Annotated in this window: 46 protein-coding genes; 18 read left to right on the top strand and 28 right to left on the bottom strand. The window is 45.8% G+C overall.

Annotated features, from left to right (window positions below; all coding sequences use genetic code 11):
* Positions 1-90: IS3 family transposase (locus KDM92_RS17950; protein WP_212683795.1), on the top strand; the 90-nt coding region annotated here is incomplete at its 5' end.
* A gap of 120 nt (positions 91-210) precedes the next feature.
* Here KDM92_RS17950 and ald read toward each other — a convergent pair.
* Positions 211-1326, bottom strand: a complete 1116-nt coding sequence (ald, locus tag KDM92_RS17945; RefSeq protein ID WP_212685733.1) for an alanine dehydrogenase — start codon at positions 1324-1326, stop codon at positions 211-213.
* A gap of 460 nt (positions 1327-1786) precedes the next feature.
* Between ald and KDM92_RS17940 the strand changes: the two genes are divergently transcribed.
* Positions 1787-2314 (top strand): hypothetical protein, encoded by a 528-nt coding sequence (locus KDM92_RS17940; protein WP_212685732.1) that lies wholly within the window; start codon positions 1787-1789, stop codon positions 2312-2314.
* A gap of 30 nt (positions 2315-2344) precedes the next feature.
* Here KDM92_RS17940 and KDM92_RS17935 read toward each other — a convergent pair whose 3' ends face one another.
* Positions 2345-2788, bottom strand: coding sequence for an Lrp/AsnC family transcriptional regulator (locus tag KDM92_RS17935; protein WP_189347651.1), 444 nt, complete (start codon positions 2786-2788; stop codon positions 2345-2347).
* Between the two features lie 198 nt (positions 2789-2986).
* Between KDM92_RS17935 and KDM92_RS17930 the strand changes: the two genes are divergently transcribed.
* The 6 genes from KDM92_RS17930 (at position 2987) to kal (ending at position 9537) form a co-directional block, all read left to right on the top strand.
* Positions 2987-4168 carry a KamA family radical SAM protein gene (locus KDM92_RS17930; protein ID WP_212685731.1) on the top strand — a complete coding sequence of 394 codons (1182 nt, stop codon included), beginning with the start codon at positions 2987-2989 and terminating at the stop codon, positions 4166-4168.
* 242 nt (positions 4169-4410) lie between these two features.
* Positions 4411-5457, top strand: coding sequence for an L-erythro-3,5-diaminohexanoate dehydrogenase (gene kdd / locus KDM92_RS17925; RefSeq protein ID WP_212685730.1), 1047 nt, complete (start codon positions 4411-4413; stop codon positions 5455-5457).
* Between the two features lie 31 nt (positions 5458-5488).
* Positions 5489-6598 carry a lysine 5,6-aminomutase reactivase subunit KamB gene (gene kamB / locus KDM92_RS17920; RefSeq protein WP_212685729.1) on the top strand — a complete coding sequence of 370 codons (1110 nt, stop codon included), beginning with the start codon at positions 5489-5491 and terminating at the stop codon, positions 6596-6598.
* Positions 6595-8145 carry a lysine 5,6-aminomutase subunit alpha gene (kamD, locus tag KDM92_RS17915; protein WP_212685728.1) on the top strand — a complete coding sequence of 517 codons (1551 nt, stop codon included), beginning with the start codon at positions 6595-6597 and terminating at the stop codon, positions 8143-8145. Before kamB ends, kamD begins: the two co-directional genes overlap by 4 nt.
* A gap of 10 nt (positions 8146-8155) precedes the next feature.
* The gene (gene kamE, locus KDM92_RS17910; protein WP_229827340.1) at positions 8156-8920 is read left to right on the top strand and encodes a lysine 5,6-aminomutase subunit beta; all 765 of its coding nucleotides are present in this window, start codon (positions 8156-8158) and stop codon (positions 8918-8920) included.
* Positions 8921-9129: 209 nt separating this feature from the next.
* A complete protein-coding gene (gene kal, locus KDM92_RS17905) occupies positions 9130-9537 on the top strand; it encodes a 3-aminobutyryl-CoA ammonia lyase (protein WP_212685727.1) in 408 nt (135 codons plus the stop codon).
* Positions 9538-9875: 338 nt separating this feature from the next.
* Here the strand turns inward: kal and KDM92_RS17900 are convergent, their stop codons facing one another.
* Positions 9876-10298: a hypothetical protein gene (locus KDM92_RS17900; protein ID WP_212685726.1), complete on the bottom strand. Its 423-nt coding sequence runs from the start codon at positions 10296-10298 to the stop codon at positions 9876-9878.
* Here KDM92_RS17900 and kce point away from each other — a divergent pair.
* Complete coding sequence (gene kce, locus KDM92_RS17895; protein ID WP_212685725.1) at positions 10285-11106, top strand: 3-keto-5-aminohexanoate cleavage enzyme; 822 nt, start codon at positions 10285-10287, stop codon at positions 11104-11106. The genes KDM92_RS17900 and kce overlap by 14 nt on opposite strands.
* Before the next feature lie 83 nt (positions 11107-11189).
* Here the strand turns inward: kce and KDM92_RS17890 are convergent, their stop codons facing one another.
* The 16 genes from KDM92_RS17890 to KDM92_RS17815 form a co-directional block, all read right to left on the bottom strand.
* Complete coding sequence (locus tag KDM92_RS17890; RefSeq protein WP_212685724.1) at positions 11190-11564, bottom strand: hypothetical protein; 375 nt, start codon at positions 11562-11564, stop codon at positions 11190-11192.
* 17 nt (positions 11565-11581) lie between these two features.
* Positions 11582-12661 (bottom strand): peptide chain release factor 1, encoded by a 1080-nt coding sequence (gene prfA / locus KDM92_RS17885; RefSeq protein ID WP_212685723.1) that lies wholly within the window; start codon positions 12659-12661, stop codon positions 11582-11584.
* A 135-nt stretch (positions 12662-12796) separates the two neighbouring features.
* On the bottom strand, positions 12797-14071 hold the full coding sequence (hemA, locus tag KDM92_RS17880) for a glutamyl-tRNA reductase (protein WP_212685722.1): 1275 nt from the start codon (positions 14069-14071) through the stop codon (positions 12797-12799).
* Positions 14072-14161: 90 nt separating this feature from the next.
* A complete protein-coding gene (locus KDM92_RS17875) occupies positions 14162-16699 on the bottom strand; it encodes a CHASE2 domain-containing protein (RefSeq protein WP_212685721.1) in 2538 nt (845 codons plus the stop codon).
* Between the two features lie 27 nt (positions 16700-16726).
* Positions 16727-18442 (bottom strand): FecR domain-containing protein, encoded by a 1716-nt coding sequence (locus KDM92_RS17870; RefSeq protein ID WP_212685720.1) that lies wholly within the window; start codon positions 18440-18442, stop codon positions 16727-16729.
* 331 nt (positions 18443-18773) lie between these two features.
* Positions 18774-19466 (bottom strand): response regulator transcription factor, encoded by a 693-nt coding sequence (locus tag KDM92_RS17865; protein WP_189347673.1) that lies wholly within the window; start codon positions 19464-19466, stop codon positions 18774-18776.
* 83 nt (positions 19467-19549) lie between these two features.
* Positions 19550-19816 (bottom strand): cell division topological specificity factor MinE, encoded by a 267-nt coding sequence (gene minE, locus KDM92_RS17860; protein WP_189347675.1) that lies wholly within the window; start codon positions 19814-19816, stop codon positions 19550-19552.
* A gap of 1 nt (position 19817) precedes the next feature.
* Positions 19818-20633 carry a septum site-determining protein MinD gene (gene minD / locus KDM92_RS17855; RefSeq protein WP_189347677.1) on the bottom strand — a complete coding sequence of 272 codons (816 nt, stop codon included), beginning with the start codon at positions 20631-20633 and terminating at the stop codon, positions 19818-19820.
* 71 nt (positions 20634-20704) lie between these two features.
* The gene (minC, locus tag KDM92_RS17850) at positions 20705-21469 is read right to left on the bottom strand and encodes a septum site-determining protein MinC (protein WP_212685719.1); all 765 of its coding nucleotides are present in this window, start codon (positions 21467-21469) and stop codon (positions 20705-20707) included.
* On the bottom strand, positions 21459-21854 hold the full coding sequence (locus KDM92_RS17845; RefSeq protein ID WP_212685718.1) for a hypothetical protein: 396 nt from the start codon (positions 21852-21854) through the stop codon (positions 21459-21461). Before KDM92_RS17845 ends, minC begins: the two co-directional genes overlap by 11 nt.
* Positions 21855-21881: 27 nt before the next feature.
* Complete coding sequence (locus tag KDM92_RS17840) at positions 21882-22163, bottom strand: hypothetical protein (protein WP_212685717.1); 282 nt, start codon at positions 22161-22163, stop codon at positions 21882-21884.
* Between the two features lie 297 nt (positions 22164-22460).
* Positions 22461-22763, bottom strand: a complete 303-nt coding sequence (locus tag KDM92_RS17835; RefSeq protein WP_212685716.1) for a hypothetical protein — start codon at positions 22761-22763, stop codon at positions 22461-22463.
* A gap of 226 nt (positions 22764-22989) precedes the next feature.
* Entirely contained in the window at positions 22990-23976 is a 987-nt protein-coding gene (lipA, locus tag KDM92_RS17830) for a lipoyl synthase (protein ID WP_212685715.1), read from the bottom strand.
* Between the two features lie 19 nt (positions 23977-23995).
* Positions 23996-24652: a lipoyl(octanoyl) transferase LipB gene (gene lipB / locus KDM92_RS17825; protein ID WP_212685714.1), complete on the bottom strand. Its 657-nt coding sequence runs from the start codon at positions 24650-24652 to the stop codon at positions 23996-23998.
* A complete protein-coding gene (locus KDM92_RS17820; protein ID WP_212685713.1) occupies positions 24649-24876 on the bottom strand; it encodes a hypothetical protein in 228 nt (75 codons plus the stop codon). Before KDM92_RS17820 ends, lipB begins: the two co-directional genes overlap by 4 nt.
* An 80-nt stretch (positions 24877-24956) precedes the next feature.
* Positions 24957-25232 (bottom strand): HP0495 family protein, encoded by a 276-nt coding sequence (locus KDM92_RS17815; RefSeq protein ID WP_212685712.1) that lies wholly within the window; start codon positions 25230-25232, stop codon positions 24957-24959.
* Between the two features lie 349 nt (positions 25233-25581).
* Here KDM92_RS17815 and KDM92_RS17810 point away from each other — a divergent pair, with 349 nt between their 5' ends.
* From KDM92_RS17810 to KDM92_RS17795, 4 genes are all read left to right on the top strand, one after another.
* On the top strand, positions 25582-26574 hold the full coding sequence (locus KDM92_RS17810) for a DUF2157 domain-containing protein (RefSeq protein ID WP_212685711.1): 993 nt from the start codon (positions 25582-25584) through the stop codon (positions 26572-26574).
* A complete protein-coding gene (locus tag KDM92_RS17805; RefSeq protein ID WP_212685710.1) occupies positions 26571-27689 on the top strand; it encodes a DUF4401 domain-containing protein in 1119 nt (372 codons plus the stop codon). The genes KDM92_RS17810 and KDM92_RS17805 overlap by 4 nt, the downstream gene beginning before the upstream one ends.
* Positions 27676-28233, top strand: a complete 558-nt coding sequence (locus tag KDM92_RS17800) for a GDYXXLXY domain-containing protein (RefSeq protein ID WP_212685709.1) — start codon at positions 27676-27678, stop codon at positions 28231-28233. The genes KDM92_RS17805 and KDM92_RS17800 overlap by 14 nt, the downstream gene beginning before the upstream one ends.
* A gap of 89 nt (positions 28234-28322) precedes the next feature.
* Positions 28323-28571, top strand: coding sequence for a hypothetical protein (locus tag KDM92_RS17795; RefSeq protein ID WP_189347698.1), 249 nt, complete (start codon positions 28323-28325; stop codon positions 28569-28571).
* Positions 28572-28650: 79 nt separating this feature from the next.
* Here the strand turns inward: KDM92_RS17795 and KDM92_RS17790 are convergent, their stop codons facing one another.
* From KDM92_RS17790 to KDM92_RS17780, 3 genes are all read right to left on the bottom strand, one after another.
* Positions 28651-29820, bottom strand: coding sequence for a D-alanyl-D-alanine carboxypeptidase family protein (locus tag KDM92_RS17790; RefSeq protein ID WP_212685708.1), 1170 nt, complete (start codon positions 29818-29820; stop codon positions 28651-28653).
* A 79-nt stretch (positions 29821-29899) separates the two neighbouring features.
* Positions 29900-30532 carry an alpha/beta hydrolase gene (locus KDM92_RS17785; protein ID WP_212685707.1) on the bottom strand — a complete coding sequence of 211 codons (633 nt, stop codon included), beginning with the start codon at positions 30530-30532 and terminating at the stop codon, positions 29900-29902.
* 6 nt (positions 30533-30538) lie between these two features.
* Positions 30539-30856, bottom strand: coding sequence for a (2Fe-2S) ferredoxin domain-containing protein (locus KDM92_RS17780; RefSeq protein ID WP_212685706.1), 318 nt, complete (start codon positions 30854-30856; stop codon positions 30539-30541).
* Between the two features lie 183 nt (positions 30857-31039).
* On the opposite strand from KDM92_RS17780, the gene KDM92_RS17775 reads away from it, so the two are divergent.
* A complete protein-coding gene (locus tag KDM92_RS17775) occupies positions 31040-31387 on the top strand; it encodes a hypothetical protein (RefSeq protein WP_212685705.1) in 348 nt (115 codons plus the stop codon).
* Positions 31388-31415: 28 nt separating this feature from the next.
* Here KDM92_RS17775 and KDM92_RS17770 read toward each other — a convergent pair whose 3' ends face one another.
* The 6 genes from KDM92_RS17770 to KDM92_RS17745 all read right to left on the bottom strand — a co-directional run bounded on the left by KDM92_RS17770 (position 31416) and on the right by KDM92_RS17745 (position 38167).
* Positions 31416-32549, bottom strand: a complete 1134-nt coding sequence (locus tag KDM92_RS17770; protein WP_212685704.1) for a VanZ family protein — start codon at positions 32547-32549, stop codon at positions 31416-31418.
* Positions 32550-32622: 73 nt separating this feature from the next.
* Positions 32623-33252, bottom strand: a complete 630-nt coding sequence (locus tag KDM92_RS17765) for an ABC-type transport auxiliary lipoprotein family protein (RefSeq protein WP_212685703.1) — start codon at positions 33250-33252, stop codon at positions 32623-32625.
* Positions 33253-33307: 55 nt separating this feature from the next.
* Entirely contained in the window at positions 33308-34240 is a 933-nt protein-coding gene (locus tag KDM92_RS17760; protein WP_212685702.1) for an MlaD family protein, read from the bottom strand.
* Positions 34230-35069, bottom strand: a complete 840-nt coding sequence (locus tag KDM92_RS17755) for an ABC transporter ATP-binding protein (RefSeq protein ID WP_230408418.1) — start codon at positions 35067-35069, stop codon at positions 34230-34232. The genes KDM92_RS17760 and KDM92_RS17755 overlap by 11 nt, the downstream gene beginning before the upstream one ends.
* Positions 35070-35073: 4 nt before the next feature.
* On the bottom strand, positions 35074-36198 hold the full coding sequence (locus KDM92_RS17750) for an MlaE family ABC transporter permease (RefSeq protein ID WP_212685734.1): 1125 nt from the start codon (positions 36196-36198) through the stop codon (positions 35074-35076).
* 142 nt (positions 36199-36340) lie between these two features.
* Positions 36341-38167, bottom strand: coding sequence for a phosphoethanolamine transferase (locus KDM92_RS17745; RefSeq protein ID WP_212685700.1), 1827 nt, complete (start codon positions 38165-38167; stop codon positions 36341-36343).
* Positions 38168-38659: 492 nt separating this feature from the next.
* On the opposite strand from KDM92_RS17745, the gene rpsL reads away from it, so the two are divergent.
* From rpsL to KDM92_RS17725, 4 genes are all read left to right on the top strand, one after another.
* The gene (rpsL, locus tag KDM92_RS17740; protein ID WP_186917398.1) at positions 38660-39043 is read left to right on the top strand and encodes a 30S ribosomal protein S12; all 384 of its coding nucleotides are present in this window, start codon (positions 38660-38662) and stop codon (positions 39041-39043) included.
* A 177-nt stretch (positions 39044-39220) separates the two neighbouring features.
* Complete coding sequence (rpsG, locus tag KDM92_RS17735; protein WP_186921430.1) at positions 39221-39691, top strand: 30S ribosomal protein S7; 471 nt, start codon at positions 39221-39223, stop codon at positions 39689-39691.
* Positions 39692-39820: 129 nt separating this feature from the next.
* Positions 39821-41926, top strand: a complete 2106-nt coding sequence (gene fusA / locus KDM92_RS17730; RefSeq protein WP_189347718.1) for an elongation factor G — start codon at positions 39821-39823, stop codon at positions 41924-41926.
* 84 nt (positions 41927-42010) lie between these two features.
* Positions 42011-42133 (top strand): GTP-binding protein (locus KDM92_RS17725; RefSeq protein ID WP_229827326.1); only part of this gene is annotated, 123 nt, incomplete at its 3' end.

Genomic DNA, 42133 nt, shown 5'->3' with positions numbered 1-42133 from the left:
TACATTCACTACTATAATCATGAGCGAATCAAACTAAAACTAAAAGGGCTGAGTCCTGTTCAATACAGAAATCAGCCCTCCTATGCATAACTAACAAACTGTCCAACTATTTGGGGTCACTTCATCTTCGCTGGCTTTTTTTGTTCACTGCAAATCGTATGCATCAAATCAAATGTGACAAATCATATATACCAAAACGACTTAGTTCAATTAATTAAGCACACTTTCTGCCGCTACATATGGATAGCCTAGATCATGTGCAACAGCTGCATAAGTAACTTTGCCTTCGCACACATTTAAACCGTTACGCAAATGTATGTCGTCGCGTAATGCTTGTTTCCAACCTTTACTAGCGAGAGCGATCGCATGTCCGACGGTTGCATTGTTTAACGCGAATGTTGAAGTACGAGCAACCGCGCCTGGCATATTCGCTACGCAGTAATGTATGACGCCATCAACAACATAAGTCGGCTCTGCATGCGTTGTGGCGTGAGAGGTTTCAAAACAACCACCTTGATCAATTGCCACATCAACGACGACCGCGCCTTTTTTCATGCGGGAAATTAAATTACGGCTGACCAATTTTGGTGCTGCCGCGCCGGGAACTAATACGCCACCAATCACGAGGTCAGCAGACAAAACTGCTTCTTCTATGGATTGAGCATTGGAGTACACAGTCGAAATACGATTGCCATAGACCAAGTCTAATTGACGCAGGCGATCAATACTCTTGTCTAACACGGTGACGCGTGCGCCCGTGCCAACTGCCATTTGCATCGCATTGGTGCCTACTACGCCCGCACCAATAATCACGATATGTGCAGGCGCTACACCTGGTACGCCACCCAACAGCAAGCCCATGCCACCTTTGGATTTTTCTAGATGTGCCGCGCCTGCTTGGATAGACATGCGACCTGCCACTTCGCTCATTGGCGCAAGCAAAGGTAAACCGCCATTGGCACCAGTAATCGTTTCGTAGGCGATACAAATCGCGCCTGATTTTACTAAGGCTGCGGTTTGTTCTGGATCTGGCGCAAGGTGCAGGTAGGTGTACAAAATTTGTCCGGGGCGCAACATGGCGCACTCAATCGCTTGTGGTTCTTTGACTTTTACAATCATCTCGGCGCGTTCAAAAATCTCTTTAGCTGTTTCGACTAGTTCCGCACCGACCGCAACATATTGTTCATCACTTAAGCCAATCTCACCACCAGCATTTTTTTGCACGAGGACTTTGTGGCCGCGTGAAGTTAATTCACGCACTGAGGATGGGGTCATGCCTACACGATATTCGTGGTTTTTAATTTCTTTAGGTACGCCAACAATCATGATGTCTCTTTCTATCTATTTTGGAGTGTTTAAGTTGGGAGCGATTTACTTGGTGCTAGTAAATCGCATTTCTCGACGATAAGAACGTTGGGAGATTTACTCGCCAACGTTCTGTTTTTTTTGTTGTATTTGACTAGATGGGTAATCAGCCGAGGTCGATTATGGCATTGGAAAAAACTAGCATTTCACTAATGGAAATAAAAATTTAAATTTTGCTGATGTGTGGCAATTGTGCGTGTGCACAATGTATTGAATTCCTTACAAATGGCCAGAATTTGTCCGAATTTCCTGACAGTTTGCACTTGCAGCACGCGGCTGTTTCTCTGATTTTCTTCTTGTGGTGCCTAACACGTGACTGCGATAGAGATGGTCTAAGTTAGCAAGTGAAGCATTTGCCATATCCAATGCGCTCAAGCTAACATGCCGGGAATTAAATATTTATTTTTATAGGAATTAAATTATGTCAAATAGGAATTTCCTGCTCACCTTGTTAAAAATAGTGCTGACGCTGCCAGTTGCTTATGCACTGGTATATCCGTTTCTACATTCATCACAGAGAGTCGGCATACTGCAAGAGGTTGAAACGCTAGGCGTCTACGGCAGTGTCGCCTTGGGTTCAGTCTTTTTGATTTTTGTCTTCTTCTATTGCAGGGATTTGTCCCGAACACTGTCTTTAGTAAGCCCAAATGCACGCGTCGCTCAAGCCCGGAGTGTTTGGTTGATGTTTCTCATCCCTTACAACTTTATTGAAGATTTTTTTATCATCGCGAATGTGGCGGCTTCTTTGCGAAATGAGGCAGCGCAAAATCCCGCTTTGCAGTCACTCACGCATTTTGGTTTGGCCTCTGGAATAGGCTGGTGTGCAGCGCAGATAGTTTCCTTGTGGCCAAGTGAAATCGGTTCATTCGCGAGCTTGATCGCAATTGTTTTATGGATTGTGCATTGGCGCTTTATACGACAAGTGAATCGTTTGCTGGCTAATCCTTAGCTTGCTATTTCACGCCTTTATTTAGGTGCATTAAGCCGGTCTATCCAATTTTGTCGACAATAAAATCGTCGAAAAGGTATCCACCACGCCTTTAATCAAGCGAATCTTATCAATGACCGCATCGAGTTCATGTGTCGATTCTGTGGACAGCATTGCGCATAAATCGTAACGGCCTGACACCGTGTATAGCTTGATGATCTCATGTCGTTTGGTCAGTGCGCGCATGATCTCAGGTTCGTGTTGCGATTCAATCGAAATTAACACCATCGCTTGAATGCTAGGTCGAGATCGATTCACTGAAATGTCGACTGTATAACCACTAATAATGCCGCGGTCTTCTAGCGATTTGAGGCGCAGTTGTGCTGTGCTGCGGGCGCAACCTAGCGCTTTTGCCATCGCAACGATGGGAAGCCTTGCGTTCACTTTGAGCAGGTCGATAATTTGTTGATCTAAGGCATCTAGTACTTGTGACATAGTGGGATTCTTGGTGGTTTCAGGCATTTTGTTTGAATATCATACATTATGACTGATTTTTGCTGTTTCATTAAGTCACTTTGTGCGTTTGTGATGGCACAACTCCTCTTTACACTCTCTCCCTATCGCCCGTAGGGGTATTTATTTCAGCTTGTTTGCATTTTTGCGAACTTTCGCCATATCAACGAGAGAGACATCATGGACCAAAAAGTCGAATTTAATCCTATCAAGAAATTACTGACACGCGAAGAATTAGACGCTTATGATCCAGAGTCAGAATCTTGGCAAAAGCAATTCACGCGTCGTTATTCTCACCATTCTGAATTGATGGGCGTGTTGAATAATGTGGAAGACGTGGATAACACCGTCTATAAAAAATTTGCGGTAGCGATCACGCCTTACATGGCGAAATTGATGGACAAAGATGATCCAAATTGTCCTATCCGCTTGCAATACATGCCTTCGCACCATGAACAAACTATTCCTGGCTTCGCGACTTCTTTGGATCAATTGGGTGAAGAGGGCGACACCATTCCTGGTACTAGTGTGGTGCATCGTTATCCACGTCGCGTGTTGTTTTTGGTTTCCAATACTTGCGCAACTTTGTGCCGTTTCTGCACACGTAAACGTATGGTGTCGCAGCCTGATGGTTCCGTTGCGAAAGATGAAATCGAAGCATCGATTGACTACATCGCTAGCAATCCAGAAATTGAAGACGTCTTGTTGTCTGGCGGTGATCCGCTGACATTTACCGATGAGCGCTTGGACTATATCCTCGGCGAAATTCGTCGTCGCGCACCGCATGTTCGCTTCTTGCGTATGGGGTCCCGCATGGTCGTGCAATTGCCAACACGCGTCACACCAGAGTTGTGTGCGGTATTGGAAAAGCATCGCGTACAAATGATCAATATCCATATCGGTCATCCAAAAGAAATCACACCTTTGCTGCGTCAACGAGTCAAGATGATACAAAAAGCCGGCATCATGATGGGCTTGCAAACAGTTTGTTTGAAAGGCGTGAATGATGACGTGATGGTGATGCGTGATCTTTTCATGCAAACCATTGAAATGGGCGTACGTCCTTACTATGTCTACTCCACCGACATGGTGGAAGGTGCACATCATTTCATCGTGCCACATCATCGTATGATTGAATTGTATGAAGGCCTGCGCGGTTGGATCAGTGGTCCAGCAGTACCAACATTCGTGGTAGATGGTTTGGGTGGTTTGGGTAAATTGCCTATCATTCCGACTTATGTACGTGAAGAAGAATTGCCAGACGGTAGCGGCACCACAGTCAAGTGCCGTAACTACAAAGGCATGACAATTGATATGCCTGGCTTGGGTCATAACTTTAGTTTGCCTACGCGTAGTAACTAATCTGCGTAACAGAGTTACCTAACTTAGTAGCTTCTGTTTGAAAGCCCTTCTCCCGCAAGCGGGAGAAGGGTGGGGATGAGGGGCGTTCAGTAAGGAATGTTGGACATTAATTGAATGAACCGTGGTTTTGGGTTCTTTTAAATTATGCAGCGACTTCAATCACCCTCACCCTAACCCTCTCCCGCTTGCGGGAGAGGGGACATTAGCGGCGATCATCTACCTAACTATCCCATCTTCTCATCATGACATTCACAACACCAAGCTCCCCATACGGAATTCACCGCGTCATCGAACCACAAGGCGTCTTGCCACAAGGCGCGTGGAAGATCGATAACACGATGGAGATCACCGACAACGAAATCCTGATCGACGTCTCCGCTTTAAATATCGACGCCGCCAGCTTTACGCAAATCAAACAAGAAGCGAATGGCGATGAAGCCAAAGTGGCAGAAATCGTCAAAGGCATTGTTGAAAAACGCGGTAAACATCACAATCCGGTGACCGGTTCTGGCGGTATGTTGATCGGAACGATCTTGGAAATTGGTTCATCTTTAGCCGGCAAGATTGACTTAAAAGTAGGCGACAAAATTGCTACCTTGGTCTCCTTGTCATTGACACCTTTGCGCATTGATGAAATCGTCAAAATTCATATGCAAAAAGATCAGGTCGATATCAAAGGCAAAGCGATTTTGTTTGAAACCGGCTTGTACGCTAAGTTGCCAGATGATATCGATGAAAAAATGGCGCTCGCTATTTTGGATGTGGCTGGAGCGCCTGCGCAGACCGCACGTTTGGTGAAAGAAGGCGACACCGTTGTTGTTATCGGCGGTGGTGGCAAGTCTGGTACTTTGTGTGTGTACGAAGCGAAAAAACGCGCTGGTAAAAACGGCTGCGTGATCGGTGTCTCTCCATTTGAAAAAGACTGCAAACGCATGCAAGAATTGGGCTGGGCTGATCATACTCTGCAAGTTGATGCGACTAATGCTTTGGCCTTGATGGAAGCCGTAGCGAAAGTGACCAATGGCGCAATGGCAGATTTAGTCATCAATTGCGTGAATATTCAAAACACGGAAATGGGCAGTATTTTGTCCACTAAGCAGCACGGCAAAATTTATTTCTTTTCAATGGCAACTAGCTTCACCGCAGCTGCTTTAGGCGCTGAAGGTGTCGGTAAAGACGTGGAAATGATCGTTGGTAATGGTTACGCGACTGGTCATGCAGAACACTCTTTAGCCTTATTGCGCGAGAGTGAAAAACTGCGTCAGTTATTCACAGAACTCTACGTTTAATTTCGTTCTAGAATTTAGAAAGTTGTCGACGATGGAGTTCAAACATCCCACATTAAGTAATATCAAAACCAGTCCGCTCTGGCAGCGCATCCACGATAGTGGCATGCAAACCTTAGCGGTCATGGGTATGACAAAAAACACCGGCAAGACTGTCGCAATGAACCATGTGCTGGCGCAAGCAGCTGCAGCGCAAGTGGACATAGGCCTTACCTCCATCGGTCGTGATGGCGAAGACCGCGATCAAGTTTTTTTTAATCCTAAACCACCCATCATGGTGTGGCCAGGCAATCTCGTTGCCACCGCGCGTGAAACTTTGCAGCGTGCAAAAGTGCGTTGGAAATTAATTGACTCAACACAGATTGATAGCCCTATGGGGGAGATTTTGGTGGTCAAGGTGTTGGAATATGGCGAGATGGAAGTCGCTGGTGCATCGCGTGGCAGTGATCAACTAAAAGTCATCGCGCGCTTGCGTCAATGCGGTGCAAGTTTAGTGATTTTGGATGGTGCTTTAGGTCGCAGTCATCATGCTTCTCCAGCGATCGCCGATGGCGTGATTTTAGCGACTGGTGCTGCAATTGGTGGCGGTATTCAAGATGTGATCCGCAAAACACGTGATCGCCTTGGCATTCTTGGTATTAAACAAGCAGATGATCGTGTCAAAGCCCAATGTGAAGCGGTGTTTACACAAGGTGGCGTTGGTATTTGGGATCAAGATGGAAAGGTCCTCTTTTTAGAAGAAATTGCTACCCTCAATGCGGGTGCTAAGTTGATGGAATACATCGATGCCAAGCTTGGCACCATCGCCGTTAGCGGTGCTGTTGGGCGCAATTTGTGGCGCGCTTTAAGTAGCTTGGCGGAACGTCATCCAGCTTTGAACGTGGTTGTTGCAGATGGCACAAAATTATTTATAGAAAATACCGATTTATTGATCTTTCAAAAACTCGGTGCGAAATTAGTCGGGTATCGTGGCATTAACTTGACTGGGATTACCTTGAATCCATTTTCGCCCATGGGTGGCAGTTTTGAGGCTGCTGAGTTTTTGCAAGTCGCGAAAGCTGCTTTTGTTGGCTATGACGTTTGTGACGTCGTCCTCGAAGCAACTTCCAATGAAAAAATTAAAGAAACAGGAGAAGTAGCATGAGCCAATTAAAACTAGATCAGGCACAAATCGACCGCGCACGTGATTCCGCGCGTCGCATTGCACGTCAGGTGTTCGATGAAATGTCACAGTACACGACGACGACGGTAGAGCGCGCCACTTTGCGTTTGCTCGGCATCGATGGCATTGATGAAAACTATGTGCCTTTGCCCAACGTGGTGGTTGATCATTTACAAGCACAAAACTTATTGCAACATGGCGCCGCACCGATCGTGGTCGCCGCCATGCAAGAACACAATATGACGGCGCAAGCTGTGGCAGAAGCTGTGTCGAAAGGCACACTGACCTTGGCTTTACCAAAAGATGCCGATGCCGCGCGTAAAGCGACAGAAGCACAAGCTGCGATCATGTGTCAGCATATCGCTGGTCAACGTGCATTCCGCGCGAAGCAAATTGAGACGATGGGCGAAGCACCAACACCTTGGTTATATTTGATTGTTGCGACCGGCAATATCTATGAAGATGTGGTGCAAGCACGCGCCGCAGCAGAACAGGGCGCCGACATCATTGCAGTGATTCGCTCTACTGGTCAAAGTTTGCTCGACTACGTACCGTATGGCGCAACGACCGAAGGTTTCGGTGGTACTTACGCGACTCAAGAAAACTTCAAACTGATGCGCGCTGCTTTGGATGAAGTCGGTGAAAAACTTGGTCGCTATATTCGCTTGACTAACTATTGCTCAGGTTTGTGTATGCCAGAGATCGCGGCGATGGGCGCGATCGAACGTCTCGATATGATGCTCAATGATTCGATGTACGGCATCATCTTCCGCGACATCAATATGAAGCGTACTTTCATCGATCAATTCTTCTCACGCATGGTGAATGCCTATGCGGGCATTATCATCAACACCGGTGAGGACAATTATTTGACGACGGCAGATGCCTACGAAGCGGCACACACAGTCTTGGCATCTCAATTAATCAATGAACAGTTTGCGTATTTGTCTGGTTTGCAGCCAGATCAAATGGGTCTCGGTCATGCATTTGAAATTAATCCTGAATTAGAAAACGGCTTCTTGTGGGAAATGGCGCACGCGCAATTGGTGCGTCAAGTATTTCCAGATGCGTCATTGAAATACATGCCGCCAACCAAACACATGACAGGTAATATTTTTAAAGGTCAGGTTCAGGACACTTTATTTAACATCGTCAGTACCGTAACAAATCAAAATATTCATTTGCTCGGCATGATGACTGAGGCGATTCATACGCCATTTATTCAAGATCGTTTCTTGGCAATTCAAAATGCGAAGTATGTGTTCGGTACGATGAAAGATTTGAACTCAGAAATCGAATTTAAATCCGGTGGAAAGATCGAAACCCGCGCACAAGAAGTGTTGGCAGAGACAGAAAAAATTCTGGCAGAAATTGAAGCAATGGGTTTATCAGCCGCAATTGGCAAGGGCACTTTTGCCGAGATTTCACGCACCCCAACGGGCGGCAAAGGCTTGGCTGGCGTGATCAGCAAAGCAGCGGATTACTACAATCCTTTCCCACAATTGATGTTGCCAGCACAGACAGCGTAAGGAGAACAATATGACAACAATGGCAGATATCAAAAAACCAGAACAATGGGTTAAGCCTTACGGCGACACCATGAATGATGGTCGCGTACAAGTTTCTTTCACCTTACCGGTTGCACTCGATGAAACTTCAAAAGAAGGTGCTAAGCGCTTAGCACTGTTGATGGGTTTAGAAGAGCCAGCGGTCGTCCACAGCGAAGACATGGGTAAGGGTTTTAGCTTTTACGTCGTGTATGGTCAGTGCAAACATCAAGTCGATTTATCGAGCTTCCAAGTCGTCAAGCCAGAATATGAAACCTTGGATAAAGACGCGATCAATGCCTTGATCGCGGAAAAAATGGGACGTCGTATGGTCGTCATTGGCGCGTGTATCGAGACCGACGCGCACACCGTCGGTATCGACGCGATCATGAATATGAAGGGTTATAACGGCCACAAAGGCTTAGAAAGCTATCATGAAGTTCGCGCGATCAATATGGGCGCACAAGTCGATTCAGAAGAATTGATCGCCCGTGCGATTGAAGAAAAAGCCGACGTGATTTTGGTGTCGCAAGTGGTGACACAAAAAAATATTCACCTCGATAATTTGACGAAATTATCCGATTTGTTAGAAGCAGAAGGCTTGCGTGATAAAGTGATCTTGGTGGTCGGTGGCCCACGTATTTCGCATGAATTAGCGAAGGAGTTGGGTTACGATGCGGGCTTCGGTACCAAGTCTTACGCAGAAGACGTCGCTTCTTTTGCGATTCATGAGTGGATTAAACGTCACGCTGCTTAAGTGAATTTAGGTCCCCTCTCCCGCAAGCGGGAGAGGGCTAGGGTGAGGGGGATTCAGAAACGAAATTATGTGTTTGAAACATAGCCATAATTGTTGAATGTTTTGTTCTTCGAAAATTTTGTTAGTGTGCGCTGAACCACCCTCATCCCCAACCCTTCTCCCGCTTGCGGGAGAAGGGAGCGCTGAACAGAATTTGAAAGAGGTAATGAATGGAAGATTTATCCAAATACACGAGTTTAATCCGTCTGCGTATGGGTTCGCACGACGCGCACTATGCAGGTGATCTGGTCGATGGCGCGAAGATGTTGAATTTGTTTGGCGATGTCGCGACGGAATTATTGATTCGTAGTGACGGTGATGAAGGCTTGTTTGTCGCGTATGACAATGTGCAGTTCATGGCGCCAGTGTTTGCTGGCGATTACATAGAAGCGACAGGTCGTATTGTTTCTATGGGCAAGACTTCACGCAAGATGGAATTTGAAGCGCGTAAGGTGATTTCTCCTGCGAAGATTGCTGGACAGGTTTCTGCAGCTGATGTGTTGGCTGAGCCTGTTGTTGTTTGTAAGGCTTCTGGGACTTGTGTGGTGCCGGCGGATTTTCAGCGAGTGAAACGCTGATTGTTTTTATTTTGCAATTCGGAATTGTAGGGCGGGTGCAACCCGCGTTGCTTTGTTTTTTTGAGCCTTGATTTGATGTCTTTTGTTGTTTGTCGGTTAGTAGGTCGGGTGTGGCCCGACGGCCACTTACCTTTTTTGCTTCGCCAAAAAAGGTAAGCCAAAAAAGGCGACCGTAGACTCGCCCTTCGGGTGCTTACGCTACGCTCCAGCATAATTTGTGCGTCACAAAAAATGGGAAAGTGTCGAAACTCGCTACGCTCAAACAACGACACTTTCTTATCCATTTTCTGTGAAGCACAAATTGCATCGTCGCAAACGGTGGTAGGTCAAAGGCAAAGTCAAATGCAACGACCTACGACCGCAATGAGAAAAATGAATGATGTTCGATCTTGATTGTTTTGGTGTTGCTGTTGATTTTGACTTAGTTTTTGATTTTGATCTTCATCCACTTCTGACACTGCCAATTGTGCAAGACAGAAAATGGATAAAGAAAGCTTCGTTGTTTGAGCGAAGCGAGTTTCGAAGCTTTCCCATTTTTTGTCTTGCATAATTGGGAACCCGAAGGGCAGTGGCAGCGTGGTCGCCTTTTTTGGGTTACCTTTTTTGGCGAAGCAAAAAAGGTAACTAGCTGTCGGGCTACCCCCGACCAGTGAACGATCAGCAAATGCGAACGCGAGTACGAAGTGTAAAAAAACAGCGCGGGTTGCACCCGCCCTACAAATTATCAAATAACAAGAGGTAAACACCATGGAAAAACTCATCATCACAGCCGCCCTAACCGGCGCAGAAGTCACCCGCGAACAACAACCAAACCTCCCCATCACCCCAGACGAAATCGCCGACGCCGCATTCGAATGCGCCAAAGCTGGTGCTTCCATCGTTCACGTACACGGACGTTACGATGACGGCACGCCAACCCAAGATAAAGAAGTCTATCGCCAGATCATTAGCAAAGTACGCGAACGTTGCGATGTGATCGTACAGGTTTCAACTGGTGGTGCGGTCGGTATGACGGCACAAGAACGTCTCGCGCCAGTCACGCTCAAACCAGAGATGGCAACCCTGTCGATGGGCTCAGTCAATTTCGGTAACGACGTGTTTATGAATCATCCCGACGACATGGATATTTTCGCAGCGACGATGAAAGACTTGGGCGTTAAAATCGAATACGAAGTGTTCGACACCGGCATGATCACCACCGTGAATCGCTGGTTGAAAAAAGGTTTAATCACCGCGCCATTACACGTCGATTTCGTACTAGGTATTCCTGGTGCAATGGCGGGTACGCCAGAAGCCTTGATGTATATGCGTTCGCAATTGCCAGCAGAGGCAAGTTGGACCGTTGCAGGAATCGGTGCTGCGCAATTGCCACTAGCGACTATGGCAATCATCCTCGGTGGTCACGTGCGTGTTGGTTTTGAAGATAACGTGTATTACCGCAAAGGTGAACTCGCTACCAGCAATGCACAATTAGTAGAGCGCGTGGCACGCATCAGTCGTGAACATGATAGAGCAGTGGCGACTCCGGATGAAGCGCGTAAGATTTTGGGAATGCCAGTGTTGATGTGAACTGCCTGAGCTGTAAGAAGAGCGCAAATATGAGAGCTTGTTCGTATTTGCGTTTCCTTACCTCATGTTTAATTTGCATCGATCTAGTTGTTACTAATTTCAGATCCATAGTTTAGTGTAAGGCGATACCAAGATAACAAGGGGGAAATTTCATTTTCCAAACCTTTGTCTTTCGCAATTGGTAGTAACACGTTTAATGCAGCAATTAGACCATCGGGTGCTTGGGTAGTTTCACTGATTCTCGCAAAATCCATCGCTAGCCAGCAGCAGGTTGCGAATGCATATTGATCGTTCTGATGTGATGCAACCTTCAAGATATCTACGATAGTTTCAAATGCAACAGGCGGTGTGATTCCAACCACAGCTCTTTCTCGAAAAGTGGTTAAAGCCCATTCGTCAGCCGACAGAAGTTTTAATGCCTCTGATACTTGTATTGCAAAGGATTCTGTTGAGCTCATAGTCGCCTTGGTATATCTTATTCATCCCCCAAACTAGCCAACAACTCAGCCTGATGCTCAGCCACCAGTGCATTGGTCAGTTCGGTTAAATCACCGTCCATAATGAAATCAAGCTTGTACAAAGTCAGATTGATACGATGATCGGTCATGCGACCTTGTGGATAGTTGTAAGTGCGGATACGTTCGCTGCGATCACCTGAGCCGATTAGGCTCTTACGCGTGGCGGCTTCTTCGGCTTGTTTTTTGCGCAGTTGACCGTCCATGATGCGAGTCGCCAACACGCGCATCGCTTGTGCTTTGTTTTGATGTTGACTACGACCATCTTGGCATTCCACTACGATGCCGGTTGGGATGTGCGTCAAACGCACTGCCGAATCCGTTTTATTGATGTGCTGACCACCAGCACCTGATGCGCGGAAAGTATCGATACGCAAATCGGCATTGTTGATCACGACGTCGGTCAGTTCATCCGCTTCTGGCATGACTGCGACGGTACAAGCTGAAGTATGAATCCTACCTTGGGTTTCTGTTGCTGGTACGCGTTGTACACGGTGCCCGCCGGATTCAAATTTGAGTTTGGAGTACGCGCCAAAACCGGCGATACGAATGATTACCTCTTTGTAGCCACCGAGTTCTGATGGTGATTCCGACATGACTTCGATTTGCCAGCGATTGCGTTCGGCGAAGCGGGTGTACATGCGCAGTAAGTCGCCTGCGAATAAGGCCGCTTCATCACCACCTGTACCAGCGCGGATCTCTAACAAAATATTGCGTTCATCGTTAGGATCTCTCGGTAGCAACATGGTTTGCAATTCGCGTTGCAATGCTTCGATACGATCTTTCGCTGCTTGGATTTCTTCCTGCGCGAATTCTTTCATGTCGGGATCATTCAACATCTCTTGCGCTTCGACGATGTCGCTTTGCGCTTGCTGATAGTTGTGATACAGCGCGACCAAAGGCTCTAGCTCGGCGTGTTCACGATTGAGCTTGCGGTAAGCGTCCATATCATTGGTGACGCCTTCTTGTACCAGCAATTGACCAACTTCAACTAGACGTTCAGAGAGTTGATCGAGTTTATGTAGCATGGATGGTTTCATGATTTTTTCTCTTTATGCTTGCTTGGCTCGTTCGTGAGACCTTAAATCTCGTTGAGCCGTAATTAATTGAATTGAGAGTATCGTCGTGATGACGCTAGAGCATGCGCAAAGGCATGCGTAGAATGCTGGAGGTAGCTAACGCTTAGTGCGGAATAATTGTGGCAGCAGGCGCACCAGATGTGCTCGCTCTTCGCCGTGTGCTTGATGCAAGGCTTGTTGTGGACCGTGCAAAAATTTTGCAGTAATGCCTTTGGAAAGAGCTTCCAAAACCACTTCAATATCGTCACCACGTGCCAGCATTTTGCGGGCGCGTTCTAATTCATGTTGACGAACTTGCTCACCGCTTTCGTGTAAATCTTGGATCACAGGAACCACGTGACGACCATCGACCCAATGCATAAACGATTGCACGCGGGTTTCGATAATCGCTTCGGCTTGCGCTACTGCGGCGTGACGATTTTCTAAACCGCTTTGCACTACGCTGGCGAGATCATCGACTGTGTACAAAAACACGTCATCCAACTTGGCAACTTCTGATTCGATATCGCGTGGTACCGCGAGATCAACCATAAAGATTGGGCGATGCTTACGCGCTTTGATTGCACGCTCGACCAAGCCTAAACCAATGATAGGTAAGGACGAAGCTGTGCAAGAAATAATGATGTCGAATTCATGCAAGCAATTTGGTAATTCGGCTAAGCGAATCGCCTTACCGCCAAAACGATTGGCGAGGGTTTCGCCACGTTCTAAAGTACGATTCGCAATCGTGATGGTCTTAGGATTCTGCGCAGCAAAGTGGGTTGCGCATAGTTCTATCATTTCACCTGCGCCGATAAACAAGACTTTTTGATCGGCGATTTTGTCGAAAATGCGTTGAGACAAGCGTACTGCAGCGGCCGCCATCGACACACTGTGCGCGCCGATTTCAGTCGTGCTGCGGACTTCTTTGGCGACTGCAAAAGTGCGTTGGAACAGTTGATGCAGATAAGTACCAAGCCCACCTGCCTCATCAGACTGGCGTACTGCTTCTTTCATCTGTCCTAAAATTTGTGGCTCGCCCAATACCATAGAATCTAAACCAGATGCGACGCGGAACGCGTGACGCACTGCATTGTCTTGCGGTAGCGTGTACAGATGATGCCGCAAATCTGCGTAAGGCAGCTTGTGAAAATCGGCCAAGAAATGCGCAGTCATATCGATAGGATTATCGACATCAGCAACGGCATACAGTTCGGTACGATTGCAAGTCGATAAGACCGCGGTCTCAGGTGCATGTGCTGCACCGTTGCGCGCAAACCATGAGCGCGCGCCAACCACCGCCTGAGAAATTTGCTCAGGCGAGAAGGCAACCTTTTCTCGTAGCGAGACAGGTGCAGTCGTGTGATTGAGGCCGACGGCGAGTAATTGCATAGGATTCTTTGGTGTGAGGGCGCCATTATAGCGCGACTCGCTTACTAGTTCACGGCTGGCTTATGCTTCTTGCGTAATATCAATTAATAATTAAATATTATTTGCAGGAATAGTAATCGTAAAACAAGTCCCTTCGCCCGGCACACTGGTAAAACTGATATGTGCAAAATGGCGGTCGATGACGGTTTTTACAAAGACCATACCAAGCCCGATACCGTCATTCTTGATTTGGTCTGCGCCCTTGCCGTGTCCGAGGCGTTGAAACCGTTGAAACAGACGGCTTTGATCCGAGCGCGCGATTCCATAGCCTTGGTCTTGTATGCTACAAACGATGCTGTCATTTAGACTTTCTGACGCAAAAGCTAAGCTGCATGTCACGGTGGTATCGCAAGGGCTGTACTTGATGGCATTCGAGAGTAGATTGGTCAATACGCGTGTCATTAAGCTGCGGTCGACGCGCACAGGATATTCACCATCAGGAATTTCTGTGACGATGCGGATGCGTTTGGATTTTGCCAGCGTCCACATCTCTTCAGTTGCATCGAGCAAGAGGTCTTGGAAATCAAGTTCGGTGTATCGATATTCATTGGATTCTGCGTGCGCCAGTTGGACAAAATTATCTGCAAGGCCTAAGGTTGTGTTCGATGCTTTTTCGATTCGACTTAAAAATTCTTCATGTTCGATCGCGGTTTTTGGATTTTTTTGTAACTCGATTAAGGCCAAGATTGAAGCTTGTGGAGCGCGCATATCGTGTGAAATGAAATGTAAAGTTTCATCGCGACGACGCTCTGCTTGCCGAATTTCTGAGATATCTAGAATGCTAATGATCCAACCAATCAAAACGTGTTGGCCAGAATAGCAGGGCGCACTTTTGATAATTAAGTCGCGGTTTTTGGGATCGACGACTTCAACGCCTTTCATCAAAATATCGCTTTGATTTAAATCGAGGATATGCCACCAACTAAAGCTTTCGCGCTCGCCTGTATAGAGGGTGTGTGGGTGGCTCATATTTGAGAAAAGATACGGTACAAGCGTATCAATCACATGCGGCATGCCGATGCTCTTGAAATATGCCAGCGCCGCTGGATTGGCTAGTACCACGTTGCCGTCAGTAGTGGTGACCATGGTTGCATCGGGTAAGCTAGTTAAGCTATCGGTGACAAATTGACGTAGATCGCGCACCCGCCGTGCTGCTGCTTGAATAGCGCTGAAATGACGTTCTAATTTATCTTGAATTGCGCGGCGTACTGGCACTTTGGCGCCATGTGCTAATGTCAAATCTGGATTGAATTCTGGCAGCAAATGCGGCTCTTGATCGAGTAAAACAAATTCTTTTCCTAAGAAACTAATAGTCGCTTCTAGCCGACGCCAACTCCACAGTGGATAAGCAATAATCAACATCAAAACACTGACCGCGGGTGGAAACCAAAAGCCCCAATGGATGAGAATCACACTGGCAGAAATCGTTGCCAGAATCAAACCGAGTACCGTAAAAAACGCAATTCTTGGTGAGAAAAACAGAAAGCTGAGCAAGGCCAAGCTAATCACTAAAACGCTCATCAAAATCACTTGCCATGCTTGTGCTTTGATAATTGAACGTCCATCTAATAGACTCGCCAAAATATTCGCATTGATTTCAATCCCAGATAACACACCTTGATTCGTGGTAACTGGAGTGGGAAATGCATCGGCCATACCTTGTGCCGTGGTGCCAATTAATACGTATTTGTCGCGGAAAAATTCTGCGGGAACTTCGCCACGTAACACGGCGACATAGGGGACGCTGGTGAAGTGTCCGCTGCCACCGTAATAAGGTATGTGCAATTGAAAATTGCGGTGCCAAATACCGGCGGTGGTGTTGCTGGAATTGGTTTGCCGTGTGTTGACGGGTAAATCGGATGGGCTGATCTGTTTAATTGATGTTGCGTCTTTGGCGTTCTTCGTATTTTTAGTGTTGTCGCTGAGGTTTGTTTCGCGCTCAAATTTTTGACCAATTTCATACAGTGCTAAGGAAAAATGTGGCCACCAAAGTCCTTGCGTTCCTTCTTTTAGAAAAACACTGCGAGCGACACCGTCTTCATCTAATTCAATATGAATATGCCCCATCATAGCGGCCGCTTGTGCCAGCATTGGTGTGGCTTGCACAGCTTGCAATCCACGACCTGCATTGATCGAGACTAATGGCAATACAACGCGTTGACTCGCAGTTAAAGCTTGCGCCAGAAGTTGATCGCCATTTGGGTTGTCTGGACTCGCTGTTTCTGATTCGGCAAATACGATATCGACGCCGATAGCACGAGGTTTAGCAGCGTTTAATTTTTGAATTAAGTCGGCATGACGTGCGCGTGGCCAAGGCCATTTACCTAACTCAGCTAAACTGAAATCATCAATCGCAACGATAATAATATCGTCGCGAGCAGGCGTACTTTGATTGCGCAATAGCAGATCGTAAGCGGTTTGATCCAATCGCTGCAATCCATTGAACGTGCTTAATACGATCGTTAGGATCAATAAAAACAGCGTCAAAATGATCCATTCATGTAGCGCAATTGCTTGCCGCTGTTTGCGACGTCGCCCGAAGTTCGTATTGACGCGATGTTCTGCTTGATGTGCTGATTCGCTCAACATGAACTTGGTCTGCCTTTAGGTTGAGATTTATTTATTGGTAGTGGGTTTTTGTGGTTGAACCATACCGCCGAGTGATTCAAGCGAATCGCCGCTGCCGGTAGTCCAGCGCAATAGGATTTCAAATTTCTGTGGCTTGGAGAAGTTACCAATGAAGCGATCCGGATCGGTGGCTTGCACGCGAATATAGTAAATCCCCGGTTCTGGTCGTGCGATACTTAACTTGGCTTGATCCAGATTGCGACTTAAATAGATTTTTTTAAATTCGGGATCTTGTGCAATCTGAACCAAGAATGTCTGCCCAGGTTCGGATGGCCAGCCAAATTCCATTTGGTTTTGTCCAAGGTCGACCACTTCATTCATTGCTTGCGGTGCTAACAAGCGGAATGCTTGCGGCAATGAAAATGGGCCTTGATCGGGTTGTCCATTTTTCTCGACGATCGAGGCGACGCGCCAGTAATAATTTCCTACCGATAGTTTGTCGGTGTTGGCTTCTACGCCGGCAATATTATTTTGGTCGAGTACGATTTGTTTAAATTCAGCGTCACTTGCCACTTGCAAGCGATAAGCTTTCACTTCGCTTGCTTGCGTCCAATTAAAGTTCACACTGTCGGCGCGTACCTTATGTTTTGGACTTAATAAAAAAGGTGGCTCAGGCCGTGCTTTTAATCGGAATGCTTGCGTGCTTGGCATGCCTTCCAAGCCATTCTCATCAATCGCTGTAACGCGAATAAAGTAATTACCATCATCTAAGCCTTCGAAGCGGAAGCGCAAATCTTTATCGTTGGCTTCTGCAATCACATCCTGACTTTGTGCATCTCTGGAAATTTGTGCGTGATAAGCGACAGCTTTGGGTAAAGCTTGGACTGCAAATTGCAAAATGGGACGCTCTTGCAATTGAAATCCCGCTGTCAAACTAGGCGTAGGGAGTAAGGTGATTGCTTTGCCTACGCCAGCTTTGTTGACGATATTTCCTTGTCCTGCCGGCAGAACTAAAGCTTGAGGCTTTTCTTTATTGCCTACTGCCACACCACCTTCTAACACTTCATTCGCCACTTTGTCCTCATCTACACCAACGCGGAAATGCGTGCCACGCACACCTGCAATCGCCAATGGTGAGCTGACTTCAAAACGTCCTTTATTATTGTTTAATGGACTGACTTTCGATTCGACTTTTCCTTGAACTAATTTGATTAAGGTACGCGGGCTTTTGACGAACTGTGTCATACGCAGTTTTGATAAGCTGACCTGACTATTGGAGGGTACCGATACTCTAGAATTATCTGGAAGCTCAAACGTGACAAAACTGTTTTTCTCAGTTTTTATTTGGCTGCCTTCTAATACCACACTGCCCAAGGTGAGCGCGGATGTGCCGCCTTTGGGATTGGTTTCATTGACTTGACCAGCCAAGGCAATCACTGTGGCCTGGCTCGCCTCTTCCAACAGCAGATCCGCTGGAATCAAAATACCAGAGCCAATCGGGATAGTTCTATCATTACTGATTTTATTTAGCTTGCCTAAGACTTCCCAATTATTGGGTGTCGGTGTGAAGCGTTTCGCGATCGTCGTTAAAGTATCGCGTTCGAGCGCAAAATAAGTAATCCCTGCGCTATCTATTTGTACCGTACCAGGTTTTCCTTTGATTTTCTCCGCAGCGTGTAGCGGGGCGCCGCTAACTAGATACACCGCAGTTAGTGCCGCACAGGCGTATTTGGCAAATCGATCAAAGGAAATACGGTGATGCATAGCAATGCTCCAACAAATAATGAGAAGGATGATGATTTTGCTTGGTGGTCTTATCGTCGCAGAATAAATCGCGCAGGTATTGATTTGAAAAACAACGACGGCTTTACTTTAAGCTATGCCAACTCGTGCAGTCCAAGTTTTAATTCAGACTCAAATTTTATAAGCTCAGCGATTCGCCAATTTAGTGGTTCGCGCGTAATTATTTGTTTTGTCTGATGCAAATCATGCTGCGTTTAATCGCAATTCGAAATAGTAATTTTTACTAATTGCGTGGACAGCAAATAATCCTATAGTTTTAGCGCTAAGAATAAATCAGCTAGACAGCAGAACTTTAGTCTTTTGAGATTTGTTCCAGTCGATAACCGTAGCTGTACACCGGCGCGAGTCGATAGCCATTTTCTGGTCGCAAATCTAATTTACTGCGCACACGAGAGATGTGCGTATCCATCGTACGAGAAGGAATTTCGATATCACGTGACCATACTGCTTCCAGAATATAGGCGCGAGATAAGGGGCGGCCTAAGTTTTGAAATAGAACTAAGGCGAGATCAAATTCTTTTTGCGTTAATTCAATCGGGTTGCCATGCAATTTGGCGCGGCTTGCGCGCACGTCAAACTCGTAATGACCGAATGTGATAATTTCATTTGCGGTTTGGCTTGGATAGGCTCGGCGTAACAAGGCATTCACTCGCGCAATCAACTCGGCACGACGAATCGGCTTGATCATGTAATCATCCGCGCCTGCTGCCAGACCTGCCACGATATCATCCTCGCCAGAACGGCTAGTCATGAAAAGCACAGGCAAGGTCGTTGATAATTTTTCGCGCACCCAGTGCAAGATTTCGGTGCCGCTCAAGTCCGGTACTTGCCAATCAAGGATAAGCAAGTCATAGCTCTCTCTATGTAATTGATGCAGCATCGCTTTGCCGCTGGAAAACGGATGGCAAATATGACCTACATCCGTCAACGTCGCAACGGTTAGATCGAGTAAATTTTGATCATCATCCAGAATGGCAATTCGCATATTTTATTGAGTAAAAAGCTTGGTTACGAACAAAAAACAGAAAACTTGAACATACCGAATGTATGTTCAAGTTCTGGCGAGCGTTAAATGCGTGAATCCGCGTCAGGCAGGATGACGTTGACGTCTAACACTTCTAAATTACCTTGCTTATCCAATGAGACTTTAATGTCATCCGGATTTACTTTGGTGTACTTAGAAATGACGGCGATCAGTTCTTCGCGCAAGGCTGGCAAAAAATCATAGCCATCACGTCCTTCGTTACGTTCACGGGCAATAATGATTTGCAGACGTTCTTTCGCTGCGCTAGCACTTTTCGGCTGTGACTTAAACAAAAAATCAAGCAAAGCCATTTTACTTACCTCCGAAAATACGTTGCAGCAAACCTGGCTTTTCGTAATCGACGAAGCGTAATGGAGGTTGCTCTCCTAAGAAACGCGCGACGACATCAGTGTACGCCTCAGAAACATCACTACCTTTGACATGAATCGCTGGATTACCATGATTCGACGCGTGTAAAACTGCTTCGGATTCAGGAATCACACCAATCAGCGGAATCCGCAAAATTTCTTGTACGTCGGTGTAGGACAGCATTTCGCCAGCATCAACGCGTTTTGGTGAGTAACGTGTAATAAGCAAATGTTCTTTCACTGGCTCGCCACCTGCTTGCGCGCGTTTGGATTTTGCTTGGATGATGCCCAGAATACGATCTGAGTCACGTACCGAGGAAACCTCTGGATTTGTGACGACGATTGCTTCATCGGCGAACGTCAACGCCATCACAGCACCACGTTCGATACCTGCTGGCGAATCGCAGACGATGTATTCAAAATCCATTTTGATTAAATCATTCAGCACGCGCTCTACACCTTCTTCGGTCAGCGCATCTTTGTCGCGGGTTTGCGAAGCGGGCAGAATGAATAGATTGTCGCAATGTTTATCTTTAATCAACGCTTGATTTAATGTGGCTTCGCCACTGATGACATTGACTAGGTCATACACCACACGGCGTTCACAACCCATGATCAAATCGAGATTGCGCAGACCGACGTCGAAATCGAGAACGGCAGTTTTATGTCCACGCAGCGCTAAACCAGAAGCGAAACTAGCGCTTGATGTGGTCTTGCCTACACCGCCTTTACCGGATGTCACAACGATGATTCTTGCCACAGGGTACTCCTTTGTTGAACTTGATAATAACTAAGACGAAAAATGACGCAATTGTTAAAGCTGTTCTTTTATTAAGCTGATTTTAGTGATGATACTTCAATACTGTCACCGACAAGTTTGATTTGTACGGGTTGATTCGGTGTTAGCTTTGGAAAACCTGCATCAAATGTTTGATAAATACCCGCAATCGAGACTAATTCGGCTTCCATCGCTGTGGTAAAAATTCGCGCATCGGTATTTCCGCGCGCACCCGCCAAAGCGCGACCTCGTAAGGGTGCGTAGATGTGGATGCTGCCATCTGCAATTACCTCGGCACCATTATTCACCGATGCTGTAATAATTAAATCACAGCCACGGGCATAAATTCGTTGGCCTGCTCTTACTGGTGTATCAACGATCATCGCAGGGATATGTTCAACCGCAGCTGGCATTGATACGGGAGCTGGTGCGGGTGTCCTAGCTGCTGCTTGCTCGACTTTTGCTGGTGTGTTGGCTTGCTCTGGAATTTCTGGTTTTGCTTTGGTAACGACATCGATGCTTAAGCCATGTGCACGAATTGACGCATGTTGTTCTTCTGCTGCATTCCGCACCGCTACCGCATTCAGGCCACAAGATTTGAACAAACTAATAATCGCAGCCCAATCCAAACTTTCATGGGCAATGTTCTCTACATCGATAATCGCGAATTCGTCGTCAAAGAAATCGGGTGTACCGCCGGTCATTTCTTTCAGTGCGATTGCTAACTTTTCTAGTACGGCTTCGTTCAAAAGAACAGCAACTGCCACAACCGTGGATATTTTTATTTCTATAGGTTTGCGGGTCAGGCTATTTTGCATATTGCAGATCAATTAGGATTAAAAAATAAATTAAGCTTGGTGCTTGTTGCAAATATAGATTATCCATCTGGCTTAACAAATTATTTTGAAAATAAAGAAGATTGTTAGCGTCGATAAACTGCTTTGCTGCAACTCTATCATCTCGATAAAGCAATGATTTTTGCGCAGGCTCCATCCTACCAATTGATTGCCCACTTAGCAAAAAAACTGCGCAAAAAACGCGCAAAAGCTGCAGTTTGCTTGAATTTAGCGCTGCAATCCTTACACAGTTGAAAGAATGCTGGCTCTCAGCGCAGACATGCATCCGCGTAAGACCTAGATGGTCGTATTTTCTAGATAAGCAAAAGAGATAATTGTTGGTGTGTCGGCTGTGTGGTTCTTGCAAGAATAAATGGTGAAAAATTTTGTCGCCTTAAAATGGCAGGGCGTTTGCCTGATCGCGAGCACGACGACCAAAACTACGACGTCGACCATTGTTTTTCCGTGTGTCGATGTAAGGCTGACAGTTAAGGACGCGGCGTTCTTCTACACGGCGATCTACACCACTTCTTCTTTCGATTTGCGGCCAAGTTTTTGTAGGTGCTTGCTCCAAAGTTTCTGTTTTAGTTTGACTATTCAATATCTGTTCAGACGACGAGGCTTTGAGTGGCGTCGAGAAACTGTCGAAGATATGAAAAATTCGCATGAAACTCATGCAAGACCTCCATTGTTGATGCGAAATATTTTTTGAATGCATATTGCTGGAGCAGATTTCATGCCTGCTCCATGATGATTTTTTTTGCGCCTGAATTATAGGAAGCTTGTGGGCCGTCGTGGGGTGCCGAATGTGAACGATGTATAAATTGAGGGAAGTTTTTTAAGGTACATCGATTTTTTTTACATGTAAATGTTTTTGCCGTGTGTGCAAACATGTTGCTGTACTTTTGTTTTTGCTTAGTTTTAGTTTGGCAAAGCTACGCAAATCATCAACTTCGAAACATGAAATTAGGTTTTAGCCTTTTAATGAGATTGGGCGATACTTGCTTTGAATATCATCGGAGCGACGTCCGGCAGAACGTCGGCGGCCTTGCATTTTTCGGGTGTTGAGAAAAGTCGCTTGTTGTTTTTCACGCCGCTCTTGGGCGCGTCGATCTGCTTGTTGACGACGCTCTTCGATTACCTCAAGCCCAGCGTTGCTTGGTGTGGAGTTATTGATCCCGTTATCAACTGCGTTGGTACGTGCAAGCTCGTGTCGGTAGAGGTCGGCAGATGGTTGTTGATAGTCAAAGATACGAGTGAGTTGGAGCGGAAACATGATAGGCGTTAGTAAAAAGAACAGCACCTAGCAGTATCGGCAGTCTTCCGACAAACTTTAGAAATATCCTTAATAAACAATAACTTGCATTTTGGAAATGGATTGCACTAATAGATTGCACTAACAATTGATAAGCATGTTAAGCATAAAAAAACGGCATAGCTTGTGTCAGCTATGCCGTTGGAATTTACAAAAACTATTTTAGCAATGTTGATTGCTTCATTGCTTATTTCACATCAGTTCCTACCCCATGTGCTTGTTGATCAGCGTGGTAAGACGATCTCACCATAGCGCCCACTGCCGCGTGCGCGAAGCCCATTTTATAGGCTTCTTCTTCAAACATTTTGAACACATCAGGATGAACATAACGACGCACCGGCAAGTGGTGACCGCTTGGTGCGAGGTATTGACCGATTGTCAGCATGTCGACATTGTGGGCGCGCATATCGCGCATCACTTGCAAAATTTCTTCGTCCGTTTCACCCAAGCCAACCATGATGCCTGATTTGGTCGGTACATTTGGATGCTGCTCTTTGAAACGCTTGAGCAAGTTCAATGAGTATTCATAATCAGAACCCGGACGTGCTTCTTTGTATAAACGTGGTGCCGTCTCTAAATTATGATTCATCACGTCTGGTGGTGCCATGTTCAAGATTTCTAATGCACGATCCATACGACCACGGAAGTCAGGTGTCAGAATTTCGATGCGCGTCATTGGTGATAATTCACGGATTTTGGTGATGCATTCGGCAAAATGCGCTGCGCCACCATCGCGTAAATCATCGCGGTCAACGGAAGTGATGACCACATAGCTTAAGCGTAATTCAGCAATGGTTTTTGCCAGATTGAGCGGCTCATTGACATCGAGTGGATCAGGACGACCATGACCAACGTCGCAGAATGGGCAACGGCGTGTGCACTTGTCACCCATGATCATGAAAGTAGCCGTGCCTTTGCCGAAACATTCACCGATATTTGGACAAGTTGCTTCTTCGCAAACGGTGACTAGTTTATTTGCGCGCAGAATATCTTTGATTTCATAGAAGCGTGTGGTTGGAGAACCCGCTTTAACACGTATCCAATCAGGCTTAGGTAGACGTTCTGCTGGAACGATTTTGATAGGAATACGAGAAGTTTTACTCGCACCCTTTTGTTTTTCAGTTGGGTCGTAGTTGCTTTTATCTTCTGCGAGAGGCGTGTTTTCGGTAGTCATAGCTGAGTTCAAAGCCCAATTAAGCGGCGGTCAATAAATATTGTAAGCGTGTTGCTAAAGCTGTTTGTACTTGCGCAAGCGGTGCTTGTACTTGCAGGGTTTGCATATCGACAGTAGCAAGACCTGCATAGCCACAAGGATTAATCCAAGAAAATGGCTGTAGATCCATCGCGACATTTAAAGAAACACCATGATAAGTACAACCATTGGCACGCACTTTTAAGCCTAGCGCGGCAATTTTGGCTCCTTGCCATTGTCCTTCTTTGAGGTAAATTCCAGGCGCGCCAGCAATCCGTTCACCGGCGATATTATACGCTTCCAAGGTATCGATTACCGCCTGTTCAATCTGGTGTACAAATTCGCGAGCAAATAAACGACCTTTTGTGTGGCGTCGCTTGAGATCGATCAAGAGATAAATCACCACTTGGCCGGGCCCATGAAAAGTCACCTCACCGCCACGATCTGTTTGAATCACGGGAATGTCATGCGGCGCAAGCACATGGGATTGATCCGCACCCAAACCTAAGGTGAAAACAGGAGGGTGTTCAACAATCCATAATTCATCTGGCGTTTCTGCGGTGCGGGCATCCGTGAATGCACGCATGGCAGCAAAGCTGTCTTGGTAATTCTCTTGCCCGCGATGGCGAATCAAGATGGCTTGTGTGTCGGCTGTCATGTATGCTCCAACACACGTTTGACGGTGACACGTTGTATGAAGAATTGACCATTGATCACTTTGCGAAACGGTATGCCATCCAATACAAAGCCGGGGCCACCATTAGCGATCCAAGTTCGTGCTAGGCGATCAAATGCGACCAGATCTAAGCCAAGCATGGGCGCAGAAATGACAAAGCGTGCGCCTGCTTGTTGTTTGTCGACGATGGATTTTAAATCTGGCATAGTGAATTTAGGATCGCAGGGGAGCGAATTGTCCCTGCGCGGTGTTCGAAAGAGAAACTGGTGAGCGATTAATTCAGTGCTTATAGAACCATTTTAACCATAGGATGCGACGACAAAGCGCGATACAGATTATCGAGTTGTTCGCGATGAATGGCACGCACGGTGACTGTCAACGCTAAGTAATTGCCTTTGCTCGAAGGGCGCATCTCTAATTTTCCTGCATGAAAAGTCGGATCGTGAATCATCACTACCTCAACGATGGTTTGAGCAAATGATTCTTGCATGACGCCCATGACTTTGATCGGGAAGTCACAAGGATATTCGATAAGGCTGTCTTCAGGTTTGATTTCGCGCATGATAAAACTTCTTTAAAAGGCAAGCTGAGTGGAGGATTTGTAGGTAGTTCTCTAAGAAACGCTAAATTTAAGAGGATTTAAGTTGATGACTTCTACCCGTTTCTCGTGCCTAAATGGGGACTTTTCCGCCAAAAGCAATAGTTTGAACCCCTATCCTCTAGACTGCAAGCCTTGTTTCGCATGTGAGATGTAAAAGACTTATGACTTTGAATGTGAATAGCACCACTAGTTTAGTTGCGGCTTGCGCACCTTTGGGCGGCAAAACTTGCCACTTTGTCGTTTCTGCTCGACTAGTACGATGCTTAGGATGTTACTATTGTTGCATTGTTTTTTGTGAGAGGGAGGCGGGATGGAACAGCCAACGCAGATATTTGAATGGATCGCGCAAGGCCGAGTAAAGCATGGCAGTGAATTTCGAGCACTTGAATTAGCTGGAATACATCCCAAAACTAGCCAATGGCATCGATTTATTGAACAGATGTTGCTATGGTGCGGGGTGATTGCATTGGGAGCATCGTTGATTTTCTTTTTAGCTTATAACTGGCAATCGATGGGGCGATTTGCGAAATTCGCTTTAGCCGAAGTGGCTGTGCTTGGCGCCATGTTGGCGTGTTGGAAACTGGGCTTGGAGAGTACGGCTGGCAAAGCGAGTTTATTCATCGCTAGTCTGTTCACTGGCGGATTGCTGGCATTAGTCGGACAGACTTATCAAACTGGCGCTGATACCTATGAATTGTTCCGTGCGTGGGCGATCGCGTCTTTGGTATGGGTGCTGTTAGCGCGATTAAGTGCGCTGCATTTGTTTTGGCTAGGTCTGGTGAATTTGAGTGTACTTCTGTATTTTCAAACTTTTGGCGGCTTTTTTGGCCTGCTATTTAGTTCAAGCAGTCAGTTATGGACATTATTCATACTCAACGCAGTCGCCTTGATAGCTTGGGAGTTGCTGCGTTGGCGAGGCGTTTTGCATTTGCAGGAACGTTGGTCGGCTAGAGTGTTGGCGACCGCAGTTGGCGTGTTAGTAACGATGTTGATGTTAGACGCGATTTTTAGTCACGACGATGGCTACCTTTTACTGGCGAATTTATCGAATGTTCTAGCAACAGCGACTTATGCAGTTTGGGCTTGGCTAACTATGTGGGTCTATCGCAGAAAAGTGAAAGACTTGTTTGTGCTAGCAGGTTGGGTTTTGAGCTTAATTATTACGACTAATGCGTTCTTGACGCGATTAGTCGTCAATCACATGGAGTCGGTAGGCTTTTTAATGGTGAGTTTGATGATCATCGGTTCATCTGCTTTGGGCGGTATGTGGTTAAAGAAGGTGATGAAGGAGATGCAAGCATGAATACCCCACAACCCGCCTCTATGACGTCCGCAACAGTCTGGCAGCGTTTACTGCAAGCGAAATTGGTCGAGGGCGAAATGCCTGTAATTGATAAGACACAGAGTCTTACACAGCCTTGGTATATTCGCGTCATGCTTGGTTTCTCTGGTTGGCTTGGCGCATTGTTTTTGATGGGCTTTGTCGGCGTTTTTATGGGACTCGCTAGTGATCACGGGATCGTGACTGTTTGTATCGGTGCTGGCCTATGTACGCTTGCTTACACCTTATTTCGCGTACCGAAAAATACAGATTTCTTGTTGCAGTTTGCGCTGGCTGTGAGTCTTGCTGGACAAGGATTTTTTGTATTTGGCTTGTTTCAATTGTTTCGTAACGACGGTGCCGAAGTTTATCTGGTGATATTGCTGTTTGAAGTCGTTTTAACTGTTTATGTTTCGAACTGGATTCATCGTTTCTTAACAAGTTTGGGTGCAGTGTTCGCGGCTTATTTCTTTTTCCAACAATCCGCAATCTTCGGTCTCATGCATGGCTTGGTGGCATTGGCTGTTTGCGGCTTGTGGTGGTCGCCCTTGCTATTGCGTCGATCTGAATTATTACGCCCAGTCGCCTATGCTTTAGCCTTTGCTTTGTTGTGTACTGAAGGAGGGCGGTTTGTCACACGAATTTTGTTTGATGCTAATCATGGATGGTGGCTATTGCATGGCTGGCGCGTCGGTACCACGCTCGCCAATCTGGCGCTCATTATTTCGACTGTGTTGGTGCTGCGACGGCTACAGTTCGCGTTGAGTTCTTTGCCTGCGATACTGGGATTGTCGGCTGCCTTGTTGTTTAGTGGATTCTCGTATGTCGCACCAGGATTAAGTAGTGCGCTGTTATTGATTTTAATTGCGTATAGTTTTTCTGATCGCGTTTTGCTTGGAACAGGTCTGCTCGGTTTGCTGAGTTTTGTCTCGTATTATTACTATCAACTGCAGCATAGCTTGCTCTATAAATCGATCGTGTTGTTCAGCCTAGGCTTATTGCTGTTGGCAGCGCGCTTGTTATTGTGTCGCCTTTTTCCAGAATCCAGTTTGGCGGATACGCATAATCAGAAGGAGTCTGCACATGATTCAATTTAAGCTCAGAAGCAAAGCCAGAGTGTGGTTGGCAGTGTTGGCCGGTATCTTGGTTTTGATTGCAGTGAATGTATCGATCTATCAACGTGAACAATTACTTCAGCATGGTCGTTTTGTTTTGCTCGAATTAGCACCGGTGGATCCACGCTCCTTGATGCAAGGCGATTACATGGCATTACGTTTTGAAGTAGCAAACCAAGCTTTTCCCAATTCGACGTGGAGGCGGGCGAACAATCATGAAAACCTGAGTGCGATGGCGTCGGATGGTGCGATTGTGGTGCGATTAGATCAACACCAAGTAGGGCGTTTTCAACGCATCGCGAAGCCACAAGAAATATTGGCAGCGAATGAGGTCTTGATGCGCTATCGGATTCGGAATGATCAAGTGAAATTTGCCACCAATGCGTTTTTCTTTGAAGAGGGGCAAGCGCAGCTTTACGAAAAGGCGCGTTATGGAGGATTTCGTGTCTCAGCGAACGGCGATATGTTATTGCATTCCATGCATGCGGCTGATTACACGCTGTTGAAAAAGCAAGCGGACGAATAAAGAAATCGACAATTCAAGCTGAAAAAAGGATTGCGAAACGCAAGCGCAAATTCTTGTATGATGGCGTAAATTTTATTTGAGGAAAATTTATGCCTAAGAATTTGCAAAGACAATGGTGGTTTATGTTTCCCATCACATTTATCTCCGGTTATGCGGCGTATTTATTGGTAAGTGCGGCAGGAATTGGTGGCTTGGAAACCTTGGCGCAGATGTTGGTATTTGCATTGTGCTTTGCGGCGCTGCGTACGGGTTTGCAGTTTATTTCATGGCTTGGGATTGTGGCATTTATGCCGAAGTTGGCGAAGTCGGTTTTAGATCAAGAGACTGCTTCAAAGTAACGATGATGTAAGCATAAAAAAGCCCGCGATGACTGACTGTTATGTTGTGTCATCGCGGGCTTTGATTTTCTCTTTTGAATTATTTGAATAAGAGACGGATCGAATCCCAAGCACGACCAAAAATGCTGGCTTGCGGAACGTCTTCTAAGGCTAACACCGGAAACTCAGCAACTGCTTTTCCATCCAACATCATCTTCATTGTACCGATTCTGCTGTTGGCAGTGATTGGCGCCACTAGTGGATCTTTGCGCTCAAGTGCGGGTTTTAATCGCGCGGCACTACCTTTTGGTAAGGTAACGTAAAGGTCTTGTCTAAAACCGACTTTGATTTTACCTTGACTGCCTTTCCATACGTCTAGCGTTTCAATTGCTTGCGCTTTATCGTAGAGTTTGACGGTGTCAAAGTTGAGGTAGCCCCAGTTCAATAGTTTTAAACTTTCTTGTGCGCGAATTTGATCGCTCTTCGTTCCCGTTACGATAGAAATTAAGCGACGTTGGCCGTTTCCGTTTGGACGATTTGCTGATGAGATTAAGCAATAACCCGCGGCTTCAGTATGACCAGTTTTCATACCATCCACTGTTGGGTCTAACCACAGTAAACGGTTGCGATTTGCTTGGGTAATTTTGTTATAGGTGTAGCTCTTGGTTGAATAATATGTTTTGTAGTATTCAGGATGATCAGCGATTAAACGTGATGCCAAGATCGCTAAATCATATGCCGTTGAAAAATTATCTGGGCTAGGCAAACCATGTGAATTGGCATAACGCGTAGCTTTCATCCCAAGACGGGCAGCTTCACGATTCATCTGGGCGACAAATGCTTCCTCACTACCAGCAACGGCTTCAGCTAAGGCAACCGAAGCATCATTCCCTGATTGCACAATCAAGCCAAACAACAAGTCATTGATGCTGACAGGTGTTGCCGGATCAATAAACATTTTCGAACTGCTTGCATCGACTTTCCACGCACGTGTCGATACAGTGATCTGTTGATTAATATCTAAGCGCTTTTCTTTAAGCGCGTTAAATACCAAATACGCAGTCATGATCTTGGTCAGCGACGCGGGTTCAATTTGCAGAGTGGCATTATCAGAATTGATCACTTGATTGCTGGTTGCATCCAACAGCACCCAAGATTTAGCATCAACCAAGGGCTTTGGTAGCGTTTGAGCTTGAGCCACAGATATGCTGCTGAGCGTCACGGCTAAAAAAGCTAGTGATGAAAGTAAAGAAGACAAAGTTTTTTTCATTGGAAATCAAACAAGGTAAAAAAAAGAAAAATTGAGGTTGGAAAATTGCGAATTAAAAACCGTGAAAAGACCCGTGAACTTAAGTCCACAAATCACTAATAATTTTTTTTATGTGCGGTAGCCGACGATGAAAAAAGTGATCCGCACCAGGAATCACAATCACCGGAATATCTTGCGGTCGTAACCAGTCAAACACGGCTTGTAAAGGAATCGTATCGTCAAGCTCACCATGAATCAAAATGGTATCGCTAGGAATATCTGGCATCGCCCATTTACCTGCAGCCGCACCGACTAAAACCAGCCTTTGTACCGCAATACCGGCGGCGCTTAAGCGTTGATGTAAACGTGATTGCACAAAGGTACCGAAAGAGAATCCGCTTAACACCAAGGGCAAATCTGGGTAACGTTGACGCATGTGTTCCAATAGCGTTTCCATATCGTCAGTCTCACCGATGCCTGCGTCATGTACGCCTTCAGATTGACCAACACCACGGAAATTCATGCGCACAGTGACGTAACCAAGGGAGACAAATGTACGCGCCAAGGTTTGCGCCACCTTGTTTTCCATGGTGCCACCAAATAAGGGATGCGGATGGGCTACCAACGCAAGGCCGGTCGGCTTTGGAAATAACTCAGGATCAGGATGATTTACCGCGCATTGCAGTTGCCCAGCATTACCCGGTATCAGAAATTGTTCGGTATGAATATTCATCGCGCTTTATACTTTGAGACGTTCGACTACGCCACCACCAATCAAATCGACATCGATAATTTCGTCGATATCACTTTGGTCTACATAGGTGTACCAAGTTCCTTGTGGATAAACCACCAGCACTGGTCCTTGTTCACAACGATCTAGGCAGCCAGCTTTATTAATACGAATCTTGCCCTCGCCATTCATATCAAGTTGTTTGATGCGACGTTTGGCGTGTTCTTGCGCTGCTTGTGCTCCATTTTTGGCACAGCATTGACGGCCATCATCACGGTCGTTTAAGCAGAAGAATACGTGTTTTTTAAAATAGAGATTGTCAGACATGTGCTTTTTCAAGTAGGCGAATTCGGCTTTAGTGGCGAATTTCGCGCGATAGAAGAATAGAAGGCGCTATGATACATCGAATTGAAATCACGAATGCGTTGATTACCGTACTTAACTAGAGAGGCAGGTGCCAGCTTAGTGAAGTATTTTTATCGATGATTAGTCTTTATTGGAGAGCTGCAGATGTTGAATCTAGATTGTCAAATTAATTCGTCTGCTAAGATGATTCCAAACGGTGTTAGAGGATCTGAATGGAAGCTGAACTGGCTTCTGTTATCGATATTTGTCGTCGTGTTGTGCAGTGGATGCGGCAAATCAGCGAAATCTTCGTCGGCGGCGGTAGAGTCATCCGCGACGACCGCAAGTGCTGCTTCTGCGAGCGCAGTGGACGAACCTGCTTTTAAGATTGCTGAAGAACAGCGCAAAGCACTAGAACAGGCTAAACAACTTGAGCAAGATTTGCAGAACGCCGCCGATAAACAAAAGCGTGAAATTGAAGCAGCAACAAACGGAAAAACAAACGGAAATTGAAATGAATAATGTGAATTGTAATTGAGACCTAGGCCGATTTCTGCAAAACCGATTGAGTCGCTTTTTGATGTTTAAGTAAATACCAAATCGCAATAAATGGCCAAGTCACAGATAAAAACTGCGCTGCACCGTAAAAATTCAACATTTTTCCTTGCACCATGGTTTGTAAAGTATTGAGGAAGTAAGGATTACTAGGAATTAAATTCACCATCAATAAGCTAATCAGCAATAACAGCACAGCCAGTCGGCGTTGTGCGTGGCTTGGGGCAAAAGAAAATCCATACAACATAATGGTGCTGATTAAGATCCCTCCTTTGGCTCCCGGTGCTAACCATAAGAAGGCATTTTCAGGTTGAAACATTAAGGCGCTCGATAAGGCCTTCACTGCTAAACCTGCGATTAATAGTAAGCAAGCCAAAGCGAACTTTGGTGCGTTTCGATTTAGCAAAGACAAGCAAATTAAGATCGCGCCCGTACAAGCGCAAGCGGTAATGATGGTTTCTGAAAGCAGATAGGTTTCTGGGCTTAGTTCGATACCGTGCCTGAGGTAAGCACTGAGATCAATGCTGACATCTAAATATTCTTCGCACCATAATGAAATAATTGGCAAAATTTGTCCGTGGCCAAATAAAAACGCCTGCGGGAAAATTTGCGCCAATGGCCATAAACCTAGTACCACTAATTCGGGTGAGGACTCACGTTGTAACCAAAGCGTGCGCAATGATTGTAGTCGACCACTTTCTAAGATATACGGTAACAATAATACGCCGCACAAAGCACCAATAATTCCGCCGGCAGCATTGGTAATCAGATCGAGTAGCGAGGTGACGCGATTCGGTAAAAAATACTGAATGCTCTCCATCAGCAAACTCATGCTCGCAACGGCAACACAAGCGAGCAGAAACGACCAACGTAATTTCATCAAGGGATAGATGGAAAAAACTAGCAGCACACCAAACGGGATATAGCCGATGACATTGACGATCGCATCAAACTTCGACCAATAACGTGGCCACTGCGAAATCTGTGCTGAGAAAGCGGCTAGATTTTCGAATTGCCAATCAGAGAATGGATACAAACTCGCGTACACGATCAATACTGCGTATGCCACTAAACTGGCACGCGAAAGAGGTGATGCTGTTTGATCGTGTTTGGATGTCATGCGCTTACTAAACAATGCTTAGGTCTCGAATTGATGATTGAATGAGAACGCGGAAATGTAGAACCAAGCTTACTCATCTCACTTGAGTCTGTAACCATGCAATAAGTTCCGTAATTGTGCGATCGCTTGCTTGTGGCATCGCCTTTGCACCACCTTTTGCGTCTGCGCTGTCGCAGGTTGTTTGTGCTTGAAAAATCTTTTGCGCGATTAATTGATTTTGCTTGATCAAGCTGGCGCGCCAGCGCAGTTGCACTTGGCTTTGTTGTGGACTGCTAAAGTGCTGCGAGAATTCTTCAAGCTCAATCCGAAGGATGGGTAGATTTTTAACACCATCGCTGGTAGTGAGTACCGCGCCACCTTGTTGATTAATATGTGTTTTGATTCTTTGCTTGAGTAACTGCGCAGGGGGCATACTCCAACGACTTTGCGCATAAGGTCGCAACTCTTGCTTATTCTCATAGAGTAGTCGATACAGCATGGATGTGCCTTCTAAACTATTTGGCACCTGAATTTCTGCCAACAAAATAGCGAGTTTTGGGCTATTTGTCGCGTTGGATGTTTTCTGGTTGTCTTCGGTTTGACTAACACCAAAATCAAATTGCTGGTGCATGGTGGGACTGGCACAAGCGAATAATAAACTCGTCATGATGACGAATAAGCTAGAGCGTAGCAGCGAGACGCGGGCAAAGTAGGTCGTGTTCATAAGAGTTTGTCTGTCTTAAAAATACAGGAATCGAAGATGGTCTGGTGATCGTCGTTTAATTGTTTTTGAAGCCGGGTTCGCCAGGCCCTGGAGGAATGGGTTTCGGCCCAAACAGCAGACTTTGTGGACGTTCATTAAAATTCTCGGTGCTGCGATTGATGCTGCGCAAAGTACCCCCTGCGTCGAGAATCACATTGTGCATTGCAGGCAAAGTTTCGAATTGCAGGCTTTGACTGATTTGTTCCAGATTTTTACTTAAACGACCAATGCTGCTTTGCTCGCTTTGTAGGTTGCTTAGCACTTGATTTAGATTGCTACTGGTGTTCTTTGCATTATCGGAGAACTGTTTAAACGCTAGAGCGCTTTCACGTGCTTGCGCGATCGTTTGCGGTAAATTATTTAATATTGGGTCAAGTTTTGCGGGTAAGGCTTCCCATGCGGCAGCGGTTTTGCCGATTTGTTTGACGGTATTTGTGAGCGATGCGCGATTCTCTTGATCTAACAAGGCATTCAAGCGCTTACTGAGTTCTTCGGTTTGTTTCAAGATGGCGATGCCATGTTTCTCAACTTCTTGTAACAAGCCTGGACGCAGAGGAATTCTTGCTCCCAATTTTGGGTCCCGCACTATTGCTGCTGGTTGACTACCGTCATCGTCTAACTCGATAAATGCGATCCCAGTTACGCCTTGATATCCTAGTGTTGCATAAGTCGATTGTGTGATCGGTGTGTCCGACACGATATCAAGACTAAGTAGTAGTTGGCCGGGGACTTTGCTATCAAAATCAATGTCGGTCACTTTGCCCACTTTAATACCTTTGTAGCGGACTGCTGCTTGAATGTTTAATCCAGATACTTTGAGTGAGGTCGCAATAGTGTACGGTGTGCGTTGAATCTCATCTTTGCCCAGCCATAGCGCTAGTGCGCCAGCGAGGATTGCAAGGCCAATCGCAAACACGCCAGCGATCAATGCATGTGATTTACTTTCCATAATGTGCTCCTGCTACTGTTTTTGCGTCGACATTCGTTGGTGCTAAAACTTCCATTGCGCGGATGCCACGTCCACCACGGAAGTAAGTTTGGATAAATGGATGTTGGACCTGTATTACTTCGTGCGCGTTGCCAACCGCAATCATTCTTTTGTCCGCAATCACGCCGATGCGCGATGACAGCGCGAATAAAGTATCAAGATCATGTGTCACCATCACGACAGTGAGTTTAAGTGATTGATGCAGTGATTGAATCAAATTGACGAAGCTATCTGAGCTATCTGGATCTAAGCCCGCGGTTGGCTCATCAAGAAATAATAATTCTGGATCAAGCGCAATGGCGCGCGCCAAAGCGATGCGTTTAATCATGCCACCCGATAGGTCAGACGGCATTTTTTTTGCATGTTCAAAACCGATGCCGGACATATGTAACTTGAGATAGGCAATATCCATGATCAGCGATTCCGGCAGGCTATTGAGTTCGCGCAGGGGTTGCGCAACATTCTCAATTACATTCAAGGCGGAATATAAAGCGCCGTGCTGAAATAGCATGCCCGAGCGGCGATGCAAATGTTCTAAGTGTGGTTGCTTCGGCGCATGGATATCGTCACCAAAAACTTTGATAAGACCACTTTTGGGTGTTTCTAGTCCTAGTATCTGTCGCATCAAAACTGTCTTACCAGAGCCAGATCCACCCACGATGGAAAAAATTTCGCCACGTTGAATTTCTAAGTTCAGGTCATCGTGAATCACTGTACGCCCAAATTGTGTACGTAGGTGCGCAATTTGTATGACAGGCTCAGCGAGTGAAGAAGTCGTTTGATTTTCCATACACTTAATAAGCGACATTGCGGAACAGCACCGCAAAAAAAGCATCCGCAATAATCACGGAAGTAATTGATACAACGACTGAACTAGTGGTGCCTTGACCTAGGCTTTCTGTGTTGGGTTTGATTCTAAGTCCATAGTGGCAAGCAATAATGGCGATGAGCATTCCAAAAAACACACCTTTGCCGAGTCCTATCCAATAGTTGCCCAGACTCACAACATCAGGAAGTTTGTGCAAGAAAAATCCCGGTGACATATCGAGGATAAATTGTGCTGAAATTGCGCCGCCGATCAAGGCCATAACGTCAGTCCAAATCACGATCAAGGGCATGGTGATGGCGAGCGCGACGACTTTGGGCATAATCAGACGGAATCCAATCGGAATGCCCATAACCCGCATGGCATCTAGCTCTTCAGTGACTTTCATGACGCCCAACTGTGCTGTGATCGCCGAGCCTGAGCGACCAGCAATTAAGATCGCCGCTAGCATGGGCCCGAGTTCACGAATAATGCTGATCCCAAGTAAATTGACGATGAACAGATCGCCACCATAATTACGTAATTGTTGGCCGGATAAATACGACAGTACGACACCAATTAGTAATCCGACCAACGCGGTAATGGCCAAGGCCTGAAAGCCAGTACGGTAAATATTTGCAGAAATTTCTTTCCACGGACCTCGTGTTGGATGGCGTAGAAAACGTCCTAAGTCGAGTACTAATTGTCCAAGTAATTCGATGATCCCAATCACATGTAGGGCAAAGTTTAATGATAGACGTCCTAGTCGCCCGAATGGCGGCACGATGGGTTTGGGCTGCGTGATCAGTGGAATTGTTTGTACTTCGGCTAAGCGATTGAACAAGGTTTGATGATGTTCATTGACGAGTAGATTTTGGGGAAAACGCTTGCCCCAGCTCAGCCATAATAGTTGCGCACCAATATGATCAAGCGCACTGAGTTGGCGTAAATCCCAAATTAGTTCAGGTCTGTTTTGTGTTGCTAACAGGCTAGCATTAATTGCTTGCATTAAGCCTGGTTCTACTAATAGATCCGTGAGCCAAGCGCCTTGAATTTGAACAGTCGCCTGTTCATTTTCGATAAGCTGTAAGGAGGGAATAGTATCGCGGCGCATGGTGGAAGTGTAAGTCACAAATATAGAGCTGAGCAATTTATAAAAGGCTTGGTCTATTGAATGTCGTTTGTTTTATTGAATGCTTGGTTTTGAACGACGCATTGAATTCTTCATAGAGTCCTCAACTGAATCCTTCCTTACTTTATTTTTCTTGCTTTAAAGGCTGTTTATTATCAATGACTTCGCGACAATCACCTTTTAAATAAGCGTCATCGTAGTGCGTCCAACCGTAGCTATCGACATAGCGCGTATGGTAAGTCCATATTGGGCTAAATACGCTGCGTTCTAATTTCTCATCAGGATAGCGAATGTCGACCATATCAACGATGGAGTGAAACACATTTTCTGTACTTAGTTTGGCATGCTGATGGGCTTTTAGGTGTTGAATTTTGTCTGGATGTTGCGCCGCATATTGGTCGGAATACCAAACAAATGCAGGAATATGAAACTCATATTTTGTGTTGTGCCCATGAAAAGCGAGATTGCAACTACCGTCATATAAAGTTTGCCCGTGATCGGAGATGTACCAAAGTGCAGTCATATGCGGGATCGCTTTTAGTTGCCCTATCATGCGAGACAAAATCCAATCGTTGTATAAGATCGAGTTGTCATAACTATTATTTAAAGCTTCTTTGTTTTTTAAGTTGGTATAGGCGGGCTTTGCAATGCCGAATAAAGAAGGTTTCCACTTATCAAAATTTTGTGGGTAACGATGGCTGTAGTTCCAATGATTGCCCAGACTATGAATCACGATTAATTTGTTGGGGGCGCTATCTTGCAACGCTGTTTGCATGGGGGCTAGTAGAACTTCATCGTAGCTAGAATTGTTGGTAAAACCACCAAGATTCAGGAATTGTGTGACATCGGCTTCTTTGGCGATCACCGAAGTGGGAGTATCGAATTGGCCAAAGCTCATTTGATTAGAAATCCAAAATGTTTTAAAGCCTGCTTCTTTGTAGGCGCTTAAAAATGATTTCTCGGTAAACCCAGGCTTCAAACTTTGCGTGGCAGGTTTGCGCGTCGTAATAATTGGCACGGAAAGGCGCGTGGCAGCAACGGCAGTAATCATGTCGCTAAAGCTGACGAGATTATTTTCTTGGTCGAGGTTTGGTGTAGTTAATCGCTCGTAGCCATTCAGGCTCCAGCGATCAAAACGCGAGGATTCGCCGATTACGACGACGATCGTTTGTTGGAAATCATTGCCAGCCGCTTGTTGCGCGTGAAAACGGAACTGGCGACTTTTCTCATTTAAGCTCGTTAAATAGCGTCGCTCTTGATAGAAATCACCAAGCCGCGCCCAAATTCCCAGTGGCCAGCTGCGAGAGAAGCTTTCTAAATCATAGGCACTTTCTAGCCAATTTGGCAAAGCTGGTTGCTGATCTAAGTAAGTTTGTAATTCTTCCCAAGATCGCAGTTGCCAAAATCGTCTTTCAGCGACCTGGGTTTGCGAAGCGTCTTTTTCTGAAGCACTAGCAACTCCTACTCGAGCGCCATAACTCCATACGATAAAAAGACAGCTTATTGTCGCCATACAAAACCAGCGAGACGGATGCTGCCAATCGAGTTCCTTGGTTTTTCTTGCTGAGACAAGTAGTGACCACCACCACGCTATTGTTATGGCAATGACTAACAGTAAGAGCCAAACTTTATTGCCGAGAAACTCTATCGCTTCTTTCGGACTGGTTTCAGTGATGATGCCTAAATGATGTGTAGAGATTCCTTGTCCGAAATAAATGCGCAAGTAGATTTCTATTGGAATGACGAGAAAGGCAGGGATCAAAAGATAGTGAAACCAGCGCGGGCTTTTGAAAACACTCCACAAAATTAACCAAGCGACAAGCTCATAACTTAGTAAGCGCATCGAATGTTCGACGCCTTTACCTAGAAAATAACTCAAAAACGGCAGGCAACTAATTAAAAAGTAACTGAATAATAAGTAGGCTTTTGATGAGGCTAGGAATTTTAGCATTGCAAACTTGTAAAGTTAAGTCAAGCGGACTCTTGAATCGCATTAATCGTTTTATGCTGAACGCTTTTGCAGAGACTTTTGAATCTCAGTGTTGGGCGACGCTGACATATATGTGCGATCAATTGCTCAAGAAAAATTATTTTGTCATTTTAGCCTTGAATTTGTTTGCCTCAGACTTTTATGTCCGCTTGCTTTAGGTAAAGACGTGGAAGCGGAAAATATTTCGATCTCTAGACTCACCCGTAATGGATTCGAGGAGGCGCGCTAAGTTCTTGTTTCCATTGTTTTTCCTTGACTTTGCTTGAAATAAAGGTGTACACTCGCGAGTTCTCGATTTTATATGGTTTATTCTTACGCACTGCCAATTTGTGGGTGAGCATGAATGGTCGAGGACTCGTAAGCCTTGTTTGCGAGTGAATATATAGATTTTAAGTGCCCAGGCAACCGTTTCTGGGCGTGTGTTTAACGTTGTATTTTGTTGGATTAAAAACGATGCCAACCATCAATCAACTGATTCGCCAACCACGCGTTTCCGCAGTGGTTAAGAGCAAATCTCCGGCGCTGGAAAACAGCCCGCAAAAACGTGGCGTATGTACCCGCGTTTATACGACAACTCCAAAAAAGCCTAACTCGGCTTTGCGTAAAGTTGCCAAAGTACGCTTGACCAACGGTTTCGAAGTTATTTCGTATATCGGTGGTGAAGGCCATAACTTGCAAGAACACAGCGTAGTATTGATTCGCGGTGGTCGTGTAAAGGATTTGCCGGGTGTGCGTTATCACATGGTTCGCGGTGCTTTGGATACTCAAGGCGTTAAAGACCGTAAGCAAGCTCGTTCCAAATATGGTTCTAAGCGCGCTAAAGCTGTTAAGAAGTAATCTTTTGGTTTGTTAAGAGATTCTTGTAATTAGCTTGTAAATTTAACTCAGTAAAATCTCCGTAATTCGGAAAGGTGTCGGTCTCGAATGAGCCGAGTAAGTGGTGGCTATGATGGCTTACCGCGAGCGCTGATAAATTGTTATTAGCCGCTCAACTGAAGATTGAAAGGAATTGAAATGCCACGTCGTCGTGAAGTCCCGAAACGGGATATTTTGCCGGATCCAAAGTTCGGTAATGTAGAAGTATCTAAGTTTGTTAACGTGTTGATGTTGTCTGGCAAGAAGTCTGTTGCTGAAGGCATTATCTATGGCGCGTTTGATCATATCCAATCAAAATCTGGTAAAGATCCATTGGAAGTGTTCGCAACTGCGATTAACAATGCAAAGCCATTGGTTGAAGTTAAATCTCGCCGCGTTGGTGGTGCTAACTATCAAGTTCCAGTTGAAGTTCGTCCAGTTCGTCGTTTGGCTTTGTCTATGCGTTGGTTGCGTGAAGCAGCAAATAAGCGTAGCGAAAAATCTATGCCACAACGTTTGGCTGGCGAATTGTTGGAAGCCGCTGAAGGTCGTGGCGGTGCAATGAAGAAACGTGATGAAGTGCATCGTATGGCAGAAGCCAACAAAGCCTTCTCTCACTTCCGCTTCTAAGAGTAATTGTGAGAAGCCATTGTATGTTCAATTTGCAATGGTTCTGGTAGGTATTTTGAATCAGGCCGGGCGTGATTTTTCGAAGAAAATTGCGCTCGGTTTTGTCCATTAAAAGATTTAGGATTAGCTATGGCCCGTAAGACCCCCATTGAGCGCTACCGCAATATCGGTATTTCTGCTCACATTGATGCAGGTAAAACGACAACGACAGAGCGTGTATTGTTTTACACAGGTGTAAATCACAAAATTGGTGAAGTTCATGATGGTGCTGCGACCATGGACTGGATGGAGCAAGAGCAGGAGCGTGGTATTACTATTACTTCCGCTGCGACAACTTGCCACTGGAAAGGTATGGCGAATAACTTCCCAGAGCACCGTATTAACATCATCGATACGCCAGGTCACGTTGACTTCACTATTGAGGTTGAGCGTTCTATGCGTGTGTTGGACGGCGCTTGCATGGTTTACTGTGCAGTTGGTGGCGTTCAGCCACAATCTGAAACAGTTTGGCGTCAAGCTAATAAGTACAAAGTCCCACGTTTGGCATTCGTCAATAAGATGGATCGTACTGGCGCGAACTTCTTCAAAGTATACGATCAAATGCGTGCACGTTTGAAGGCGAATCCAATCGCGATCCAAATTCCAATTGGTGCGGAAGATAACTTCCAAGGCGTGGTTGACTTGGTCAAAATGAAAGCAATCATCTGGGATGATGCTAGTCAAGGTATGAAATTTGACTACCGTGATATTCCAGCGGAATTGGCTGATCAAGCTGCTGAATGGCGCGAAAAAATGGTTGAAGCAGCTGCTGAAGCTAGTGAAGAATTGATGAATAAATACCTCGAAGAAGGTGATTTGTCTGAAGAAGAAATCAAGAAGGCATTGCGTCAACGTACGATCGCTTCTGAGATCGTTCCAATGATGTGCGGTACTGCGTTTAAAAACAAAGGCGTGCAAGCGATGTTGGACGCGGTTATCGAATACTTGCCATCTCCAGTGGATATTCCACCAGTAGCTGGTACGGATGAAGATGATCAGCCTACAACACGTAAAGCAGCTGACGATGAAAAATTCGCAGCTTTGGCGTTCAAGATCATGACGGATCCGTTCGTTGGTCAATTGATTTTCTTCCGCGTTTACTCCGGTACGATCAATTCTGGCGACACAGTGTACAACCCGATCAAAGGCAAAAAAGAGCGCCTTGGCCGTATTTTGCAAATGCATGCTAACCAACGTGAAGAAATCAAGGAAGTTCGCGCTGGTGACATCGCCGCGGCAGTTGGTTTGAAAGATGCGACAACAGGTGAAACATTGTGTGATCCAGCGTCTATCATCACTTTGGAAAAAATGGTTTTCCCTGAGCCAGTTATTCAACAGGCTGTTGAGCCAAAAACAAAAGCTGACCAAGAAAAAATGGGCTTGGCTTTGAACCGTTTGGCGCAAGAAGATCCATCTTTCCGCGTGAAAACTGACGAAGAATCTGGTCAGACTATCATCGGTGGTATGGGTGAGTTGCACTTGGAAATTATCGTTGACCGTATGAAGCGTGAATTCAACGTGGAAGCAACTGTTGGTAAGCCACAAGTTGCGTACCGCGAAACAATTCGCAAAACATGTGAAGAGATCGAAGGTAAGTTCGTTAAGCAATCTGGTGGTCGCGGTCAATACGGTCACGTTGTATTGAAAATTGAACCGCAAGAGCCAGGTAAGGGATTTGAATTCGTTGACGCGATCAAAGGTGGTACAGTTCCACGCGAATATATCCCTGCGGTTGAAAAAGGTGTTATCGAAACATTGAACTCTGGTGTGTTGGCAGGTTACCCAGTCGTCGACGTTAAAGTCACTTTGTTCTTCGGTTCTTACCATGACGTTGACTCCAACGAAAACGCCTTCCGTATGGCAGCTTCGATGGCGTTCAAAGATGGTTGCCGTAAAGCGAGCCCAGTTATCCTGGAGCCAATGATGGCAGTTGAAGTTGAAACGCCAGAAGATTACGCTGGTACAGTGATGGGTGACTTGTCTTCACGTCGTGGTATGGTTCAGGGTATGGATGAAATACCAGGTGGTGGCGGTAAGATCATTAAAGCAGAAGTGCCTTTGTCTGAAATGTTCGGTTACTCGACTTCGTTGCGTTCTGCAACACAAGGTCGTGCAACTTACACAATGGAATTTAAGCACTACTCCGAAGCGCCGAAGAATGTTATCGACGCAATTGTTTCTGCAAAAGCTAAGTAATTTAAATCGGAAATCCTGCCTTGTTTATGTTGAGTGAGCAAGGTAGGTAATTAATCTAATCGTTCTTTTTGAAGGAAGAATAAAATGGCAAAAGGTAAGTTCGAACGCACCAAGCCGCACGTTAACGTCGGTACAATTGGTCACGTGGATCACGGTAAAACGACATTGACAGCAGCGATTGCGACAGTATTGTCTGCAAAATTCGGC

Origin of the sequence: Affinundibacterium baiyunense (assembly GCF_018139645.1) — a bacterium.
GTDB lineage: Bacteria > Pseudomonadota > Gammaproteobacteria > Burkholderiales > Burkholderiaceae_D > Undibacterium > Undibacterium baiyunense.
The sequence above is the reverse complement of the archived record's forward strand: the minus strand, read 5'-3'. Positions and strand labels throughout refer to the sequence as shown.

Coding starts and splice junctions, on each gene's coding strand:
- prfA (WP_212685723.1), bottom strand. CDS start 12,661: ATGAAACCATCCATGCTACATAAACTCGATCAACTCTCTGAACGTCTA.
- KDM92_RS17935 (WP_189347651.1), bottom strand. CDS start 2,788: ATGTCACAAGTACTAGATGCCTTAGATCAACAAATTATCGACCTGCTC.
- KDM92_RS17745 (WP_212685700.1), bottom strand. CDS start 38,167: ATGCTAAAATTCCTAGCCTCATCAAAAGCCTACTTATTATTCAGTTAC.
- KDM92_RS17770 (WP_212685704.1), bottom strand. CDS start 32,549: ATGACATCCAAACACGATCAAACAGCATCACCTCTTTCGCGTGCCAGT.
- kamD (WP_212685728.1), top strand. CDS start 6,595: ATGAGCCAATTAAAACTAGATCAGGCACAAATCGACCGCGCACGTGAT.
- kamB (WP_212685729.1), top strand. CDS start 5,489: ATGGAGTTCAAACATCCCACATTAAGTAATATCAAAACCAGTCCGCTC.
- lipA (WP_212685715.1), bottom strand. CDS start 23,976: ATGACTACCGAAAACACGCCTCTCGCAGAAGATAAAAGCAACTACGAC.
- KDM92_RS17815 (WP_212685712.1), bottom strand. CDS start 25,232: ATGCGCGAAATCAAACCTGAAGACAGCCTTATCGAATATCCTTGTGAC.
- fusA (WP_189347718.1), top strand. CDS start 39,821: ATGGCCCGTAAGACCCCCATTGAGCGCTACCGCAATATCGGTATTTCT.
- KDM92_RS17810 (WP_212685711.1), top strand. CDS start 25,582: ATGGAACAGCCAACGCAGATATTTGAATGGATCGCGCAAGGCCGAGTA.
- minC (WP_212685719.1), bottom strand. CDS start 21,469: ATGCAAAATAGCCTGACCCGCAAACCTATAGAAATAAAAATATCCACG.
- KDM92_RS17870 (WP_212685720.1), bottom strand. CDS start 18,442: ATGCATCACCGTATTTCCTTTGATCGATTTGCCAAATACGCCTGTGCG.
- KDM92_RS17820 (WP_212685713.1), bottom strand. CDS start 24,876: ATGCCAGATTTAAAATCCATCGTCGACAAACAACAAGCAGGCGCACGC.
- KDM92_RS17865 (WP_189347673.1), bottom strand. CDS start 19,466: ATGCGAATTGCCATTCTGGATGATGATCAAAATTTACTCGATCTAACC.
- ald (WP_212685733.1), bottom strand. CDS start 1,326: ATGATTGTTGGCGTACCTAAAGAAATTAAAAACCACGAATATCGTGTA.
- kamE (WP_229827340.1), top strand. CDS start 8,156: ATGACAACAATGGCAGATATCAAAAAACCAGAACAATGGGTTAAGCCT.
- KDM92_RS17940 (WP_212685732.1), top strand. CDS start 1,787: ATGTCAAATAGGAATTTCCTGCTCACCTTGTTAAAAATAGTGCTGACG.
- KDM92_RS17790 (WP_212685708.1), bottom strand. CDS start 29,820: ATGAAAAAAACTTTGTCTTCTTTACTTTCATCACTAGCTTTTTTAGCC.
- KDM92_RS17890 (WP_212685724.1), bottom strand. CDS start 11,564: ATGAGCTCAACAGAATCCTTTGCAATACAAGTATCAGAGGCATTAAAA.
- KDM92_RS17800 (WP_212685709.1), top strand. CDS start 27,676: ATGATTCAATTTAAGCTCAGAAGCAAAGCCAGAGTGTGGTTGGCAGTG.
- KDM92_RS17785 (WP_212685707.1), bottom strand. CDS start 30,532: ATGAATATTCATACCGAACAATTTCTGATACCGGGTAATGCTGGGCAA.
- KDM92_RS17805 (WP_212685710.1), top strand. CDS start 26,571: ATGAATACCCCACAACCCGCCTCTATGACGTCCGCAACAGTCTGGCAG.
- KDM92_RS17765 (WP_212685703.1), bottom strand. CDS start 33,252: ATGAACACGACCTACTTTGCCCGCGTCTCGCTGCTACGCTCTAGCTTA.
- kdd (WP_212685730.1), top strand. CDS start 4,411: ATGACATTCACAACACCAAGCTCCCCATACGGAATTCACCGCGTCATC.
- kal (WP_212685727.1), top strand. CDS start 9,130: ATGGAAGATTTATCCAAATACACGAGTTTAATCCGTCTGCGTATGGGT.
- KDM92_RS17795 (WP_189347698.1), top strand. CDS start 28,323: ATGCCTAAGAATTTGCAAAGACAATGGTGGTTTATGTTTCCCATCACA.
- KDM92_RS17760 (WP_212685702.1), bottom strand. CDS start 34,240: ATGGAAAGTAAATCACATGCATTGATCGCTGGCGTGTTTGCGATTGGC.
- KDM92_RS17775 (WP_212685705.1), top strand. CDS start 31,040: ATGTTGAATCTAGATTGTCAAATTAATTCGTCTGCTAAGATGATTCCA.
- hemA (WP_212685722.1), bottom strand. CDS start 14,071: ATGCAATTACTCGCCGTCGGCCTCAATCACACGACTGCACCTGTCTCG.
- minE (WP_189347675.1), bottom strand. CDS start 19,816: ATGGCTTTGCTTGATTTTTTGTTTAAGTCACAGCCGAAAAGTGCTAGC.
- KDM92_RS17755 (WP_230408418.1), bottom strand. CDS start 35,069: ATGGAAAATCAAACGACTTCTTCACTCGCTGAGCCTGTCATACAAATT.
- kce (WP_212685725.1), top strand. CDS start 10,285: ATGGAAAAACTCATCATCACAGCCGCCCTAACCGGCGCAGAAGTCACC.
- lipB (WP_212685714.1), bottom strand. CDS start 24,652: ATGACAGCCGACACACAAGCCATCTTGATTCGCCATCGCGGGCAAGAG.
- rpsL (WP_186917398.1), top strand. CDS start 38,660: ATGCCAACCATCAATCAACTGATTCGCCAACCACGCGTTTCCGCAGTG.
- KDM92_RS17930 (WP_212685731.1), top strand. CDS start 2,987: ATGGACCAAAAAGTCGAATTTAATCCTATCAAGAAATTACTGACACGC.
- rpsG (WP_186921430.1), top strand. CDS start 39,221: ATGCCACGTCGTCGTGAAGTCCCGAAACGGGATATTTTGCCGGATCCA.
- KDM92_RS17750 (WP_212685734.1), bottom strand. CDS start 36,198: ATGCGCCGCGATACTATTCCCTCCTTACAGCTTATCGAAAATGAACAG.
- KDM92_RS17900 (WP_212685726.1), bottom strand. CDS start 10,298: ATGAGTTTTTCCATGGTGTTTACCTCTTGTTATTTGATAATTTGTAGG.
- KDM92_RS17835 (WP_212685716.1), bottom strand. CDS start 22,763: ATGTTTCCGCTCCAACTCACTCGTATCTTTGACTATCAACAACCATCT.
- KDM92_RS17875 (WP_212685721.1), bottom strand. CDS start 16,699: ATGTTGAGCGAATCAGCACATCAAGCAGAACATCGCGTCAATACGAAC.
- KDM92_RS17840 (WP_212685717.1), bottom strand. CDS start 22,163: ATGAGTTTCATGCGAATTTTTCATATCTTCGACAGTTTCTCGACGCCA.
- KDM92_RS17780 (WP_212685706.1), bottom strand. CDS start 30,856: ATGTCTGACAATCTCTATTTTAAAAAACACGTATTCTTCTGCTTAAAC.